Origin of the sequence: Streptomyces physcomitrii, assembly GCF_012273655.1 — a bacterium.
GTDB lineage: Bacteria > Actinomycetota > Actinomycetes > Streptomycetales > Streptomycetaceae > Streptomyces > Streptomyces physcomitrii.
Genome location: NZ_JAAWWP010000005.1, coordinates 345041 through 402369 on the forward strand (window position 1 = coordinate 345041; position 57329 = coordinate 402369).

Below are 57329 nucleotides of genomic sequence, written 5' to 3' on the forward strand. Positions count from 1 at the left end.
CGGCGTGGGACCCGCGCTCGCTTCGCGGCCGTTGACGCGGAGGCGGAGTGGGAGCACGCCCCCCGGCGACAAGAACGCCTCTTCGACCACTCTGGCAAGTGGTCGAGCCGGCGGTACACCTCCAAGTCCACTGAAGCTTCGTAAGACCGTGGTCTTTGTGGTGGGGCGGGTGGAAATGCCGAGATGGTGGAAGACGGCTCGGTAGAGGGTGACGATCTCATTGTGTCGAGTGGCAACACAGCGTCCCTGGTCTGCGTGGCCGCCGTCCCGAATTCAGCTGGCAGTGCCGCACGCTGGGCCGGATTTTGGTCTTCGGGTTCCGCCGAAGTCTACTCGCTGGCTACCCTCAATGAGCTTGAGCCCGCGTCAGGGGGTGAGGTATGGGTGGTGGCGACGAGGCAGCCCCGAAGCCCGAGGTAGTGAGCAATCAGATCACTCAGGGCACCGTCTTCGGCCCTGTGGTGCAAGCTGGCGCGTTCACCGGTCAGATCCACTATCACTACGGGGACGAGCGACGACCGCTTGACTTACCCGCGCTGCGGTTATGGATCGACCGCATCAAGGCGGACTATTTCGCGATGGTCGAGGACACAGGCGACCGAGCAGGAGTTACACACCTCGAGCCAATCAATCTCGTACGTGCCGGTCTGGACGACGCAGGTCCCGACAGCGAACGACGCAAGGACACAATCCGGCGCATCATTGTCGTCGGCATCATCAGCTACCTCGCCAGGCCCTGCACGCCGCCAGACGAGCCGCTGCCCGAGCAGATCCTCCTCGATCTGATTGTTTTCGCGCTATGGCCCGTGGTCACCGCCGAGAATCTGCCGATGGGCTGGCAGGGCGAGCTGGCGCAGATCACCTCGCCCCGGCTGGCAGCGCTCGTGGAAGGATCGCGAGCCGAGCGCAGGCCCAGAGCTGAGGCTTTTGCGCGCGCCGTGGCCAACAAATCGTTCTCCTCGGCGATGGCCACACTCTTCGACGACCTAGCCGATCCTCACCGCGGCGGTGCACTGTTGACCGCGATGGCCATCGCGAGTGGTCTGCCCGCGCCGCCGGTCGGACGACGGGAAGGCAAGAGGGTCGCTGCGTGGGTGCTCGCCATCGCAGGCGGTGCCGCACTGGCGGAAGCCGTGGGAGATCGTGACACACAGGCCGCCCGCATCATCGTCGACGTGATCGCGAACCTGCCCGTCGACCCGAGCAACGCGTTCAACCCGACAGACCCACTGGACGTGATCGGGTGGCTGCTCAGCTGATGGACACTTCACCCGACCTCTTACTCAGTGCCCTCTGGCTCACAGCAAAGATCATATCCTATGGCACATTAGGGCTATTCCTCGTCAGTCAGGGCAATCCTCGTGAAGTGCGAGGAGCGGCCATTATCTTCAACTACCTGAACGCGATACCACCGACTGCGATCTTCCGCTGGCGAAAGCCCGATGCACTCCACAAGCGCGGGGGGTACGAAGTCACCGTCTACAACTCCACCACCGACGAGGAGGAGGCAAAGCCCGCTATTTTCCATCCGATCAGGTTTTCCCCAACCTACCCGCTATGGCCGAAGAAGGGCCCCCAGCCCAAGAGTGTCATGAAACAAAGGGCGATGCTAAACTTCCTGGCGAGGTTGTTTTTCTTCATCTTTTTCTTTCTCGGCTCTTTCTCCTTGCTCGGGTGGTTGGCGGTTACTGAGAGCTGGCACTGGGGCGTTGCGCTGGAGGTATTGGCCGTCCATCAGCTCGCTTTCGCCCGTGCCTACCGTTACTTCGTGTGGCTGAGAGGGTGGCTCTTTGCAGTCATCGGCATCGGGGTGTGGGTGTACCTGCAAGGCGAGGTGCTCACGACCGTCGCGGTTTGTACCGCTGGCGCGCTGGTCACAATCTCCATCCTTGGCCAGTGGCACATGGCAACGTCGCGGCGGTTCCAGTCCATGCGCGACTTGGAAATGGGCCCTTTCGACCCGGACCGCTGGAAGAGGCCATGGTGAAACCCCAACATGGGACACAGTCACTTGGACCGTGTCCTATGTGGTGAGGCGGAGGAACCGCTATTCGCCCTTCAAGGCAACGACGCCGCAGGCAGCTCTTCTGAAGCTTCCGGTTCAGCTGACAGGCCACCAATAGTGAGACCCAACATAAGGGCCCCTTCCAGCGCCGCGAGGACGCTCAAAAGTTGGCTCTTCTCCTCGGGCGTACCGTGATCAGCGTGCTTCATCTTCTGCAACTGGTTCCGAATAGAAACCAACGCAATAGCGATCACGTCGTGGATAAAGTCGGGACCTTGACCATCATCGTTCTCGCTAGCTTCGCGCGGCGCGATGGGGTCACCACCATAAACAAAGCATAGGGCTTCGGCGCGCTTGGTCGGACGTCTTTGCCCTTGCACCTCATGCGTCAAATCTTCCGCACCGGGAAGATTGGCATCCACCCAGACCAACACTTCCGCAGGCTTGACGCTTTCCCTCATGATGCGATCAAGCAATTCGATAAGAGAGTTGGCAGCCTGCGAAACGCCGTCCTCCGAGAATCGAAGAGCGTCTCGGGCGCCTCGAATTTTCCTCACGAGCGGGGAGTTCCTACGCTCTACACGCTTGACCGAAGCCTCCGCCACCATGGAACGAAAGTTCGCCACTAGGTGGTCTACGCCTTCTGGGGCGAGCGTTGCAAGATCAGAATTCTTCGCACTTGTCACCTGCATAGGAAGGGCTGCGAGGACTCTCTCTCCGAGGAAATCGTCGAGAGCCACCAGCACTTCGACGGCGTTCACCGTAAGAATGTTAGCTGGCTGGACACCTTTGAGTTGATTCTGTGAGGAAATTTTGACGGCATCATTCCACGCCACAACGAAAGGCGTAAGTGCACGCACTCCACGTCGAACGGCCAGCGCGACCACAGCACCGTCTCGCTTCAAGGAATCAATGAAGCGTTTATGGGTTGCCGAACCCAGAAGGCGCTCAACGAAGCTGCTGTAGCTCTGATTATTGAATCGCTCAACCCAACGTTGCAGCTGCTCACCCTCACATTCATCAACAAAGGCTTGGAATATTTCCTTCAGCCGCTCTTCCGCAACTTCCGAAAAGCAGTCCTCGACCCGCTCCTGCCACGGCCGCGGGTCACTGTCGTTGGTCAGCGCCTCGCACAGCGAGACGAAAGCCTCCATCACGAGCACAGCAGATTCGGTGATTCGCAGCGTCTCGAGCAGCCCAGGATCCAACGTCCGTACGAAAGCGGCAAAGCTGGATTGGTAGACGATGACAGGTGCGGGTTCTTGCACTGCGCCTCACCTCGCTCTGACAAGTACGCGTGTTCGCCAAGGTACCGACGAACGGAACGATGCGGTACGGAGTTTCGTGCACGAAACTGCCGACGTGCACCGGCAGGAGTCTCCGGTGGGCAGACAGTACGGCACACCAGTGACATCGCTGAGTGGCCGTCAGGAGCGCGTGCAGCAAGTCGACGTCACTGCCACTTTCGCAGGCCTCAGTATTCTGGAGCGAAGCGTCCTGCATGAGGTTCACATGGCCCTGAGTGTCCATGCCCTGCACGAGGACGACCCCGACTTCGTCCTGCTGGACGGCCCCCTCGCCGAGTGCGACCGGGTCAGCGGCTCACGCGCGGACTACTCCCGCAAGCACCGCCGGCACGGAGTGAAGGTCCAGGTGGTCACCGATCCGGACGGCCAGCTGCTCTGGCTCTCACCCGCTCTGCCGGGTCGGTCTCACGAAGGGCGAGATCCAGTCCACAGCCTCAGCTCTTCTTAATCTGCTTGTAGAAGAAGAATGCGGGCTGTTCCGCGGTCGGGAGCACCCACGACCGGCCCAGCAGGTCGGGCAGCGGCTGGCCGTCCGGGAGAACGGTGAAGCCATGCCGGGCATAGAACTCGCGGAGCCGCGCGGTTTCAAGATCGCGGGTGGCGTTGCCGAACCAGATTCGTACGCCTCGCTCCTTCAGCCGATCCTCCATTTCACGGACCAGCGCGCTCCCGATACCCCGTCCCCGGAAGGCTGGGGCCACAGCCATGAGGTCAAGTACGCTGTGCCGGTCCAGGACAGGCGCGTACTCCAGCCGTTGCATCATCGTCATGCCGACAGCCACCTCTGACCGGCAGGTCAGTGCGGCGCCCGCCAGTTGGCCGGTCTCAATGTCGTGGTAACGCAGCACCAGCGGCGCGTACAGGCGATCGTCTTTCACAGCCGGGATGGCGTTGGGCGCGATGCCCTGGAAGGTCCTGCTGAATAGATCCTGCACTTCGGCCCTTTTGGCGTCGGTGTTGGCCTCTGATATCGCCGCATCGGTGCTCATGCGGCATAACAGTAGGGCGCACTCGGCCACTGTCCCCCTCTCCGGCCGGGCCAGCAACCGAGACGCCCAGGCGCAGCTCTACGGGTGCGCTGCTCCTCCTTCGGCGTCCCCTCGCTGACGGAGCACCGGGGCCAGGGTTCGGTACTCCGTGGTGCGGGAGGAGCGCTATCCGGCCGTTTCCCCGGGGGGTGATCAGCTTGCGACGGATGTCGTCCGCAGGGACGTACCACGCGTATAGGTCCCGGCCATGGCCACCAGGTCGGCGTCCAAGGTCTCCGGTCCCCCGCCGTGCCGTCCGCGCTCCCGAGTGGATGCCCGGCCCTCCAAAGGTCTTGCCCCGGATGTAGTCTCGCTCCGACTTGACCACGCCCGCGAAGAACACGAACAGGGCGGCGCCGTGGCCGCTCGTGTCGTGCACGCCCTGGGGCGACCGGTCAGCAGATCCAGGTGAAAGCCCTGCCAGCGCAACTCCTCAGCGGTGTTGACCAACTCGCGGGTTGCCGCGTCCAAGTCGCTTGAACTCGTGCACGACAAGGCGGACGCGCACCTGAGGGGGGTGCGCTCTACGATCGCCGCCAGGTCCAGCGCCCGGAGACGACGGGCGCCTCGGTGGGCCGTCGACCGGATCACCAGCGGCGTGGGCCGCGGCAGGCGCCGGCATCCGGAAGCTGCACGAAGCGTCCATGCCGCCCAGGTCGGCCGGGCCGGGCCGGAGCATCGTCGCGCTGGCGGCGGCACTCAACGACGAGTGCAAGTTGCTCGTGACGAAAGGTGTGCTGCCCGCTGACCTGGTCGCCTGCAACCACCAGGTCGCCAAGGCCGCGCTTCGGCCGTGGGCTCCGGCGTTCACACACGGCGACCTACAGATCGCGCACGTCTTCTAGACGGCGACGAGGTCACCGGCGTCGTCGCCGTCTATGGCACCGACATCGACCTCGACATGATTCACGCGTGGTGGTCGTTGCGAAATCTGCTGGCAGTTCGCTGGCTGATCGAGCACAACTTCGGCCCCTTCGCGCCAGGCTGTGAGGTTGACGTGCTGAGATCCCGGACGTGAGCCGCACGCTAGGGCGTACATGTGCTGCCGCAAATGCTGCATCGCCGCACACCCTAGCGCAGCCCTTCTCGCGAGCCTGGCGGGGCTACGGGGCATGCCAAGCGTCCCTCTCTGGAACTGCGTGCCCATAGCGTGCCCATGAGGGCGAAAAACAGCGGTCAACAGCGGCGCGTTCAGGCCCATTCGACCACTCCATGGATCAGGCAGCTGCGCTGATCAGAGCCCTAGAGCTTACCCAAGCGCCGTCGCTTCCCAAGCTGAGAGCGCGAGTTCGATTCTCGTCACCCGCTCCATCGCGAAGCCCCAGGCCGGCAGCCTGGGGCTTATTTGCTGTCCAGCCCGATTTGCGAGCGGCGTGCCCTCCGCATGCCCCAAGTGAAGGCACATCGGCTACGCCGAAGGCTCCCCGGCGGTCCCGAAAGGCGCCCTCGACCGTCGCGCCAACCCTCGACTGCCGCGCCAACCGTGGATGCGCGTGCGGGGCGCCGCTTCGGCAAGGCGAAGAGCGGCACCGCGAGCCGCCATCCACCGGGCCGTGGCCGCCCGCGCTCGGATGCGGGTGAACCGGAGTGCCGGGTCTTCGGGCCACTGGGCGCGCCGGGGGGCGAGGTGGTGCTGCCCGGGCCCGCCCCCGATCGCGGACGGCGTGACGTACGTCGACGACCTCGCCGTGCGAAGCCCGGAGCACCCGTCGCGGGTTGCCCTGCACCACCCGTGCCCGATTGTCTTGCCCCACGTAACGCGAAAATCTGCGACGGCGGGAGTAGACATTGAGCGATGGCGTGGTTATGTTTTCTCTCGTAGCCCAGAGGACAGCAGGGCCCGGCAGAGATGAACTGCCGGGAGCAGCAGTACACGCGGTACGGCAGTGCAGGGAGTTGGACGGTTCGGTGGTGGAGCTTCGGAGCCGGAGCAGTTGCTGGATGGCGACGGTGCTGACCCCCGGACCGGGTGGCCCGCAGGTTCAGGGGCCGCCGTGAGGGAGTACCGCAGTACACGCAGCCGCAGTACACGCAGTGGCACCGCACAGCAGCGGGACCGGAAGCAGCACCCCGGTGAAGGCGTCGGCTGCGGGCGCGCGCACCGGGAGGTCCGGCGTGGGTTCCCAGGCGTAACTGTTGCACGACGGCTGGGAGCCGCTTGCCGAAAACGTGACGCTCTGACAGGTCGCTCGCGGTAGGCAACACCGGCAGTAGGCACGGTAAGTGATGCAGAGGACAGGAACGGAGGAGTCGGGCGCCCTCAGGATCGCCCGGGCACAAGCACGGGGGCCCGGGTACCGCAGGACATCGTGAGTGAGGTGGTCTCCGGTCAGACAACCGCGATCCCCGCGCGTCCCTTTCCCTCCCGGGCGGACGAGCGGAACGAGATAGGACCGGCACAGCCGTTCACCGCCGGTCGATGGTGGAGCAGTTCCTTCGGGGCCCCGGTGCCGATCGGCACCGGGGCCCCTCCACGCGAGTTCCCACACACCCCTGAGATCTCCCCTCGGCCAGCCCCACAGCACCCGAATTCCGCTTTCCGAGTGAGCACATGACCGCTGAGAACAGCCCGCCCGCGGCACGCAGCCGGATACCTCGCCGCCCCTCCGTCACCCACCGCCCATCCGAGGCCGACGGACCTCCCCACCCGTCCGTCCGGCGGGCAAGTGCCGCCTCGGAGGACGCCGTTCACAGCGTGGCGGCCGCGCTGAAGCCGAGGATGCGGGGCTGGCTGCACGCCGGAGTGTTTCCCCTCGCGCTTGCCGGGGGCGTCGTTCTGATCACCGTTGCCCGCTCTGCTGCGGCGGTCGCCGCCTGCTCGGTGTACGCGCTCTCCGCCTGTCTGCTGTTCGGCACCAGTGCGCTCTACCACCGCGTGGCATGGGGTCCGCGCGGTGAGTCCGTCCTGCGGCGGCTGGACCACGCGAACATCTTCCTGATCATCGCCGGCTCCTACACGCCTCTGGCCGTGTTGCTGCTGCCCGCCGGGGAGCAGCGGATTCTGCTGGTCCTGGTGTGGGGCGGAGCCGTGGCCGGCATCGCGTTCCGCGTCTTCTGGCTCGGTGCGCCGCGCCGGCTCTACACGCTGTGCTACATCGCGCTGGGCTGGGCCGCCGTCTTCTACCTGCCCGGCTTCGCACACGCCGGCGGCACCACGGTGGCCGTCCTCGTCGTCGTCGGTGGTCTCCTCTACACCGCGGGCGCCACCGTGTACGGCCTCAAGCGCCCCGATCCCTGGCCGCGCTGGTTCGGCTTCCACGAGGTCTTCCACCTGCTCACCATCGCCGCGTTCACCGCGCACTACACAGCCATCTTCCTGGGAGCGACCTGACCCGGCGAGCCTTTCCCCGCCCACCCTGAGCCGGTCGGGCACCGGGGGTGACGGCCCGGACGAAGTCGCTGATCCGCAGGGCGGTCGGGCACCCGAGTCTGCGAAGGGACCGTCAGGACACGAAGGCGGCGACGGCCCTCACGACAAGGGCTCGGCTCTTCACCTGCGATCGGTCGACCGCCTACCGGGGCCTGCCGCACGATGCAGAGATGCGCCCGGACACAGGTCTATCTATTGCGGCCGGACAAGATTTCAGCTCACCGCCTGAAGAGTTTTTCTGCCGATGCAAGCAGCATACTGACAGCAAATGTACGGGCGCCGTTCCCGCGTGCTACTGTCGCTCTCAGTTGCAGTTGTGGTTCCCAAATCTTCCACGCTTGTCTCCGCATTCGGCTGCGGAAAGCGTCTTGCGTTTCCGGCTTTTTCTGTTCTCCGGGTGGGGCATCATCGCGGCGACCCGGTGTCCACGGATCGTGGATGCCGGCGTACTGCCCCATAAGGAGATTCGGCATGGCGTCCGGCACCGTCAAATGGTTCAACGCGGCCAAGGGCTTCGGTTTCATCGAGCAGGACGGCGGCGGCGCTGACGTGTTCGCACACTTCTCGAACATCGCCGCGCCAGACTTCTGCGAGCTGCTCGAAGGCCAGAAGGTCACCTTCGACATCGTTCTGGCCCCGAAGGGCCCGACGGCCGAGAACATCGTTCCCGCCTGACGCCGAGCGTACTTCGCAGCTGGGGCCCGCATCCCTCGGGGTGCGGGCCCCAGCTGCGGGAATTACTTCCGAACTACTTCCGCTGGTGCCGTCTGCGGGGACACATAACCCCCCAGATCCTTTCCAGGAGTACGCCCCGGTGGACCGCACCGATGCCCGGCATCTCACGCCGGTATGACGTCAAACATTTCAGCACTCACGCCCCGCAGCGAATTCGCGGCACGACGAGTTCGCTTTCGCATTTCACACCGGCCCGTTCTTGTGGTTCTTCGCGCTGCACTTCTGCTGCGGAAATTCCTCGATACGTGCCGTACCGAGGAAGGTCCCAGATGAACCCCACACGTACGAACGAGCGCACCTCCCGGACCCGCCGCGCCAACGGCCCCGTTTCCACTGCCGGTTCGGGCCGGGGAAGTCGCTCCGGCTCGCCCGTCCCCAGCCGTTCCGGTGGGCAGAGCCGTTCCGGTGGCCCGAGCCGTTCCGGTGGCCCGAGTCGGCGCGCCACCGCGGCCCAGGGCGAGTTCGCCCTGCCGGTCACGGTCACTCCCGCACTGCCCCCGGTCGGGGTATTCGCCGATCTCGACATGCCGAGGCAGCTGCTGGCCGCGCTGACCGCGCAGGGGGTGAGCGTCCCGTTCCCGATCCAGGGCGCGACCCTGCCCGACACCCTCGCGGGCCGTGACGCACTGGGCCGGGGGCGCACCGGCTCCGGCAAGACCCTCGCCTTCGGCCTGGCCCTGCTGGCCCGCACCACCGGTCAGCGAGCCGAGCCCCGCCGGCCCCTGGCCCTGGTCCTCGTGCCGACGCGCGAGCTGGCACAACAGGTCACCGACGCCTTGGCCCCCTACGCACGCTCGGTCGAGCTGCGGCTGGCCACGGTCGTCGGCGGCATGTCGATCACACGGCAGGCCAACGCGCTGCGCGGCGGCGCCGAGGTCCTCGTGGCGACGCCGGGCCGGCTCAAGGACCTCATCGACCGCGGCGACTGCCGGCTGGACCAAGTCGCGATCACCGTCCTCGACGAGGCCGACCAGATGGCCGACATGGGCTTCATGCCCCAGGTGACCGCGCTCCTGGACCAGGTCCGCCCGCACGGGCAGCGGATGCTGTTCTCCGCCACCCTGGACCGCAACGTCGACCGCCTGGTCCGCCGCTACCTCAACGACCCGGTCGTCCACTCCGTCGACCCCTCCGCCGGCGCGGTCACCACGATGGAGCACCACGTCCTCCACGTCCACGGCACCGACAAGCACCGCACGACGACACAGATCGCCGCACGCGAAAACCGGGTCATCATGTTCCTGGACACCAAGCGGGCGGTGGACAAGCTCACCGAACACCTGCTGGCCAACGGCGTGCGAGCCGCAGCGCTGCACGGCGGGAAGGCGCAGTCGCAGCGCACCCGAACGCTGACCCAGTTCAGGACCGGGCACGTCACCGTGCTCGTGGCCACGAACGTCGCCGCACGCGGCATCCACGTCGACAACCTTGACCTCGTCGTCAACGTCGACCCGCCGAGCGACCACAAGGACTACCTTCACCGCGGCGGCCGAACCGCCCGGGCAGGGGAGTCCGGCAGCGTCGTCACCCTCGTCACCCCTCACCAGCGCCGTGACATGACCCGCCTCATGACCGCCGCGGGCATCGTGCCCCAGACCACCGAGGTCCGCTCCGGCGAAGAAGCACTCCACTGCATCACCGGGGCCCGGACCCCCTCAGGCGTCCCCGTGACGATCACCGCACCGGTGGTACAGCGGCGCCAGCGCAGTACCTCCTCACGTCGCCGCCGCAGCCCCGCCGCCGCGGCCCGGCGCGGCGTGGGCACACCGCGGCCCGCCTTCGACGCCGCAGCCTGAGAACCCCGTGATCCGGAAACTCACCCACCGCTGCAGGAGGCACCTTTTGACGCTGGTCCAGAGGCAAGCCCGCTCGACGAACACCCCCACCGCAGGCGGGACAGTCGCCGACGCCATGGACACCGCCGGGCCGCAGGCCGATGACGACATGACCGTCGAGGTGGCCCTGTCCGTCATGGCCGGTGCCCGCACCACCCATCTGCTCGTCCGCGACGACAGCGGCCGGTGCACCGGACTGCTCACCAGCGCTCAGCTCGCGGCAGCCCCTGACGGATCCGCCTACTCGGACAGGGTCCGGCTACGGGACATCTCCGGCGCCCGCGGGCCGTTCACCTCGCCGAGGACCACCATGGCCGAAGCCGGGCACATGATGCGCCACAGCAACGTCGACGCCCTGCCCGTGGTCGACGAAGACGGCAGCGCCCTGGGCGTCCTCGCCCTTGCCCGCTGAGCCGTCCCCCACCGCACCAGAGCCACTCCCCTGCCCTTCTCTCCTGTGAGGCATCATGCGCTGTGTCATCGCCCGCTTCCCGTTCGACCTGACCAGGAGCGGCGTCCTGGAATCGATGGAGGGCATCAAGCCCGAACAGGCGACCGGCCAATCCGTGATCATCGGCCGACGCACCTACCCCGCCAAACAGGTCGGACAGGTCATCACCCGCCAGGACCGCCGCGACTTCAGCGCCGGCGAAGTCCTGCGGGCCATGGCGCAACTCGGCTTCACCTGCCGCGACCAGGCCCCGGTCCTCGCCCCCACTCGGGTTCTCACCCCCTTGCAGCAGGCATCCGCGATGCTCGGAGGCTCCTAGGGCCGGTTCGGGTGGCCCGACCGTGCCGCTGGATCATGCGCCCCGCGGCTGGAGGTAGCGGGCCAGCAGGTCGTCCAGGCTGACCGTGCCGGTGAGCCTTCCCGCGCCGTCGCGGACCACGGCAAGCGATGCCCTGCGCCGACGCAGGATCTCGATCGCCTCTGCGACCGTGGTGTCCTCCACCAGTTCGGGCACGGGGCGTGCGAGCGCGCGAGCGCCGGCGGACCGCCCGCGTGCTCGCGCCACGAGGACGTCCCGGGCGTGCACCGAGCCGAGAATCGCGTCCTCCTGGCGGACCAGCAGCCGGGTGCGGTCGTGAGCGGCGGCCAGGCTCAGGATCTGCTGCGCCTCGGCGTCGGCGTCGACGGCGACCATGCCGGCGGCCGGGACCAGTACGTCACGCACGGGTGTCTCGGGCTCGGTCAGTGAGCGCGTCAGCAGGTCGGAGTCCGTCTCACTGATCAAGCCGAGCCGTTCGGACTCCGCCACCAGGTGGGCGAGCTGCTCCCGGTTGTGGACAGCGGCCAGTTCGTCGCGCGGAGTGACCCGGCAGAGGCGGACCAGCACGTTGCTGATCCTGTTCAGGACGCGGATCAGCGGCCGTACAGCGGTCGCGACGGCGCGGAAGGGGGGAGACAGCAGCATCGCCGAACGCTCGGGATGGGCGATGGCCCAGGACTTGGGCGCCATCTCGCCGAGAACCATGTGCAGGAAGACCACGACGATCATGGCCACCGCGAAGGCCACGCCGTGGCTGAGCGCGGTGGGCAGGCCCACGTGGCGCAGCAGGGGGTCCAGTTCGTGGGAGATCGCGGGCTTGGAGACCGAGCCCAGGCCCAAGGTGCAGACGGTGATGCCGAGTTGGGCACCGGCCAGCATCAGCGAGAGCTCCCGCATGCCGGCCAGTGCGGCCTTCGCGCCGCGCTGTCCGTCGGCCGCGGCCTTCTCCATGCGGTGCCGCTTGGCGGCGACCAGCGCGAACTCGGCCGCGACGAAGAATCCGCTGCCGACGAGCAGGAGGACGGTGACGAACAGAGCCATCGGGAAACTCATGCCCGGTCCTCCGCCTTCTCGGCCGACCGCTCGATGCGGATCCGTTCGGGAACGTGCCGGTGCAGGGTGAGCACGTCGATCACGGCGCCACCACCTCCGCGCAACGGCACGAGGAGCCGGTCACCGACCGCCGGGAAGCGGCCGAGCCGGTCGACGACGAGCCCGGCCACGGTCGCGTAGTCGTCCTCCTCGGGCAACTCGACACCCGTCGCCGCGGCCACCTCGTCCAGACGGCACCCGGCGTCCACCAACCAGCCGTCGCCGTCCGCGACTGCCACCTCGGTGACGGCGTCCGACTCGTCGGCGATGTCACCCACCAGTTCCTCGGCGATGTCCTCGTAGGTGACGACACCGGCCACGCCTCCGTGCTCGTCCAGGACCACGGCGAACTCGTCGTCGTGCTCACGCATCCGCTCCACGGCGTCCGGCAGCGGCAAGGTGTCCGGCAGCAGCAAGGGGCGCCGGGCCACCGCCGCGGCCACGGTGTCCGTGGCCCGGTCGGCGGGCAGCCCCACCAGTTCCCGCACGCCCAGTACGCCCGCGACCTCGTCCGGATGGTCCCCGAGCACGGGGTAGTTGGAGTGGCCGTGCTCGGCGATGAGGGCGATGGCCTCGGCGACGGTGGCGCGGTGGCGGACGAACACCGTGTCGGCTCGCGGCACCCTCACCTCGTGGAGCGTCCGCTCGGAGAACTCCAAGGCGTGGTCGAGCAGTTCGGCCGTTCCGCGGGGCAGCTCTCCCCGTTCGTGGGACTCTCCGATCAGGTGGCCCAGCTCCTCCAGGGTGGCACCGTGGTGGAGTTCCTCGACCGGTTCGATGCCGATCCGGCGGAGCAGCCTGCCGGCCGCCCCGTCGAAGATCCGGACGACCGGGCCGACCGCCTTCAGATAGCCCAGGGTGGAGCCGGCCAGTGCCTTGGCCAGCCGTTCCGGAACGGCGATGGCGAGGTTCTTCGGGGCCAGCTCACCCAGCACCATCTGGACCACCGTGGCCAGGACGAAGGCGAGGACGACCGAGATCCCGGTGACGGCACTGCCGGGGATGCCGATACCGGACAGCGCGGGCCGCAGCAGCGCGGAGACCGAGGGCTCCGCGATGAAGCCGACCACCAGACCGGTCACCGTGATGCCGAGCTGGGCGCCCGAGAGCATGAACGACAGCCGCTCCAGTACGGTCAGGGCGCGGGCGGCCTTCCTGTCCCCCTCCGCCGCCTCACGGGCGAGGGCCAGCCGGTCGGCCGAGACGTAGGCGAATTCCTGGGCGACGAAATAGCCGGTGCCCGCGGTCAGTACGAAGACCGCCAGCACTCCCAGCCAGGCTTCCACGGCGCTCATTCCGCACCGCCGCGCCGCGTGCCGTGTCCGAGGAGATGCGTGCCGTACCCGAGGAGATGCGGGCGGGACGGTCGGATCTTGCGTGCCATGGGGTCCGTCGGTCTGGCGGACAAGCTCTAGCTCCCTCTTCGGATGTGCGGACACAACGATTCTGGCGGAAAACGGGTTCCCGGCATCTCCGCGTGCCGCCCCCTCGCGGCAGGTCCGCCGCCTGCCCCGTCCCGGCAGGCCGCCGAGGGCACCCCCTCGCCTGTCTCCTCTGGCCAGGCCAGGAGCGTCTTTCGGCCTTTCCGGAGGCGGTCGGCCGGAGCGCGTCTCCTGCCCGCGAGGCCGACTCTATGCTTCTACGCGTTTGTAGAGAAAGGCCCGGGGCGACCCCGGCCGCGCATCCCTGGAGACGACACGTGGCTTCGATCGATCTGAACAAGGTGCTGGACAAGGCATGGGCGGACAAGAGCCTGCCGGAGGTGCTCGCCGCCCCGGTCGCGGCGCTGAAGGGCGTCTCCGACCGTGACGGCGAACTGCTCGAAGAGGCGTTCGGAGTCAAGACGGTCGCGGACCTGGCCGAGTTGAAGTACGTCCGCTGGGCCCAGGCACTCGCCGCCCTCGAAGCCGCCAAGTAGTCCCGGCAGGCGGCCTCGGTGCCGTCCGTCCGCACCATCGGGCCGGACGGCACCCTCCCATGGGACATGCGTACGCGCGCCGACGAGGTCGGCGACTCCGTCGAGGGCGACAGCGAGGGAGAGGACTGAGCCCCCGACCGCCCACCGGGCCCCGTAGCGAGCGGCTCACGCAGCAGCACCCAGTGGCACCCAGCAGCACGCAGCAGCGCTCAGCGGTCCGACGCGGACGGGCGATCTTCTACAGCCGTGTAGATTGTCACGCGGTTTCTGAAGACACGTAGGGAGTTCTGCATCATCATGATCCATCCGCCCCGGGGCCGGTCCGGCCGAATAGCGCACCCGTCGGTCACCGTACTCACCCTCGCCCTCACGGCTCTGGTCTTATCGGGCTGCGGCAAGGACAAGCACGACGAGACGACCGCGTTCGACACCTTCGTCGAGCGTCACCGATGCGAGGACCTGAAGCGCGGCAGCGACGGCGACATCGACCTCTCCTGCATCGACCCGCAGAGCGGTCGGCGAGTCGACATCGAGTTCGAGGCGAACGACCGCCCCGGGCAGTACTTCACGGACACGACATTCGGCGGAATCGTGCACGTCTTCACTCCCGACGAGGTCCGCAAGTCGAAGGCCCACGCCAAGGCAAAGAGGTCCTGAGCCCCGGGCCGGCACCCGCACATGAGAGGCACCGCGTTCGGGTCAGGCGCACTCCCGGGTACGGGGATGTCCGGCCACCGCGGTGCGCCGGTTCACCAGGGTCCGGCGCAGGCGCGGAGGGTGAGTCCGGCGCCGACGACCAGGACGAGGCAGGACGTCAGCACCGGACCGAGGCGTGCCAGGCGCCGCAGCGGAGCGAGCCGGGCGGCGGCGAGGCGGGTCCGGGCGTCGAGGCGGTCGCGCAGGCGGACCAGGAGCAGACCGGCGAGAGTGAGGGTCCCGGCCATGCCCAGCCCGTAGGCGAGGACGAGCAGGATGCCGAACGCGGTGCGGCCGAGCGCGACCGCGCCCAGCAGGACGACCAGCGCGGAGGGGCTGGGCACCAGACCCCCGGCGACACCCAGTCCGATGAGGCCCCGGCGGCTCGATGCCCTCGGGGCCTTCGCCGTCGGGGTCCGGGGCGGGGCAGCGCGCTCTTCGAGCGGGGCAGCGCGTTCTTCGAGCGGAGCAGCGTGCCCTTCGAGCGGGGCAGCGCGTTCTGCGGTCAGTACGGCCGTGTCGCCGGGGGCGGGGTGCGGGGGCGCGGTGGCCGGGATCGTCAGCAGCCGGTCGGGTGTGGTGGGGGCGTGCTCGTGGGTGCCGTTTGCGGGCGTGCCGTCCTCGTGCGGATGGTCGCCGGCGAGGTGGTGATCGTGACCGAGGTGGTCGTGATCGTGATCGTGCGCATGGCCGAGGTGATCGTGGTCGTCTGGGCCGTGTGCGGGAGGCCCGTGGTGGTGAGGGTGGCCGTCGGAGCCGTGGTGGTGCCCGCCCGGACCATGGTGGTGACCACGCGGTCCGTGGTGGTGACCGCCCGGACCGTGATGGTGGCCGCCCGGGCCGTGATGGTGACCGCCCGGACCGTGATGGTGATGATGGTGGCCCGCCTCGCGGCCGCGCAGGGCCGAGTGCAGGAGCCAGAGTCCGATGGCGGTGACCAGGAGTCCGCTCGCGAGGCCCAGCCAGGTGAGGACGGCTTCCCCGGCGAGTCCGGTGGACAGGGGCAGCGCGAGCCCCAGCACGAGGACGCCCGCGGTGTGGGTGAGGGTGACGGTGACGCCCACCGTCACCGCGTCACGCGGCGTACCCCGTCGTCCGGCGAGATAGGCGGCCATCAGGGTCTTGCCGTGTCCGGGCATCGCGGCGTGCGAGGCGCCCAGGACGACGGCCAGCAGCAGCGCCAACAGGCCGATCGGGACGGTCAGTTCATGGCGGCCGACGAGCGAGTCGAAGGCGCCGGTCACCTTTCCCAGGGCGGTGCCGACAGGCCCCGATCCGGGCAGTGCCGAACGGACCGCCGAGGCGGCGGTCCCGCTGCCGCCCGGCTCGGTCCGCAGGGTGGCGGACCGCTGGTCGAGGGGGCTGGCGAGCGGATCCTGGGGGTAGCGCCGCAGCTCGTCGGTGGCCGAGCTGCTCGGGACGTTCGACGTGGTGACGGTGACGCCCTCGCCCCGGGCGGTCACCTCGTGCCAGCCGATGCGCGCGGTGTCGTAGCCGGTCCGCAGGGTGACACCGGCCGGGGAACGGAGGTCCGCCGCGGCGGTGAGCGCGCAGCTCAGCCGACTGGTCTCCAGGCCCGCCTGGCCGGGGTGGTGACTCAGGGCGCTGCGGGGGCGCCGCCACTCGGAGAGCGGATTTCCCCGTACGACCACCCTCAACTGGTCGGCCAGCCGGGCGCATTGGGCGGCGGCGTAGCGGTGCGCCTCACCCGCGTCGACACTCCCGTCGTGGTCCCGGTCGATACGCGGGCGCTCCTGAGCCGCCGCGATCTCCGCCCGGTCGACCACGACGAGCGCGTCGACGCGGCCGGGGTGCAGGGTGATCCCGGTGTAGTGGTTGACGGTGAAGTTGCCCAGGGGGTGAGCCCCCGCGGCCGGCGCCCCGGCGAGCACAGCCGCGGAGGCGAGCAGGACGCCGACAAGGGCGGACAGGATACGACGCCGGGCGTTCACGGTCCGGTACGTACCGGTCGCTTGCCAGCACGTATCGGTCGTCGTCCGGTACGGAACGGTCGCCGTCCGGTACGAACCAGTCCCCCTCCGGGGCGAGTCGGCCGGCGTCCGGGGCGGCCCGGGTGTCGACTGGTGCGGCCCAGGTGTCGACCGGTGCGGCCCGAGTGTGGGCCTGTGCGGCCCTGGTGTCGTCCGGTGCGCCCCGGGTGTGGGCCTGTGCGGCCCTGAGGAGGACCGGCGGGACCCGGTCGGCACCGGAATCGTCTGGCTCGGGGGCGCCGGAATCGTCTGGCTCGGAGGCGGCGGGGTCGTCGGGGTCATCGGCGTCTTCGGCTTCCGTCGTGGGTTCATCGGGAGCGGTGGTCCGCCGTGGCGTCGGCTGCCCGGAGCCGGGCGCGGGCCTCGGGGGCGTACCGGGGGTGGAAGTGCGGGTCCAGGGCGAGCGCCCGGGCGTGGTCGCGGCGGGCGGCGGCGGAGTCGCCCAGGGAGCGGTGGATCTCCGCGCGGTGGAAGTGGAAGAGGGCGCTGCGGGTGCCCAGGGCCAGGGCCTTGTCGGCGCGGGCGAGGGCCTCGGTGTCGCGTCCGGCGCGGTGCAGCGCCCAGGCGGCGGCGTCCTGGACCGCGAGGAACGGCCGCCCCCGCAAGGTCTGTTCGGCCATGGCCACGGCCCGCTCCGGCTTGCCGTGGTCCGCCTCGAAGAGGATCGCGTCCACATCGGCCGGGCCGCCGCCGCTGCGGCGGACCTGGTCCTGGGCCCGGAGCAGCGCGTACTGCTCCTCGGCGCCCGCCCGGTCGCCGGTGGCCTCCCGCAGTTCGCCGAGACCGAGCAGGTACTGCGGCAGGGGCGCGACGGCGATCGCCTTCTCGTAGTCGAAGACGGCCTTCGCCCGCTCGCCGAGGGCGGCGCGGCTCCGCGCCCTGGCCTCCAGGAGTCCGCCGTCGCGCGGCGACTCCCGCAGACCCGCACCGGCCTGGCGCAGCGCCTCGCGCGGATGGCCCGACTCCAGGGCGAGCAGGGCGAGATGGGTCCGGGCGAAGGCCCGCTCGGGCGCACCCGGTGCCGCTCGCAGGGACCTGTCCATCAGCTCGCGCGCCCTCGGGACGTCGCCGCGCAGCTCCCAGGTGTAGGAGGCGCGGGCGAGCGCGCCGGCGTCGGGCCGCAGATCGGTCATGCGCTGGATCGCGCGATAGGACTCCTCGTAGCGCCCCAACTGCGTGTAGGCGTCGCCGAGTACGCCCTGCGCCTCGGCGCTCGACGGATTGGCGGCCGCCGCCTTCCGGCCCCAGTCGAGGGCCTCGGTGAACCGGTGCCGGGCGGCGGCGAGCGCCCCCATCCCGATCTGGGCCTGGTAGTTGTCCCGCGGCTGGACCGTCAGCGACCGGCGCAGCGCCCGCTCGGCGCGTTCGTAGGTCGCCGGATCCGCGGTGGTGCGCGCCTGCTGTACGTAGGCCATGCCCAGGCCCGCCCAGCCGGCCGGGTCCTTCGGCACCTGCCGCACCCGCTCGGTCAGCGCGGCCACCGAGCCCCGCTCGGACCGCCCGGCGCCCGGACCCGAAACGGCGGTGCGCTCCTGCCCCGGCCCCTGCCGGGAGCCCAGCACCACGGCGCCGGCCAGGAACAGGACGGCGCCGAGGACGAGCACGGTGACGGTGGCGCGCAGGCCGCGTCCGGCCCGGCGCACGGGTGCGAGCACGTGGAACAGCCTCGGCAAGGGATCCTCCCCGGTTCCTGCGGTGGCCCCCGGCCGGGCGGAGGCTGAAGGAGCCCTCCGCCCGGCCGGGGATGACGGGTGACGGTGCGTCAGCCCAGGTGGCGGCGGCGCCACAGGCGGAAGCCGCCGGTGCCGAGCAGCAGCGCGCCCGCGCCGCCGAAGGCCGCGGCGTGCTTGTAGTCGCCCGGCATGCCGAGGTCGCCGCCCTGTCCGCTGTTGACGTTCTTCGTGTGCGGCAGCGCCAGATACGGGAACCTGCCGCCGAAGGGCACCTCGTTGGTGTCGACCTGGTCGCCGTCGGCGAGTTCGGGGACCAGCTGCCCGGTCTGGGCGGCGCCCTCGACGGCCTGCAGGGAGATGTCGATGGCGTCGTCGGCGAGGCGGCGGCCGTTCGGGAAGCCCGCCAGGTCGCCCGCGAGGACCCCGAGCCGCTGCGGCTCGGCGGTCGGCGGCACCGCCATGTTCAGCCGCAGCTCCTCGGCCGGCACGATCTGCTTCGCCGAGGCGTCCTTGTTCAGGCTGTGGGCGTTGAGGTCCGCCTTGATCGGGCCGCAGGCCTTGCAGATGCCGGTGAGGTAGATCTCCGCGAGGTCGTTGCGGGGAGCCTTCGGCGCGGGGATCCCGTACACCTTCTGGATCAGCTTCGGCAGGATCGGGTCGTAGACCTTGTCCACCACGGGCTGCACGGTGCGGTCCTGGTCCGGGGAGATCGAGTTGAAGGCGTCCTTGTACTTCAGCGGGACGACGACCTCGTTGACCAGCGGATTGCCCAGCCTGGACACCTGGCGCCAGCCGGGGTGCGGCAGCGTCTTCGGGGTCTGCTTGCGGCTGTCGGTGACCGTGGCGCCCTTGCGCTCGGTGGTCGACCAGACGCCGACGACCGGGTTGCGGGCGGAGTCGCCCTTGAGGGCGAGGAGCTTCTTGGGCACCTGCAGGGCGACCGAGTTGACGTTGTAGCCGGCGAGGGTGTCCTTGCCGCGTTCGCTCAGGTCACCGCCGTACAGCAGGTCGAAGACGCGCAGGTCGGCGAAGAAGGGGTCCTCCGCCTGGCCCGCGTAGGTCTGGCCGCCGCCGCGCACCGGCCGTACCGCCTGGTCGCGCAGCTTGCCGTAATCCGGCATCGAGGCCTTGCCGGTCCTGGAGGGGGCGACGGGGGCGTCGTGCAGCAGGGTCGTGGTGCCGCGGGCCGTGGTCACCGTCAGGTCGTAGAACTGGCGGAAGTTGAGGTCCGGGTCGTTCAGCGAGTCGACCGGGCCGGTGTTGTAGAGGAACTGCTGGGCGGCGTCGCGGATCTCGTTGCGAAAGCGCCAGGTGTAGGTGACGTCGGCCTTCCCGTCACCGGTGTTGTCGATCTTGATGTGGTACTTGGCGTCGTCGGCGAAGGCGTAGAAGTTCGGACCGCCGTTGGGCTCCTCCATGGGAATCCAGTTGGCGGCCAGCGTCACCGTGTCCGGCTTGTCGGGGCTGGTGAAGGCGTAGGTGTCGGTGTTGTCCGCCCGCGGGTCGCCCGCGATCATCGGGGCCTCCCGGTGACTGGAGGCGGAGCTGACGCCGGGGGCGAGGGCGAGGACGGCCACACCGGTCGCCAGGGCACCGGTGCCAAGGACGAGGAGTGACTGATCGAGGGCGCGCCGCTTGCGGGGCGCGGGATGACGGAGTGTCAAGGCTGATCCTCTCGATTGCGGGTCCGCCCGCTCGGCTCTGTCCGACGGCGGGGACCCGGTGGGGGACGGCGCCCCGTAAGGGCGCACGGGCGAGACCCTCCGGGTCGGCACCGCGGCGAGGAACACCGCGGTCCACGCACCACCGCCCGTCGAATTCGCGAGCCCAGAAGAGCATGAGAAAACCGGCGATATGCCACATATTTGCGGGCACTCCGCGACCCCCTGGGGCCAATTGCCCAGGAAGCGCAGGTGACGGCGGCAAGAGGAGGCGGTACGACTGCCCGAATCGGCCACGACACGAACGGAGAACCGAGCGCCACACGGGTGAGGGCACCCCTATCGCATGAAGGTCCTTATTGCGAGGCCAGTGCAATAAGGAGGCTCCCCGAGACCTTGCGCAGCGCAAGACGTCTGGCGGCGAGAAGGCGGGACCGGCCGCAGGCCGCCTGGCCGGGCCGACTCGACCGCCTCATCGCCGCTCGGGATGGGGACGTGTCGGCGTCATGACGCTGATCCAGCCTGGAATCCCCTTACGCCGTAGGCGGGTTGGGGGTGGGGACGGGGATGGGGATGGGGACAGGAATGGAGATGAGGGGCGAGGGTGGTGCCGGTCTCCCTGCCTGACGGCAAACGCACAGAGGGAACAAAAGCCGCGTAACACCCTCTGCCGTCACGGCGACCCGGGGGAATCGTCCTCGCCGTGTAACAGCGGGAGCCTCCGTGCCCGGTTCGCCGTCCTGCCCAGTGCACACCCTCGGACAGGAGGCGGGACGGACATGGCGAAGCGCAGCAGGCGGGCCGGGCACGGGCGGATCCTCATCGGCGGGACCGTGGTGGCGGCGCTGACGGCGGCCGCCAGTCTGTGGACCGCGCAGGCCGACCCCGGCGGCGCCGAGAAGCGTCCCCCGGCCGCCGCCCCGAAGAGCCCGGCCGCCGTGTCGCCGGAGATCGCGCATGCCTCCGACAAGGGACCCAAGGGCGTCAACATCACCATCGACGACGGGCCCGACCCCCGGTGGACGCCCGAGGTCCTCCAGGTGCTCGCCGACAACGGCGTCAAGGCCGTCTTCTGCATGGTGGGCCCGCAGGCCGAGGCCCACCCCGACCTGGTCAAGGCCGTGGTGGCCGCCGGGCACCGGCTGTGCGACCACAGCGTGCTGCACGACACCTCGATGGACGGCAAGCCCGAGGCCTACCAGTCGGAGCAGATACTCCAGGCCGAGAAGTCCCTCACCCGCGCCTCGGGCGGCGTCCGCCCCCTCTACTACCGCGCCCCGGGCGGCGCCTTCACCCCGTACAGCCGGGGGCTCGCGGCCTCCCGCGGTATGCGGCCGCTCGGCTGGAACGTCGACACCAAGGACTTCGAGAAGCCGGGCACCGAGGCCATCGTCAGCACCGTCAAGAAAGAGGTGACCAACGGTCCCACCCTCCTCTTCCACGACGCGGGCGGCGACCGCTCCCAGACCGTCGCCGCCCTCCGCGAGGTCCTTCCGTGGCTCAAGCAGCAGGGGTACGCCTTCGGGTTCCCGGTGCGGTGAGGCGGCGCGGCCGGGACCGGTAGGGCGCGGCTCCCGACTCCCGGCTCCCGCATACCAACTGCCCAGTACCGTCCGCCCCGTACGGACCGCCGACCGAGGACCGCGGCCCCCCGACCGCCAACCGCCGACCCCGTCATACGTGAGCGACCAGCACGTACCGTTCGTCGTCCACCTCACCGCCCCACAGGTCCGGGTGCTCGCCGAGGGAGTCGACTCGCAGGCCCGCGGTCAACGGCCGTACGGTCCGGGACAGTTCCTCGGCACCGATGCCGCCGTGCCAGGGCAGGGACGCGGCGCCGTCGGCATACGGCGCGGCGGCCCGGGCGGACTGCCGCCAGCGGCCCTCGACCAGCACCAGCCGGCCTCCCGGGCGCAGGCGGGCCACCCACGCGCGCAAGGCGGCCTCCGGGTCGGGCAGCGTCCACAGCAGATGGCGGCAGAGGACGGCGTCAAAGCGCTGGTCCCCGGTCGGGGGCGCCATGGCGTCGCCGACGAGGAGTCGGGCCGTCAGGCCGGCGGTGGTGAACTTCGCGCGCGCCTCCTCGATCATGCGCGGGGCGAGGTCGACCCCGGTCGCCCGGTGCCCGGCCTCGGCCAGCAGCAAGGACAGCGACCCCGTCCCGCAGCCGATGTCGAGGACGTCGAGCGGGGCGGAGGGTATCCAGGAGCGCAGCAGCCGGGCCCAGGCGGCGCGCGTACGGCCGGCCCGCAGTCCGTGGTCGGGCTCCTCGTCGAAGGAGGGCGCGGCGGCATCCCAGTACGCGGCGATGGAAGCGGCGCGCTCGGCCGGGCCCGTGGGCTCCGCGGTGCGTTCGGTCATGCCCCGATGCTCTCAGCGGCCACTGACAGTCCCGGCGCCCGAGGGAGTCGCCGGGCTCAGCCGGATCCGTTCGGTGCCGGGTACCCGCCGTCCACGCGGATCGCGGTGATGCCGCTGATGTGTCTGGCCCCGCAGCGGTCCTGGGGCAGGACCAGTTGGGGGCCCGCGGGGTCGAGGGGGCGGTCGTCGAGGGTGACCGCGAGCAGGACGGGGGCGCGGCCGAAGTCGGGGTCGATCTCCGCCCAGGAGAGCAGGGCGTGGTGGCCGTCGGCGCCGCGTACGGCGATCAGGAAGCGCAGCCGGTCCTTGCGGCGGGTGAGGTCGAAGACGGGACCGGCGGCCGAGAGGACGTCGTAGAGGAGCGGTCCGGTGAAGGTGTGGCGCCGGGTGCCGCTGGTGGCGCACTCGAAGTGCACCGCGGTGCGGTGCTGGGGCCAGGCGCGGAGTTCGGCCACCGTCAGTCGGGCCGGGCGGGCCAGGTCGCCGGTGAGGGCGAGCCGCGCCACCGGACCGGCCGTCCTCCCCGGGGCCGCGAGAAACTGGCTCATGGGCCACCACCTCCCCCAGAGCCTTACCCGCACCCGCCTCCCGTAGAAACGCATATACCAGCCTTGCAGCTCACAGGCAGTGCTCGTGCAATGAGACAGAAGACTTTCTCCTGGCATCTGCGGCAGTATCATCTGCGGGACGCACACCTACCGGACCGGGGAGGCCGCCGCTGTGCTCGGCGCCAGTACGGACACCACGCGGCGCCCGACCGACGGCGGGGACATCACCGCCGGGCGGAACGCACCGGCCGCCGGGACACCCCTGGGCCGGACCGTGCCGGGCGGAGTCCCCGGCCACCGGAACGCATCGGACGGGGTCCCGGTCGGTCGCGAGCCGGCCGAGGGACCGGAGCCGGCGTCCGGGGTTGCGGCGGTTGCGGCGGTTGCGGCGGTTCCCGTGATCAAGTCGGCCGATGGGGCCGCCGAAAGGCCGGACGAACGGACGAACGGACGACCGGACGACCGCAGTCCAGCACCGGAAGACCGCAGCCGGGCAGCCGAAAGACCGCCGACAGTCGAAAGACAGCAGACCGCAGACCGCACACCGCAGACAGTCGAGAGACCGCAGACACTTCCCGCGAGGGTTCGCGGGAACAGAGGGAGTAGCCCCGTGATGACCCGTTCCGTGCTCCGGACCCTGCAGGTGACCGGGGCGGCGACCGCCGCGCTGCTGGTCCTGAGCGCCTGCTCCTCCGACGACTCCTCCTCCGACGACTCCTCGTCGGCCGGATCCGGCTCCTCCTCCGACAAGCTGTCCGGCACGGTGACCGTCTTCGCCGCCGCCTCGCTGAAGGAGAGCTTCGAGAAGCTGGGCAAGCAGTTCGAGCGGGAGCACCCGGGTACGAAGGTGACCTTCAGCTTCGGCGGCAGCGACTCGCTGGCCGCGGGCATCACCGGCGGGGCCCCGGCCGACGTGTTCGCCGCCGCCAGCCCCAAGACGATGAAGATCGTCACCGACGCGGGGGACGCCGCCTCCGGCACGCCCGCCACCTTCGTCCGCAACGAGCTGGAGATCGCCACCCTGCCGGGCAACCCCGACAAGATCGGCTCCTTGAAGGATCTGACGGGCTCCGGTCTGAAGGTCGTCCTGTGCGACAAGGAGGTGCCGTGCGGCTCGGCCGCGCAGAAGGCCCTGGACGCGAGCGGGTTGAAGCTCACGCCGGTCTCGTACGAGCAGGACGTGAAGGCCGCCCTGACCAAGGTCGAACTCAAGGAGGCCGACGCCGCCGTCGTCTACAAGACGGATGTGAAGGCCGCGGGCGACAAGGTGGAGGGCGTCGCCTTCCCCGAGTCGGCCGACGCCATCAACGACTACCCGATCACCCTGCTCAAGGACGCGCGGAACACCGCGACCGCCAAGGCGTTCATCGCGCTGGTGCGGTCCGCCGAGGGGCAGAAGGTGCTGACCGGGGCCGGGTTCCTCAAGCCGTGAGTTCCCCGCGAGGCGAGTCCGCCGCCGTGGCCGGCCCCGTGAAGGGCGGGCCACGGCGCGGCCGCGTCCGCGTCCGGGGCCGTGGCGGTGGCGGTGGCGGTGGCGGTGGCGGTGGCGGTGGCCGGGGCGGTGCCCGCCGGGGGGTGCCGCTGCCCCTGCTCCTGCCTGCCCTGGTGGGGCTGGTGTTCCTGATCCTGCCGCTGCTCGCGCTGCTGATCCGCGCCCCCTGGCGGAGCCTGCCGGACCAGCTGACCAGCCACGAGGTGTGGCAGGCCCTGCAGTTGTCCCTGCTGTGCGCGACGGCGGCCACCGCGGTGAGTCTGGTGATCGGCGTGCCCCTGGCCTGGCTGCTGGCCCGGGTCGAGTTCCGGGGACGCGGCCTGGTACGGGCGCTGGTCACCCTGCCGCTCGTCCTGCCCCCGGTGGTCGGGGGTGTGGCGCTGCTGATGGCGCTCGGCCGCAACGGGGTCGTCGGCAAGTGGCTGGACGACTGGTTCGGGCTGACGCTGCCGTTCACCACGGCGGGGGTGATCGTGGCCGAGGCGTTCGTGGCCATGCCGTTCCTCGTCATCAGCGTCGAGGGCACCCTGCGCGCCGCGGACCCGCGCTACGAGGAGGCCGCCGCCACCCTCGGCGCCTCCCGGTTCACCGCCTTCCGCCGGGTCACCCTGCCGCTGATCGCCCCCGGTGTCGCCGCGGGCGCCGTCCTCGCGTGGGCCCGGGCACTCGGCGAGTTCGGCGCGACGATCACCTTCGCGGGCAACTTCCCCGGCCGTACGCAGACGATGCCGCTCGCCGTGTACCTCGCCCTGCAGAGCGACCCGGCCGCCGCGATCTCGCTCAGCCTGGTGCTGCTGGCGGTGTCCGTCGCGGTCCTGGCGGGGCTGCGCGATCGCTGGATGACCGCCTCATGACCGACGACGATCGCCGGATGGCCAAGGATGATCGGTTCATGACCGGCAGGGAGAAGAAGGCGTCCAGTCCGACGAGCGCACCCGCCCCGGCACCGGAGGGCCAGGAAGGCCTGGACGCCCACCTGGTGGTCGAGCGCGATGCCTTCCGGCTGGACGTGTCCCTGGCCGCCGCCCCCGGTGATGTCCTCGCCCTGCTCGGCCCCAACGGCGCCGGCAAGACCACCGCCCTGCGCGCGCTGGCCGGGCTCGTCCCTCTGACCGGCGGCCATCTGCGCCTGGACGGCGCGGAGTTGGACCGTACGCCCACGGAGTCCCGGCCGGTCGGGGTGGTCTTCCAGGACTATCTGCTCTTCCCGCACCTCTCCGCCCTGGACAATGTGGCCTTCGGGCCCCGCTGCCTCGGCGCGAGCAGGGCGGGGGCCCGCGCCGAGGCCGCCGCGTGGCTGGCGCGGATGGGGCTGTCCGAGTACGCGTCCGTGAAGCCCCGCCGTCTCTCCGGCGGCCAGGCCCAGCGTGTGGCGCTCGCCCGGGCCCTGGCCACCCGCCCCCGCCTGCTGCTGCTCGACGAACCGCTCGCCGCCCTGGACGCCCGTACCCGCCTCGACGTCCGCGCCCGGCTGCGGAGCCATCTGGCCGAGTTCGAGGCGGTCGCCGTCCTGGTCACGCACGACCCGCTCGACGCCATGGTCCTCGCCGACCACCTCGTCGTCGTCGAGGACGGGCAGGTCGTCCAGCGGGGCACCCCCGCCGACATCGCCCGCCGCCCGCGCACCGACTACCTCGCCCACCTGGTCGGCCTCAACCTCTACCGGGGAACGGCCGAGGGGCACACCGTCCGCCTCGACGGCGGAGCGGTGGCCACGACCACGGAGGACCTCCGCGGCCCGGTCTTCGTCGCCTTCCCGCCGAGCGCGGTCACCCTCCACCAGGAGCGTCCCGGCGGCTCCGGCGCCCGCAATCTGTGGCGCTGCGAGGTGGCGGGCCTGGAGACCCACGGCGACCGGATCCGGGTCGCCCTCACCGGCGGACTCCCGCTGGCCGCCGACCTCACCACGATCGCCGCGGCCGAACTCGACCTGCGCCCCGGGGCCGCGGTCTGGGCGGCGGTCAAGGCGGCCCGGACGCACGCGTATCCCGCCTGAGGGTGAGGCCGCGGCGGGAGCGGCCGGAGGGCTCACCGGCGCATGCCCGGGGCCGGGGAGATGGGCCGCTCGGGTGATAGTTCCGGGAGGTGGTGTCGAGGACGGTGCAGAAACGTTGGCCCGGCGTGGAGCCACGTGAACTTTGGGAACGCAACCTGCTGCTGGCCGAGGCGTTCTGCGGAACCGACGACCGGGTGCGCCAGGCGCAGGCGGTGATGGACGAGGCGCTGGCCAGCCGGACGAGGACGCTGGCCGCGTTCGCCGTGACCGTCGGCAGCGACGCCGCCGTGGCGAGTCTGATGGGGCTGAACGAGCGCGAGGTGCGGGTGGCACGCCGTACGGTCGGCAGGGAGGACGCCCGGGTCGTCGCCGACGCCCTGCTCAAGCAGCCCGCGGCGGTGGCTCCCCCGCCGGCCGAGGCGCCCCCGCCGGCCGACGCACCCCCGCAGCCGCTCGCACCGGACCCGGACCCCGACCCCGCGGCGGAGGCACCGGCGGACGCCGCGCGAGCCCATGTGCCCCACCCGCGGGCGGAGGCCGAGCCGTCCGCCCAGCCGGTCGCGCCGGAGACCGCGGTCCCGGCCGCGGCGACCTGGACGGAGGGGATGGATTCCGTACTGCTGTGGAGCTGGCAGTCCGGGCTCGACCTTCAGATCGTCGCGGAGGAACTCGGCCTGGACGCCAAGGAGTTGCTCCTGCGCGCCCGGAAGCTCGCCGCGGAGGGCCAGTTGACGCCCAGGGCATCGGCGTACCTGGACGTCCGGGCGGGCCGCCACCGCCGCCACGACCCCGTGCAGTACACCTTCGTACCCGACAGCCCGGAGACCCTGTACAGCGCGCCGGGCGCCTACGGCTGAGCGGCCCGGCGCGCGCTGTCCGGTCTCCGCGGGCCGCCCCGGGTCTCACCGGCCCGGTCCGCCGGGGTCCCGGATCAGGTCCCGGAGGGCGGTGTTCAACTCCAGGACGTTGACCTGGGGTTCGCCGAGGAAGCCGAGGAGGCGGCCGGTGGTGTGCTCGGCGACGAGGTCCTCGACCTCCTCGACGCCGAGATCGTTCTGCTCGGCGACCCGGTGGACCTGGAGCTCGGCGTACGCGGGTGAGATGGCGGGGTCCAGCCCGGAACCGGACGAGGTGACGGCGTCGGCGGGCACGTCCGCGGGCCGCACCTCGTACGTGGCGGTCGAGTTGTCCTTCACCACGGCCGCCTTGGCGTCCCGGACCCACCGGATCAGCTCCTCGTTGTCGCCGGAGCGGTTGGTGGCGCCGGAGAGGAGCAGGGAGTACTCGGTGTTGACGCTGTTGGTGCCGAGTCCGTTCGAGGGGCGCGGCTGGAACCACTTGAGGTCCGGTCCGGGCGTCTCCTGGCCCTTCTTCAGCGGGAGGTCGTAGCGCTGGCCGATGAGGGAGGAGCCGACGACCTGCCCGCTCCGGTCCTTGATCTCGGAGCCGTCGGCCTTGTCCTCGAAGAGGGCCTGGGCGATGCCGGTCACCGCGAGCGGGTAGACCACCCCGCAGACGAGGGTGAGGACGAGCAGGGCGCGCAGCCCGGCTCCGATCAGGCGCGCGGTGCTGCCGATGGGGAGGTGCGTCATGGCGGATCAGCCGATTCCGGGGAGGAGGGTGAGGAGCAGGTCGATGAGCTTGATGCCGGCGAACGGGGCGAGGAGGCCGCCGACTCCGTAGAGGCCGAGGTTGCGGCGCAGCATCCGGTCGGCACCGGCGGGCCGGTAGCGCACGCCCCTGAGGGCCAGCGGCACCAGGGCGACGATGATCAGCGCGTTGAAGATCACCGCCGAGAGGATGGCGGACTCCGGCGAGGCGAGGCCCATGATGTTCAGCCGGTCCAGCGAGGGGTACGCCACCGCGAACATGGCGGGGATGATCGCGAAGTACTTGGCGACGTCGTTGGCGAGCGAGAAGGTGGTCAACGCCCCCCGGGTGATGAGGAGTTGCTTGCCGATCTCGACGATCTCGATGAGCTTGGTGGGGTTGGAGTCGAGGTCGACCATGTTCCCGGCCTCCTTGGCGGCGGAGGTGCCGGTGTTCATCGCGACGCCGACGTCGGCCTGGGCGAGGGCGGGTGCGTCGTTGGTGCCGTCGCCGGTCATCGCGACGAGCTTGCCCCCGGCCTGCTCCCGCTTGATGAGGGCCATCTTGTCCTCGGGGGTCGCCTCGGCGAGGAAGTCGTCGACCCCGGCCTCCTCGGCGATGGCCTTCGCGGTCAGCGGGTTGTCACCGGTGATCATGACCGTACGGATGCCCATGCGGCGCAGCTCGTCGAACCGCTCCCGCATCCCCTCCTTCACCACGTCCTTGAGGTGGACCACCCCGAGGACCCGCGCGCCCTCGGCGTCCTCCACGGCCACCAGCAGCGGTGTGCCGCCGGCCCCGGAGATCCGGTCCGTGAGCGCCCGCGCGTCCGCGGCGACGCTCCCGCCGCGCTCCGCCACCCACGCCAGTACGGAACCGGCCGCGCCCTTGCGGATCCTGCGCCCGCCCAGGTCGACGCCCGACATCCGGGTCTGCGCGGTGAAGGCCACCCACTCGGCGCCGGCCAGCTCGCCCCGGTCCCGTTCCCGCAGCCCGTACCTCTCCTTGGCCAGGACCACGACGGACCGGCCCTCGGGGGTCTCGTCGGCGAGCGAGGACAGCTGCGCGGCGTCCGCGAGCGCCTCTTCCGGCACTCCCTCGACCGCCAGGAAGGCGGCGGCCTGCCGGTTGCCCAGGGTGATGGTGCCGGTCTTGTCGAGCAGCAGCGTCGACACGTCCCCGGCCGCCTCCACCGCGCGGCCGGACATCGCGAGCACATTGCGCTGGACGAGGCGGTCCATGCCGGCGATGCCGATCGCGGAGAGCAGCGCCCCGATGGTGGTCGGGATCAGGCAGACCAGGAGCGCGGTCAGCACGATCAGGGAGGTCTGGTCGTCGGCGCCCGCGTAGATCGCGAAGGGCTTCAGGGTGACCACGGCCAGCAGGAAGACGATCGTGAGGGAGGCGAGCAGGATGTTCAGGGCGATCTCGTTGGGTGTCTTCTGCCGGGCGGCGCCCTCCACCAGGCTGATCATGCGGTCGATGAAGGTCTCGCCGGGCTTCGTCGTGATCTTGACGACGACGCGGTCGGACAGCACCTTCGTCCCGCCGGTCACCGCGCTGCGGTCGCCGCCCGACTCCCGGATGACCGGGGCCGATTCACCGGTGATCGCGGACTCGTCCACGGAGGCGACGCCGTCGACCACGTCACCGTCGCCGGGGACGATGTCCCCCGCCTCGCAGACCACCAGGTCCCCGACGCGCAGCTCCGTCCCGGCGACCCGCTCCTCCTTCGTACCGGTGATCCGGCGGGCGACGGCGCCGGTCCTTGCGGTGCGCAGGGTGTCGGCCTGAGCCTTGCCGCGGCCCTCGGCGACCGCCTCGGCGAGGTTGGCGAAGACGGTGGTCAGCCAGAGCCAGCCGGTGATCGCCCAGCCGAACCAGTCGGCGGGGTCGGCGAGCGCCAGCGCGGTGGTGACCACCGAGCCGACCAGGACGACGAACATCACCGGCGAGGTGATCATCACGCGCGGGTCGAGCTTGCGCAGTGCGTCCGGGAACGACTTCAGCAGCTGCTTCGGGTCGAAGAGCCCGCTGCCGGCACGGGTGGGGGCCCCTCGGCCGCCGGGGGGCGGCAGGTCGTCGTGCGGGGCGCGGGCGGGGGTGGCGGTGCTCATGAGGCGAGCCCTTCGGCGAGCGGGCCCAGCGCCAGGGCCGGGAAATAGGTGAGTCCGGTGACGATGAGGATCGTGCCGACGAGCAGCCCCGCGTAGAGCGGCTTGTCGGTGCGCAGCGTGCCCGCGGTCTCGGGCACCGGCTGCTGCTCGGCGAGCGAGCCCGCGAGAGCCAGGACGAAGACGATCGGCAGGAAGCGGCCGAGCAGCATCGCGATGCCGAGGGTGGTGTTGAACCACTGGGTGTCGGCGTCGAGTCCGGCGAAGGCGGAGCCGTTGTTGTTGGCGCCGGAGGTGTAGGCGTAGAGGATCTCGGAGAAGCCGTGCGCCCCGGAGTTGGTCATCGAGTTGCCGGGGGTGGGCAGCGCCAGGGCCACGGCGGTGAAGCCGAGCACCAGGGCCGGGGTGACGAGGAGGTAGCAGGCGGCGAGCTTGATCTGGCGGGTGCCGATCTTCTTCCCCAGGTACTCCGGGGTGCGGCCGACCATGAGCCCGGCGAGGAACACGGCGATGACCGCCATGATCAGGATGCCGTAGAGGCCGGAGCCGACACCGCCGGGCGCGATCTCGCCGAGCTGCATGCCCAGCATCGTGATGCCGCCGCCGAAGCCGGTGTACGAGGAGTGGAAGGAGTTCACCGCGCCGGTCGAGGTCAGCGTCGTGGCCACGGCGAAGAGCGAGGAGCCGGCGACCCCGAACCGGGTCTCCTTGCCCTCCATCGCCCCGCCCGCGATCTCGAACGCCGGTCCCCGGTGGGCGAATTCGGTCCACATCATCAGCGCCGTGAAGCCGAGCCAGATGACGGCCGTCGTGCCGAGGATCGCGTACCCCTGCCGCAGTGAGCCGACCATCCGGCCGAAGGTGCGGGTGAGCGCGAAGGGGATCACCAGGATGAGGAAGATCTCGAAGAGGTTGGAGAGCGGGCTGGGGTTCTCGAAGGGATGGGCCGAGTTGGCGTTGAAGTAGCCGCCGCCGTTGGTGCCCAGCTCCTTGATGGTCTCCTGCGAGGCGACCGCGCCGCCGTTCCACTCCTGGGTGCCGCCGGTGAACTGGCCGACCTCGTGGATCCCGGCGAAGTTCTGGAGGGCGCCGCAGGCGACCAGCACGAGCGCGCCGACCACCGAGAGCGGGAGCAGGATGCGTACCGTGCCGCGTACCAAGTCGGCCCAGAAGTTGCCGAGTTCACCGGTACGCGACCGGGCGAAGCCGCGCACCAGCGCCACCGCCACGGCCATGCCGACCGCCGCGGAGAGGAAGTTCTGCACCGCGAGACCGCCGGTCTGCACGACATGGCCCATGGCCTGTTCGCCGTAGTACGACTGCCAGTTGGTGTTGGCGACGAAGGACGCGGCGGTGTTGAACGCCTGGTCGGGATCGATCGAGGAGAAGCCGAGCGATCCGGGCAGCGCGCCCTGGAGGCGTTGCAGCAGGTACAGGAAGAGGACGCTCACCGCCGAGAAGGCGAGCAGCCCGCGCAGATAGGCGGGCCACCGCATCTCGGCGGACGGTTGGGCGCCGATGGCCCGGTAGATCCACTTCTCCGGCCGGTAGTGCTTCTCGGAGGAGTAGACCCCGGCCATGTAGTCGCCGAGCGGACGGTACGCGAGCGCGAGCGCGGCGATCAGGGCGAGCAGCTGGAGCACACCAGCGATCTGGGGACTCATGGCGGCACTCAGAACCTCTCCGGGAAGAGGAGGGCCAGCACGAGATATCCAAGGAGGGAGACGGCCACCACGAGACCGACGATGTTCTCGGCGTTCACAGCTTGGTCACCCCCCGGGCGACAAGAGCCACCAGCGCGAATACCGCGACCGCGGTGACGACGAAGGCCAGGTCGGCCATCGTTAACTCCTGAGTGACGTGAGAGGAAGGGAATCGGCCTGCTGGCCGACAAGAAGCAAACCTCGGTTTCCGCCTGCCGATAAGCCGCCTTGACGGGCTCCATACGAACAGTGGTAATCCCTTGACGCCGATCTGACGCGGCCGGGTGCGACCCGCCACCGAGCGTCGCCCTCGGCTCCACGGAAAGAAACGGGATCCGGTCCATGGAAAGAAACGGGGCCCGGTCCGCGGAAGAAACAGAGCCCGGTTCGCGGAAAAGAACAGGTCGGGCCGGAGCGCCGGGAAGCGTGCCGCCCGCTCGCCCGGTGCGTACACGGGCTGACCGGGGATCTTGCCGGTCCGGGCGCTCCCTGACGCTTTCTTGACGGCACTGTGGCGGAATACACGTCCAGCCGTCAGAAGAGCGTCAATTCCCGGTCGCGGGAGGGGAGTTCGGGGGCGCGAGACGATACGTTCCCTTCGGCCACCGGCGACCCTCTCGCGGAAATTCGGATCAGAGGGGGGAGCGTGAGGGAAAGGGCACCGGCCGCCCTCTCATAACCCGGACGGACCGGCGCACCTTCCGATTCCGCGAACAACTCGCCGTCTGCGTACGGGATTTCCTCCCCCGGCCCGGGGGTCGGCACCTCGCGGAGAACGGGGAATACGGAGGCTGTCGCCGAGACGCGCGGCAGCGGGGAGCGGGAGCGGTTCAGCCGAGGATGTCGGTGATGCCCTCACGGAGGGAGGTGACGGGGAACTCGGGAAAGCGCTCCGTGAACTTCGCGGTCTCGAAGAGGTTGTCCCCGCGGTAGCGCGGCAGCAGTTCCCGTACCTCTCCGAGCGGCCCGATGAAGCGGCCGCCGATCGTGAACGCGGCCAGTGGCAGCACGGTGTACCCGATCCGGCGGCCGGTGACCTCTTCGGCCACCTCGATGATCTCGGCGTAGGTGCGGCGGTGGGGGTCGACGGGCAGGTGCCAGGTCTGGCCGTAGGCGCCCGGGGTGTTGCCGATCAGGGCGGTGGCCCGGCCGGCGTCCGGCGTCCAGATGAGGGACCGGGCGGTCTTCGCGCCGACCGGGACGAGGGGCCGCTTGCCCGCCTTGATCCGGGCGAAGACGAGCGAGTTGGTCAGGCTCTTGGTCCTTCCCGGACCGTAGAACTCCGGGGCCCGGCAGATGACGGCGTCGAGCGATCCGGCGCTCATCGCGTCGAGGAGCATGGTCGCGATCCGCGCGCGTACCCGGCCCTTGCGGCCGTTGGGCTCGAAGCCGGTGGACTCGGTCTGCGGGGTGGTCGTCCCCGGATACATGTACGTGTTGTCGAAGAACACCAGCCTGGTGCCGTGCGCGGCGCAGGCGTCGATGACATTGCGCATCATGACGGGGAACTTCCGCTCCCACAGCTGCGCGTCCATGGGCAGGCCCACGGTGAGATAGGCGACCTCGCTGCCCTCGACGGCCCGGGCGGTGGCCTCCGGGTCGGTCAGGTCGGCCTTGACGAGCTGGTCGGTCTCGTGGATCTTCGCGGGCTCGCGGCCGACCAGCCGGATCTCGCGGGTGAAGGCGCGGTACAGCTCGCGGGTGAGTTCTTCACCGATCGGGCCGTTGGCGCCCAGGACGGTCTGCATGGGGTTCCCTCTCTTACGCGGCTACGTGACGCCCGGAAGGCGCTGGGGGATCCGCTCCACAGCAACCGTACACCAGAATGTTTGCACCGCTTACATCTGGGCGGACGGCCCCCCGGCCCAAGGCACCGACTACCGCCACCACCCATCATTGCCGCAGCTCACCCCGCCCGCAGCGCGACCCGGAGCGTGCGGCGGTCCTCGGGGTGGGGGTTCGCGCCGTACTGGCGCAGGGCATCGACGTCAGCGGTGGCGGCACCGGCACCGGCACCGGCACCGGCAAGGGTTTCCGCTCGGCTGCGAAGGGGGCGCCCCCCCCTACCGGGACAGAGCAGTGACCACCGCCGCGGTCAGCGCCGCGCGTTCCACCATGCCGCTGACCGTGGTGTGCTCCGAGCGGGCGTGGGCTCCGGAGCCGGTGGCGCCGAGGCCGTCCAGGGTCGGGACTCCGGCCGCGACGAGGAAGTTGCCGTCGCTGGCGCCGCCCACGGACGCCTCGTGCAGCTCCCAGCCGAGCGAGGACGCGCAGGTGCGGGCCAGTTCGGCCAACTCCGCGACGCCGGGGGTGCGTTCGAAGACGGGGCGGTTCCAGTCGCCGGACACCTCGACCGTCGTGCCCGGGTCGACGGGCCGGAGCGAGGCCAGGGCGGCGCCGATCCGCTGCTGCTCGGCCGCGGTGGCCACCCGTACGTCGAGCTTGGCGGCGGCGCGTCCGGCGGTGACGTTGCCGCGGGTGCCGCCCTCCACGACCCCGATGTTGAGCGAGGTGCCGGCCGCTCGGTCCCGTAGGCCGGTCAAGTGGAGGATCTGGTGGGCGAGTTCGTCGACCGCGCTCGCCCCGTTCTCGGGGTCAAGGCCGGCGTGCGCCTCGCGGCCGGTGACGGTGAGGGTGAAGAGGCCGACCCCCTTGCGGGCCGTCTTCACCGCGCCGTCGGCCGCGGCCTCGAAGACCAGGGCGGCGCGGCTGTTCCGTGCCTCGGCGACGATCGTCTCGCTGGAGGTGAGGCTGCCGGTCTCCTCGTCGCCGTTGAGCAGCAGGGTGCAGGCCGGGCGGGGCAGCCCGAGGGCGTCCAGCGCCTTGAGGGCCCAGACCGCCTGGACCAGTCCGGCCTTCATGTCGAAGACGCCGGGCCCGGTGATCCGGTCGCCCTCCCGCCGGAACGGCCACTGCTCCAGGGTGCCGGTGGGCCAGACCGTGTCGTAGTGGCCGAGGAGCAGCAGCGGGCGGGTGCCGGTGCCCGGGTAGCGGCGGATCAGGAGGTCGCCGGTTTCCGTCCGGGGATGTATCTCCTCGGCCTCGGGGGCGCCCAGGGCCCCGTCGAGCCAGTGGCGCAGCCAGGCGAGGCAGGCGCCGAGGGCCTCGGGGTCGGTGCTGGAACTCTCCTGGGAGGTGTAGGCCGCCAGGTCCGCGACCATCTCCTCGCGATGGTCCGCCAGCCAGGCCCGGAGGGCGGCCGCGCTCTCCTTGTCCGTACCCGGCGAGGCTCGGTCCGTGCCCCAACGTGCCTGTGGCGCCGAGGAGTTCGCCAAGCGGTCCAGGGTGTCGAGGCGGGCCTCCGCCATCAGGCCGGGGTCGCGTTCCAGTTCCCGCAGGCCGTCGAGGACGGCGCGCAGGACCGGGGTGGCCACCCCGTGCAGCTCGGCCTGGGCGAAGACCTCCGCGTAGTGCGTGGTCACCTCGACCGGTCGGCGGCGTACCGCCAGGTCGCGCCAGATCCCGCTGCGGTCCTTGGCCTGGGTGCGCAGCCAGGCGGTGAGGCGGGCGGTCGCCGTCCGGCGGGTCTCCTGGTCGGCGCCCCGGCGGAAGGCGCCCGGCGTGAAGGCGTCGAAGGGCTCCAGGGTGACGCCGAGGGCATCGGCCGCGTCGAAGACCTCGGCGGCCACCGCGTGCATCGTCGCGGGATGGCGGTCGATCAGCTCGGCCATCGGGGCGTCCGCGAGGGCGGTGGCCGCCAGCATCGCGCCGAAACCGGCCTTGGCCCACAGATAGCCCTCGACGTTGTCGCTGGCCACCGCGGGCCCCCAGCTGCCGAGGTCGGAGACCAGGGAGGCGACGCGCGGGGAGACGGGGGCGCCGTGGCACTCGCCGACCACCAGGGCCCCGGCTCCCCCGTCGAGGACGACGCCCGGTTCGATCACGTCGGCGAAGATGTTGACGAAGGCGGCGAGGGTGCGGTGCGGCCCGAGGCGCTTGGCGATCAGCTCCTCGTTGAAGCCGTTCTGCAGCGAGACGACCCAGCCGCCCGGGGCGAGCCGCGGCCCGATCCAGTCCAGGGCCGCGTCGGTGGCCTGGGCCTTGACCGCGAGGAGCACGCGGTGGACGGTGCCGTCCCAGGAGTCCGGGGTCACCGCCTCGACCCGGACGCTCTCGCGGTGCTCGCCGCGCGCGAGGGTCAGGCCCCGCTCGCGGAGGGCGGCGACATGCGCGGTGTCGGTGTCGACGAGGCGAACCGGGTGCCCGGCCCGGGCCAGGCTGAAGGCGAGCGTGCCGCCGATGGCCCCGGCGCCGACCACGGTGTACGTAGCGCTGTTCATACGGGATGTCCTTCCGTGGCCCGGGCCCCGGCGGGCGCGGTGTCACAGGTGCGGTGGGGGTCCTCGGCCGGGTCCGGCGGCCAGATCCGCGGCAGGTGGAGCGCGCCGGTGCCGGAGCCTCCGTCCACGCGCAGGATCTCGCCGGTGATCCAGGAGGCGTCGGGACCGGCGATCCAGCGGACCGCGCGGGCGATGTCCTCGGGAGTGCCGGCCCTGCCCAGGGGGTTGGTGCCGATCGCCGCGGCGTACTGCGCGGAGACCGGGTTGGTGGCGCTGTCGACCGGGACGAAGCCGGGGCTGACGGCGTTGACGCGGATACCGTGGGGGCCGAGTTCGAGGGCGGCCGCGCGGGTGGCCATCTCCAGCGCGGCCTTGGAGCTCGCGTACGGGCCGCCGCCGGGCCGGGACCGGAGGGCCGATCCCGAGGAGATGTTGACCACCGTGCCGCCCCGGCCGTGCTCGGCGGCCCGTCGCGCGAAGGCGGCGGTGGCCAGGACCGGGGCCCGCAGATTGACGGCGAAGAGGCGGTCCCACTCGGCGGCGCCCACCTCGGCCATGTCGAGGGAGGGGTAGCTCCCGGCGGCGTTGACCAGGACGTCGACCGGTCCCCGCCGCTCCCAGGCCCGCCGGACCAGCTCGGCCGGGGTCTCGGGGCGGCTCAGGTCGGCGCCGAGGGCGTCGGCGGGGCAGCCCGCGGCGGCGAGGTCGGCGAGCAGCGGGCCGAGGGTCTCGCGGTCGCGGTCGGTGAGGGTCAGGGCGGCGCCGTCGCGGGCGAACTCCTCCGCGATCGCGCGCCCGATGCCGCCCCCGGCGCCGGTGACCAGGACGTGGCGCATCAGCGGAACTCCTTGTTCTTGGTCTCCGGCATCGTCAGGTAGACGGCGAGGGAGATCAGCGAGGCCGCGCTGACGTACAGCCACAGGAGGCCGCCGTGCCCGCTCTCGTGCAGCCAGGTGGTGAGGTACGGGGCGGTGCCGCCGAAGAGGGCGACGGCGAGCGCGTACGGCAGGGCGATGCCGGTGGCCCGCAGCTCGGCGGGGAACTGCTCGGCCATGATCACCGCGCAGTTGGCGGAGTAGCCGAGGATCAGCAGCATCCCGGTCAGCTGCACCAGGAAGAGGCTGAGGAAGCTGTCGCCGAGCAGGTGCAGCAGCGGCCAGGCGAGCAGCGCGAAGCCGCCCGCGAAGACGGCCATGGTCGGCCTGCGGCCGAGCCGGTCGGAGAGCAGTCCGGCGAAGGGCAGCAGGACGACGAAGACGACCAGGCAGAGCGTCTGGGACAGCAGTGCGCGGCTCAGCGGGATGCCGGTGGTGAGATTGGCGTACGTCGGCAGGTAGTTGACCCAGATGTAGTACGTCAGCGTGCCCGCGATGGTGATACCGGCGACGCGCAGGGCGGCGCCGGGGTGCTCGACGAACATCGCCTTGAGCGGGTTGGAGCGGGTGCGGCCGGCGCCCTTGGCCCGGGTGAAGGAGTCGGTGTCCTCCACGGAGACCCGCAGCCAGAGGCCGACCAGGCCGAGCAGTCCGCCGATCACGAAGGCGGCGCGCCATCCCCAGGCGTGCAGGTTCGCGTCGCTGAGGAAGGAGGTGGTGACGGTGCCGAGGAGGGAGGCGATCAGCACGCCTCCGGCGACGGACACCTGCTGCCACGATCCGGCGAAGGCGCGGCGGCCGGTGGCGGCGGACTCGACGAGGAAGGCCGAGGAGGAGCCGAACTCGCCCCCGGCCGAGAAGCCCTGGACCAGCCGGGCCAGGAGCAGCACCAGCGGGGCGAGGACGCCGATCGCCTCGTAGCTCGGGGTCAGGGCGATGACGAAGGCGGCTCCGGCCATCAGCCCGACCGTCAGCGTCATGCCCTTCTTGCGGCCGCGGCGGTCCGCGTAGACGCCGAGGACGGCCGCGCCGACCGGCCGCATGACGAAGCCGACGGCGAAGACGGCCAGCGTGGAGAGGAGAGAGGCCGCGCCGTTGCCCGAGGGGAAGAACTCGTCGGCGATGATCTTGGCGAAGATCGAGTAGAGGGCCCAGTCGACCCACTCCACCGTGTTGCCGATGGTCCCGGCGACGATGGCCTTGCGCTGCTTGCGGGTGAGTCTGTGCGTGGGGTTCGCGGCCGTGGCCGTGGGGGCCTGGGTGCTCATGGGGTCTGCTCCGGGTTCTCGGGGACGGGAGCGGCGGCCCGGACGGTGCGGGCCAGGTCTGCGTGGGTGGCGTACCAGACGCCTTCGTGCGCGCCGATGTGTTCGAGGAGTTCGCGCAGGACGACCAGGCGCGAGCGGTGGCCGATGACGTGCGGGTGCAGGGTGAGCTGGAAGACGCCGCCGCTGCGGTAGGCGGCGTCGAACTCGTCCGCCCAGATCTCCCGCACGTCCCGGGGGCGGCTGTGCGGGCGGACGGCGCCGTAGCGGTCCATGGTGAAGTACGGGGCGTCGTCGCGGATCCAGTCGACCGGGATCTCGACGAGCCCGGTGGGCCGCCCGCGGGCCAGGATCTCGTACGGCTCGTCGTCCGCCATCAGCGAGGAGTCGTAGGCGAAGCCGAGGTCGAGGAGGGTCGCCAGGGTCGAGTCGGAGAAGTCCCAGGACGGGGTGCGGATGCCGGTGGGGCGCTGCCCCGTGAGCGCGTCGAGGGTCTCCAGGGCCCGGCCCACCAGCTCCCGCTCGTCCGCGGCGCCGAGCAGGGTGTTGCGCTCGTGGATCCAGCCGTGGACGGCGAGCTCGTGGCCGTCGCGGGTGTACGCGCGGGCCTCCTGTGGGTGCAGCAGCGCGGAGACGGCGGGCATGAAGAAGGTCGCCGGGATCCCGGAGCGGGCGAGCAGGTCCAGGACGCGGGGGGCGCCGACGCGGGCGCCGTACTCGCCCTGGGCGAGCAGACCGGGGGTGGTCTGCCCGTCGCGCAGCGGGATGGTCTCGTGGTCGGGGTCGAAGGACAGGGCGACCGCGACGCGGGCGCCGCCGGGCCAGCGCTCGGGGCGCAGCGGGCGTCCGGCGCGGACCGCCTCGACATGGCCTCGCCAGGTCGACTCGGGCCATTGCCAGCTCGGGGAGGCGGTCCCCTGGTCCGGGGAGGTCGTCCCCTGGTCGGTCGTGGACATGGTGTTCTCCGGGGTGGGAGGGGGGCGGGCGTGGCACGGGGGCAGGCCGGTGCACACCCACGGCGGGTGCGGTCTCCTGGGCGGGGGTGGGAACAAGGGGCCGTCGGCGGAGGCGGGACGGCGGGTACGGGAGGTACGGGAGGTATGCAGATGTGCAGATGAGCGAGGGTGCGCGGTCACGGCCGTGCGCGGGGCGGGGGCCGGGTGGCGGGCGGGGTCAGCCGACCTGGTCCAGCCGGGTCCACGCCCCCTTGAGGGTGGCGAGGTGCACCGTGACGTCGGAGGCGTTGAGCCCCGGCAGGGCGCCGATGACCTCGCCGGTGTAGGGGAACAGATCGGTACGGCGGGGCAGGACCATGTGGCCGACCAGGTTGAACCGGCCGGTGGCCGCGGCCAGAAACTTGGTCCCCGGGTGACGTGCGAGCTGGCGGCCCGCGGCGTCGAGCTGGTCCGGCTCGATCGAGAGCCAGACCATGAACTCGGCCTGGTAGCCGAGCAGAGCGGGTTCGACCAGGGTGCGGAAGTGCAGGATCCCCCGCTCCACCAGCCGGTCGAGGGCGCGCGAGACGCTGGACTCACCGCGCTCCAGCCGCCGGGCCAGCGCGCTGACCGGCATCCGGCCGTCCTCGGCGAGTGCGTCCGCGACGGCCGCTTCGAGACCGGAGAGCGCTTGTGGCGTACGGTCCCAGTCGTCGCGGTCGCACGGTGGAGCGAGGCTGGCGGGCCGCAGCTCCGCGGCCGCCTCGGCGGGCAGCAGGCCGGTGTCCCACAGCGCCGCCGAGGTGAAGCTGCGGATCACGGCGACGCACTCGGTGCTGGTCATCAGGTGGGCGCCCGGCAGGTCGGTGAAGAGCAGCCTCATGAGCTGCTCGTTGTCCTGGGCGACGAAGTCGACGATCAGGTCGGCCGTGCCGGTGACCACGGCCAGAAACCGCGTCTCGGGACAGGAGGCCAGCAGCTCGGCCAGCTCCAGCCCCTTGCCCGGCTTGGCGTGCACCCGTACCAGCATGGAGGAACCGCTCTCGGTACGGTCCAGCTCCAGCGCACCGACCACATGCACGAGCTTGCGGTGGCGCAGCGCCTGGTAGCGCCGCTGAACGGTGGTCTCGCTGGCTCCCACCCAGCGGGAGATGGCGTTCCACGAGGCACGGCCGTTGAGCTGGAGCGCGGCGATGACGCGGCGGTCCAGCTCGTCGATCATGCCGGCGTGGGAACGGGTTCTCATGGCGGGGACGCTAATCACCCGCCCCGAAACCGGTCAATGCCGAAATCCTGCACGCAACCGCCCCACTTCGGTGATCTCCCGCGCCAGGGCGGGGCGGAGGAGCGGAAAACCGCAGATCGACTGCTTCGGGGGGAAGGGGTGGGGCGTGCAGGATCGCGGCAGGGTGGGGGCGGATTTTTTTGGTGGGGATCTTGGGTTCGGTGAGGTCTTGGGTTCGGTGGGATCTTGTGGGCGGGGATCTTGGGGAGGCCCATCGCCGATCTCGGCCCGCTCGAAGCCGGGCCAGGCGTCGTCCGCCGGATGCCGGAGCCCACCAAGGGCTCTTCCTGGATAATCGGCGTATGGCAACACAGCCCGGTCTCTCCGATCTTCGTCGTGCCAAGTTCGCCCGGCGTGCGCCTGCCGCGCTCTCCGAACTCGTCGGTCCTCAGCACGGCACGGTGACGCTGCCGCTGCATCTGGCGTGGTCGGGGCTGACCACGTTCGATCTCGACCAGCCGCGGCTGCGGATGAGCTACTACCGGATCATCCTGGCCGAGGGTCTGCACGACGATCTGGTCCGGTTCCTCCATCGCGACTTGCTGATCAGCCTGTGGCCCACACTGCGCACGCTGGTCAGCCGGGACGTCCGGGAGGTGTGGGAGAGCTCCTTCCACGAGCTGGCGCACGAAGCCGGGGCCGCTGCGTGAACCTGACGGACCTGCACCGCCGCTTGCTCGCTGATGTCCTTGAGGTGGGCGGTGTCTATCCGCTGGCGCTGACCGGTGGCTATGCGGTCCAAGCACATGGCCTGGTCGACCGGCTCAGCCAGGATCTCGATGTCGCAACCGAGAATCCGGAGCGCATGGAAGAGATCGCCACCGCCGTACGCACCGGCCTGTAAGAGCGTGGATGGCAGGTGCGGGCGCTGGAGACGGATCCCTTGGCGGCGCGGCTCATCGTCACCGACCCCGCCAGCCGTGAGGAGTGCGAGGTCGACGTCCTGAAGGAGACACTGTGGCGCCCTCCCGTGCACACCGAGCACGGACTGGTGCTGTCCCTCGAATATGTCGTCGGCACCAAGGTCCGCGCACTGGCCGACCGGGGACTCGCCAGAGATCTGGTCGACATACAGGCCGCGGCGGACCACTGGAGCCGCATTGAGCTGGAAGAGCTCGGCCGCCGTCACGCCCGCGACTCCTTCGACCTGCGCGAGCTGCAATCACGGTTGGCAGGAGCCGACTGGATCGACGACACCGAATTCGCCGCCTACGGGCTCGACGAACCCGCCGTCACCGAGCTGCGCCGGTGGGCACAGGCGTGGACCGACGACATCGGTGAACGGATCCAGGAGCTGGAGACTCCGCAGGAGGACTGAGGACGCGGCTCGGCTCCGGAGCCGAGGACGGACCGGGCGGAGCAGGGAGCGTTGCCCCCTCGTGGCGCGGAGTGCTCTCGGTGCGCGGGGGTGGACGCCCGGGTCGTCGCCCCCGGCACCTCACCCCACCCCCACCCACTCCGCCTCGTACACCACGGCCGAACTCCTGGCCGCCCCCCGGCACGTCAGCCGGCGCGGGGGCGTGCGGTGGGCGCGTACCCGGACTTCGAGGTGCGGGGGGTGCGGGGGGCGGCCCTGGAGGCGGATGTGCCAGGTGGTGTCCTCGCGGACCGTGCCGGTGACCGCGTAGTCGTATCTGCCCGCCGGGCCGAAGCGGGCGAGTGCCGCGGCGACGGCGGCCTGCTGGGGCGGGAAGAGGGTGGTGTAGCCGCGCAGGTGGTCGGCGTGGATGCGGTCGGCCAGGTGGTCCTCGACCACGGTGAGCGAGGCGGGGGCGTCGAGGTTGCCGTAGTAGACGCCGTCGGGGACCAGGACGAGGTTGGCGGCGAACCTGTCGCCGCCCACATGGGTGCACTCCCACACCAGCTCGGGCCAGCGTGCGCTGAGGGCCCGGCCGACGGGGCGTCCGCGTACGGCGCAGCAGGCGTCGTGCCTGCCGTGGGCGCAGACCAGGATCACCGGCGTACGGTCCGGCTTCCCGGGTGTTTCGAGGGCGGTGGCGATCTGGGCCAGGTCCTCGTCACGGCGCCAGCTGCCCCACTGCTGGTGGAGGTCGCCGGAGGCGTCGTGGCGCAGTACCGCCCAGCGGGCGGGCTCCTCGGGGCGCTGTCGGCCGTACCGCCGGATGAGGAGGATCCGGGCGCGCAGTGCCTGGGCGGCGGTGAAGACGCGCGCCTTGGTCGCCGGGTCGAGGGCGAGGCCGTCGAAGCCGTTGGCGGGCCAGCTGCGCCGGTACTCCACGAGGACCCAGACCGAGCCGAAGGGCGCGGTGCCCGCCAGGGGATCGCCGCGCACCCGGGCGGCGTCGGCGCAGAAGAACCGCTCCGGCCGGCCCTCCCGACCGGGCGCGGTCACCGGTCGGCGGGCACCAGGACGCCCGCGCGCAGCAGCCGCTCGGCACGTTCGAGGCCGAGCTCCCCGGCGGTACGGATCCGCCCGTCGAGCAGCCGGGCCACCGGCGCGAGGTCGGCCTCCGCGAAGTCGAGCCAGCCCACCCGGGTGACCAGCCGGGTCCCCTCCCACCGCGGTTCCAGCGCTGGCCGCAGCCGCACCGGCGAGCGCGGGCCGAGTCCCCGCAGGGCCGTGAGCTGGGCCAGGGGGCCGAGCGGCGCCGGGCGGGCCTGACTCCGCCGGGCACGGTGGAACAGCGGCTCGGGATCGGCCTCGGCGACCGCGGCGAGCAGGCGGGTACGGACCAGGTCCAGCTCCGCACCGAGGCTCTCCGCGCCCAGCGGCAGCGCCCGGCGCGCGGCGGGGTCCTCGCCGAGCGCCGCGAGCGCGGCCCGGGTGAGCTGCTCGGCCAGCGCGTGGCGGGTCCAGGCGTGCACCCCGAGGGTGAGGTGCACCGAGACCTCGCCCCGGGCCTCGGCGGAGTGCAGCCAGCCGCGCGGCAGATAGAGGACGTCGCCGGGGCGGAGCACGGTGTCCAGGTGCGGCGTGCCGTGCGCGGCCGCTTCGGCGACGGCCGCCCGGTGCCCGGTCCACGGCTGGTCGCGCAGCGGATCGGGCAGGACGGGCTCGTGGACGGTCCACCGCTTGGTGCCCTCGATCTGCAGGACGAAGACGTCGTGGACGTCGTAGTGCGCGTCGAAGCCGCGGTTGTCCGGCGGGGTCACATAGGCGTTGGCCTGCACCGGGTGTCCCAGCTCGGTGCCGAGCGCCGAGACCAGCCCGGCGACCGGCTCCCAGGTGCGGTGCAGTGCCTGGAGGACGAGCGTGGCCCCGTCGGCGAAGGCCCGCCACAGGGCGGTGTCGTCGAGCTGGTCGGCGATGGCGGCCCCGGCCCCCGCGGGCGCGGTGAAGGCGGCCTCCGGCAGCGTCGAGCCGTCCTTGGCGACCCGGAGGAAGGGCGTGCGCAGCCCCCGGCGCGAGACCAGCTCGTCGACCGCGGCCGCGGAGAACAGATCGGAGAAGTCGCTCGCGCCCCGGGTCAGCAGCGCCGTACGGGACCAGACCTCGCGGGCGAACTCCGCCCGGCTCAGCCTGGTCAGACGAGACTCCAGGACACCGGCGTCCTCCGTGCCGGTGTCCTGGACTGCGGTGCGCGAGGCGCTCAAGACGAGGCGCTCAGGAACGGCCGGCCTCGCCGTCGGCGCCACCGTCGTGCACGCCGGGTGTCCCTGCCGCGCCACCGTCCGCCGGACCCTCGGCCCCACCGTCGGCACCACCGTCCTGGACACCCGGCTTGCCCGCCGCACCGCCGTCCGCGGGACCCTCGGCCCCGCCGTCGGCACCACCGTCATGAACCCCGGGCGTACCCGCCGCGCCACCGTCGGCCGGGCCCTCGGCTCCACCGTCGGCTCCGCCGTCCTGAACACCCGGCTTACCCGCCGCACCGCCGTCCGCGGGACCCTCGGCCCCGCCGTCGGCACCGCCGTCGTGGACACCCGGCGTACCGGCCGCGCCACCGTCCGCGGGACCTTCGTTCTCGGGATGCGTCATCGTTGCCCTCCGAAGTTCGCTCTTCGACCGTTGGCTCTTCGACCGTCCGCGCACGGACCACTCGCTCTCGGACCGTTCTCGCCCGGACCGCTGGTTCTGCGATGCGTGAGTTCCCGGAGCCTGATGCCGCGGGCACTCGCCAGGCGCATTGCAGGGTAATGCCCGCCTTCGCACCATAACTCCGCTGCTACGGGGGGACGACTCGGGCGGTACGGGGGCGCCGGGACACCTGGGGTCGTCGTCCAGGGGAGCCGGGTACGGGACCGCTCTCGGGAGCCGGACACGGGAAGGGAGGCAGCGGCCGGTTCGGTGGATCTCGCGGGCGTGGCCGCTGCCCTGAGGCGGGGCGTCCTCGCGGTCGGCGGTCTTGAGGCGGTCCAGGGGACCGGCGATCCTCCCGGGCAGTTCCGCGCGCGGGGCACGGAAGCGTTCGGCGATTCGGGAGACCAGGCCGCGTTCGCCGGTCAGTCAGGCGAAGCCCTCGGCGCTGACGGCGGCCTCCCCTCAAGAGGACCGCGCCCCCTTCCCCGCGCAGGCCTCACTCCGCGGCGGATCGCCCCGCGGCCGGTGCCCGTCGGGGTGCCGGCCGGTCCAGAGCGGCCACGATCGTGGCGTAGAACCGGTGCACGGCCTCGTCGACGCTGCGGATGAAGCCGGACTCGGCGTTGCCGCGGCTGCCGCCCATGCCCTTGAAGAGCGACAGCCGGAAGCCGGTGATCCGGGCGCCGTTCTTCGGCAGCAGGTCCGCCGGTTCGGGACGCAGCCGTTCCAGCGTGCTCCGAGGGCCTCCCGCCCCGCCGTCCACCAGGGTCTCGATGTGGAGATCGGCGGGAGCCTCGGCCAGGCGCCGGACGAGCCGCTTGGCACCTGTGAGGGGGTAGCCGTGCTCGAGCGCCGGGATCTCGAGGGAGGTGCGGAGTCTGCCGGTACGCAGGTCCGCCGTGATCGCGAGGACGCCGGGCGTGCCCTCCATACGCAGCTCGGCCTGGAGTCTGCCTTCGCGGCAGAGCCGATCAGCCCCTTGCATCCGGCGGGCCCCGGGGTCGGTTCCGCGCCGGGAGCGCTGGACGGGCAGTACCTTCTGCCCGAGTTCACCCCCGAGCCTGAGGCAGACCTGGCGGATGAGCCGCTCCCAGCTCTCCACGACCTCCAGCGCCCGCGGGTCTCCCTGGCACAGGGTCTCGTCGTCGATTCCGTTGCGTACGGGGACCCAGGCGGAGCCCATGTTCTGGAAGCCGTGGCATCCGGAGTTCTCGTGCTGGAGGTAGTGCAGCAGTTCTTGGAGCAGCCAGGCGTGCGTCATGTTGCCCACGCCCTCGTGCCGGATCAACAGCTGTGCCTGGTGGGCGACTTCGGCCCAGGACAGGTGCCGGAGAGCCACCTTGTGCTTGCGCCGGCCGTCGATCCTGACGTCGACCAGGGGACTGCCTTCCAGGGCCACGTCGTTCGACAGGGTGATGACGGCCTCGTAGCCCCGGCGGGCGGCGAGGTCCATGTACGCCTGTACCTGTTCGGCTCTCAGCGGGTTCCCGTTGGTCTTGGCCTCGACCAGGGCCGTCCACAGTTTGCCGGCCCGCTCGACGCGGATCACGCCGTCGGGGCGCCGCGGGTTGTCGCCGTGCGGCAGCGAGACCTCCGTGAACGTCTCCATACGGCCCGCGGGGGCCCCGAAGGCGGCGGTGAGTCTCCGGCCGAACTCCGGGATCTGCGTCATCACCGACAACAGCACCGAGGTCGCGCGCATCTCGCGGTCCCGGTCGCTCTTGAGCGCGGAGACCGGGAAGAGCCTGGCCTGCTTCCAGGAGTCGTTCTCCGCCAAGGACTTCCTGGCCGCCTTGGGCAGGGTGACCTTCTTCCTGGCGGTGCGGGGCCGCGCGGACGGCTTCCTCGGTGCGGCGGCCTCCTCGGGCTGCCGCGGCGCCGGGACGCCCTCCCCCGTCGCCGGCTGTCCGCGATCGTCCGCGCGAGCAGGGGCCGTCGCCTGCGTACGTTCTCCGTCCGCCGTCTCCTCCAGCACCTCGGCAGCGGCGGCGCCGTCGGTGCCGTCGTCGGTGCCGTCGTCGATGTCGACACCGAAGTCCGTTGCCAGGCCCGCCAGTCCGGATTCGTATCCCTGGCCGACGGCCCGCAACTTCCACTCTCCGCCGCGACGGTAGAACTCACCGAAGAGGAAGGCGCTCATGGGGCCCGCCTCTTCGATCGCGAACCGGAGCAGATGCTCGCCGGAACCGTCGGCCAACGTCATCCGGAGATCGTCCAACTCCCCGAAGTGGGCTCCGTCGTACCGGCTCGCCGCCACCACGATGCGGTCGACGCCGTCCGGGATCGCGGTCAGGTCGAAGCTGATCCGGTCCTGGTTGCCGCCTCCGGTCGGCGTCTTGCCCAGGAGTTGCACACTGCCGTCCGGGGCGACCGGATTGTTGTAGAAGTAGAAATCGGCGTCGCTGCGCACCTTGCCGTCCGCGTCCAGCAGCAGAACCGAGACATCCGCGTCGCCCTCGCCCGTGGGGCTGGTCCAGTCCAGACTCACGATCACGGAGTCGACGCTTTCACTGAGTGCCGCCAGCCCCACGTTGGCACCCTTGATCAACTCGTACACGGCCCCCACCCCAAAAGCGCACGTCATACGCGCGGAGCCTGCCCCTCACCCCGCCGGACGACCCAGTGTGACCCTCCACGCACTCCGTGTACAGAGGAACGGGTCCGGGGCAGAGAACGACACCGGACATGCGACCAGCACCCCTGCGCTCCCCTGTCATGCCCGCCCTCCCCTCTCACCCACCCCACCCCTCACACCCGCCCCCATGTGAGGGTTGTGCGGCGGTCCTCGCCAGGTGGTGTGGGGGCTCGGGGGGCTGAGTACACTCCGTCACCGTGAGTCATGGCCGTGCCCGGGGGCGGGCGGCCCGGGGGCGAGGGGGAGCGCGGTGCTGTCGACGCCGGAGGACGGCGACAAGATCGTCGGCCGGTACGTCCTGCGGGAGGCCATCGGCAGGGGCGGGATGGGCGTCGTCTGGCGGGCCTGGGACGAACGGCTGCGGCGCGAGGTCGCCGTCAAGTGCGCACGCCTGGACGACCCCCGGGCCACCCAGCGCCTGATCGCCGAGGCGCGCAACGCCGGGCGGCTGCACCACCCGAACATCGTCGGCGTCTTCGACTTCGTCGACCAGGGCGCCGACTGCTGGATCGTCATGGAGTACGTGCCCTCGCGCAGCCTCGCCCAGCTCATGGACGACCGCGGACCGCTCAGCCCGGAGGAGGCCGGTTCGATCGGCTGCCAGATCGCGGACGCGCTGGCGAAGTCGCACGGCGAGGGCGTGGTGCACGGCGATGTGACCCCGGAGAACATCCTCGTCACCGAGGACGGCCTCGCCCGGCTGACCGACTTCGGGATCTCCCGCGCCCTGTGGAGCGACGCCACCCAGAGCGTGACGGGCGGGGTGCGCGGCAAGCCCCGCTATCTCGCCCCCGAGGTCGCCAAGGGCAAGCCGGCCGGCGAGAAGTCCGACGTCTTCTCGCTCGGCGCCTCGCTCTTCGCGGCGGTGGAGGGTCAATCGCCGTACGGGGAGGCCGAGCACCCCATGGCGTATCTGGCCCGGGCGATCGAGGGCCACCGCGAACCCGCGCGCCGGGCGGGCCCGCTGGCCGAGCCGCTCGCCGCCCTCCTGGCGGCGGAGCCCCGGCAGCGCCCGGACGCCGCCCGGGCCCGGCGCCTGCTCGGCCACGCCGCCGCGCCGCCCCCGCACGTCCAGGAGCAACTGGCGGACCGGCGCACCGTCGGCCTCCCCTCGCTGACGCTGCGGCTGCCGCGCGCGGTACGCCGACGCCGGCGCCCCCTGGCACTCGCGGCGCTCGCCCTGGTCACCGCGGGCGCGGTCACCGCCGGTCTCCTCCTCTTCGGCCCCTGGGGCTCCGAGGACGGCGGCGAGGGCGGCCCCACCGGGACGGCGGCCCCGGCCACCGGGCGGCCCGGCGCCCTCGGCGAGCCCCGTACCGCCGACCCGTGCAGACTCCTCGCCGCCGCCTCCCTGAGCCGCTTCGGCGACGCCGCCTTGGACCCGGACTACGGGGAGATCGACCGCTGCGACGTCCTGCTGCGCAACGGCAGCGGGGACGAAGTCGCCGATGTGGAGGTCAACTTCGACGCGGACCTGGACACCTACGAGGGTGAGGTGTCGACCCGCGAGGTGGGCGGGCTCCGCGTGACGAGCCTGCCGCGGGACGGCGACCTCTGCGAGCGGGCCCTCGCCACCACCGACCACCGGCAGATCCGCGTCCGCGGCAAGCGGCTCGGCTCGCCCTCACCCGATCCCTGCCAGCTGGCCGACGCCGCCACCGACCACGTCCTCGGCCTCCTGGACGACGGCCCGGTGCCCCGCCGTACCGCCGCCCCCGCACCCGACTCGCTCGCCCGGGTGGACGCCTGCACCCTGCTCGGCGACGACACGCTCACGCGGGTCCCGGGCGTCGACCCGAAGAGCCTGAAGAACCCGAAGAACCCGAAGAACAGGGACCCGGGCTTCGGCGCCTGGAGCTGCGACTGGTTCGGCGACGAGGGCCCCGGCGAGGTGGAGCTCCAGTTCAGCCGGGACAACGCCCTGGAGGACGACGGGAAGGCGGTCGACATCGGCGGCGCGCGCGGCTACCTCGCCCCCGAGGAGGCGGGCGAGGACAGCTGCACCGCCCGGCTCGCCCATCGCACCTACCGCAACTCCGCTGGTGACCGCACCGTCGAACTGCTCCAGCTGACCGTGTACGGCTCAGGGTCCACCAAGCGCCTCTGCGAGACCGCCACCAGCCTCACCGCCGAGGCCGCACGAGCCGTGGCGGACCAACTGCCGGGCGAGTGAGGGGACTTCGGGGCGATACCCACGTACGCGGGGAGCGGACCGGACACGCGGAGCGGGACGGACAAGGGGAGCGGAGCAAACGCGGGGAGTGGGGCAGACACGAAGAGCGGGGCAGACATGGCGAGCGGGGCACGGGGAGTGGGGCAGATGCGGAGCACCGGCGGGACGCAGGGCGCGGGCCACGTGCCGGGATCCGGGCCGCCGCGCGGTACGGGTGCGGGAGGTGGCGGGCGCGCGCCCGGTGCCGGGCGGTTGCTGCCCGCCACGCACGGCAGCCTCGCCCGGGGTGCCTCCGCGCCGCTGCCCGGGACCCTGTTCGCGCTCGCGCTGACCGGCGGGATGACGCTGGGCCCCGGCGAGGGCCGCGAGGTCCTCTTCGGCCGCAACCGGCCCGAGGTGCACGTCTGCCTCGGTGAGGACGACGCCCAGGTCAGCCGCCACCAGGGCACCCTGACCCACCGGGACGGCCGCTGGTGGGTGGGCAACGTCGGCCGTCTGCCGCTGCGCCTCGCCGAGTCCCGGCTGCTCTTCCGGCACGAGGAGCCGCTGCCGCTCGGCACCGGCTACACCCCGCTGTTCATCGGCGGCACCCGGGGCCGCGAGCACCTGATGGAGGTCTTCGTCACCGGCCCGGAGACCGAACGCCCCGGCCCCCGGCACACCGAGGTCACCCGCCCGCCCCGGGTCTGGGTCCTCACCGAGCAGGAGCGGCTCGCCCTGGTCGTCCTGGGCCGCCGCTACCTCGCCCACGACCCCCGGCCGCAGCCGCTGACCTGGCGGCAGACGGCCGCCGAACTCGCCGCCGTGCAGCCCGGCGAGGGGTGGACGGACAAGCGGGTCGAGCACCTGGTCAACGGCGTACGGGTGCGCCTGTCCCGGGACGGGGTGCCCTGGCTGACCCGCGAGGAGGTCGGCGAACCCGTCGGCAACGCGCTCAACGACCATCTGCTGCGCGCCCTGCTCGCCTCGACGACGCTGGTCCCCATGGACCTGGCGCTGATCGACGCCGCCTGACCGCGGCCAGGGCCGTCGCCGCCGCCATCACGGCGGTGCTCGCGCCGATCAGCCAGGGCAGCCAGTTCCGCGGGGTGTGCCCGGAGACCGCGACCACGGCGCCGCCGCCGTGCACGAGGGTGGGGTCCCGCGGGGTGAGGACCAGATCCTCCGGGCCGAGCAGCGTGTTGTGGCGGCGGAAGTCGTCGAGTCCGCCCGGGTAGGTGGCGCCGCGGGAGTCGACGAGGGCGGCGGTGTCGTCGGACCTGCGCGCCACGTACAGCGTGATCAGCTCCAGCGAGCCGTCCTCGTGCCGGACGAGCACCGACCGCTCGAAGGCCCGCCCACCGGCCCCCGCGAACTCCCGCACCGCCCGCCCCGCCGCCGCGCCCGCGGGACAACTGGCGGCGGCCCGGCACGGCGTGGCCGAGAGCAGCGCGGACAGCAGCGCCCGGGGCGTGTAGTAGGCGGCGAAGTTCGCCAGCCGGTCCGCACTGCTCTCGCCCACCCCTCCGAACTTGTCGTTCTTCACCGCGGTCGACTCCCGGTACTCCCGCAACAGCCCCTCCCGCGACCCCTCCGCGGCCCGGAGACCACCGCGGGGCAGCAGGGCTCCGGCCAGGACGAGGGCTAGGGCAAGGACGAGAGCGAGGGCGAGGGCGAGGACGAATGTGCATACGGCTGCCGGCTCGGACCCGCGCGCGGTGCGTCTGCGCCTCATGCCCACCCTCCCCGCTCCTCCCCGCTCGCTCGCCCCTGCCCGGCGCGCCGCCCTGACGTGCCCTGCCCCCACGCGGACAGCCTGAGGACTGCCTACGAGGACTGCCTATCGGGTTTCAGCGGGGAGGGGTCCCGGGCAGCCGCCTCCTCCGCCCTCTCCCCTCCACCCTCACTCCGGACAAACCGGCCTGCTGGCAGGTGAATCGGCCGAAAGCAGCACGCCCACTTCACCTTTCACCTGCTCACGGCCCTCACACCCGGACCACCGACAGCCCGCCACTGACCGAAATCCGTCACCTGCCGTAATAGCGAGGTGACCCGCTGTCAGACCCCCGTGCTCTCATACGAGCTGTACGAGCTGCCCGTACGAACGAGCCGCACGAACGAGCCGTACGAGCTGCCCCTACGAGTCGCGCGGAGGGCGGAGGGCGGAGGACGGGGGCGGAGGCACGGGCCGCGCGGGTGCGGCGGACGTATGGCGAGGCAGTGCGCCAACAGGCATACGAACGAAGGGAGTTGTTCCATGAGGAGGCGCGGTCCGGTGCGCCGTTCCCGGCGGCGTGCGCAACCACTTCCCCTCTGGCTGAAGGTCGGCGCGGCGATGTGCGCGGCCGTGGTGGCGCTGCAATGGCTCCTGGCCCACTGGTGGGTACTCCTCGGCCTGGGCGTCCTCGCCGCGGGCGCCGGTGCCTTCGTGGGGCAGCGGGTACGGCAGCGGGCGGAGTGGGAGCGGGCGCGGTCCAGGGCACTGCGGCTGCGTATCGCCGAGCTGGACGCGCTGGACCACCGGTCCTTCGAGTTCGCGATACGGGACTTGATGCGCCGGGACGGCTGCGCGGCGGAGCAGCTCGGCGGCGCGGGGGACAACGCCTGCGATGTACGGGCGGTCGACCCCTCGGGTCGCATATGGGCCGTCCAGTGCAAGCACCGGCGGGACGGCGACCAGGGCTCGGCCGTCGGTGTGGGGGTGCTCCAGCAGGTCAACGGCACGGCCCGGCAGATCCACGGGGCGGATGTCGCCGTCGTGCTGACCAACGGCCGGTTCTCCTCGAAGGCGGTCCCCTGGGGCAGGGAGCACCGCATCCACCTCGTCGACCGGCGCCTGCTCGCCGAATGGGCCGCCGGATCACGCCCCCTGTGGGACCTCCTGGACCGGATCCCGCCCCCGCGCCGCCCCTCGGCCCTGTCCTGAACCCTCAGTGGAGGCGGGCAGGAGCTGATCCGGCACGGCGGCGCAGGAAGCGGCTTCGGGCAGTGGACCGCCGACACGGTGGGCCAAGTCGTCGAAGGGGCGTCGCGGTCCGGGAGTCCGTGACCGCCCGTCACCTCCCCGGCTCCCGCAGGGCGCGGACGGTCTCGGCCAGGGCGCGGAGGATGGCGGCCCGGTGCCGGGGCTCGGCCCCGTGCAGTGCGCGGCGGGCCAGCACCACGGCGGCGGCCGCGCTGACGGTACGGGCCAGGAGCAGTCCGGACAGCTGGGCGGCGGCCAGCAGTCCGAGGACGAGGCAGGGCGTGGTCATCGCGAACTCCTCTGAAGAGGCGACAGGTTGGTGAGGAGACCAGCGCAGCTGTCCAGGGCGGTGTCCATCGACCCCCTGCGGCAGACTGGACAGAGGTGTTCCGAGAAGACCCCCGGGGGCAGCGCCATGGCGAGGGACAGGAGCGCGTCGACGGCACCGCCGAGTGCGGTGGCGGAACGGCTGGAGAGGGCGGCCGCGGAGCAGCTGGAGAGTGCGGCGGCGGCACACCTTGAGGCGGCCTTCCGCGCGGATCTGCAGCGCGTGGAGGCCCTGCGCCAGAGCCTCCCGGCGGCCGAACGCCCCTCCCTGCGGGAACTCGCCGCGCACACCCGGCGCGGACACAACACCCTCAACAACTGGCTGACCGGCAGGGCCTTCCCGGCCGACGCGGACGTGCTGGCCGAGGTGGTCGCCCGGATCCGGCAGTCCGCCGCCGGTGCCGTTCTCGGCGCGGAGGACACGGCGCTGCTCGACCCGCACCGTTGGCGCGAGCGGCACGCCGCCGTCAACCGGGCCCGGGTACGGGACGCGGAGGAACTGCGCCGCGGGCGGCAGGCGGCGGCCGACCTGACCGGAGCCGAGGACCAGGCCCGCCTCCGCGCCCTCCCCGACCCGCCCCGCCGCCTCGACCTCTGGACGGCGGCCGCCCTCCGCGTCCACCCGTCCATCTCCGGCGACCGCCCCGCCGAGAACGCCCGCCCCGACACCGCCCCCTCCCCTGCCGTCGCCCCCGGCAGCCGCGCGCACCCCGCCGGATTCGTCCTGCCCGCCTACGTCCCGCGCCCCCACGACGACCTGCTGCGCGAGGCGTTGACCGCCGCGGCGGCAGCGGGCGAGCCCGCGCTCGTGGTCGTCCGCGGCGGATCCTGCACCGGCAAGACCCGCGCCGCCTACGAGGCCGTCCGCGCCCTGAGCCATGAAACGAGAGCACAGGACCAAGAGGCCGACACCGCACCCCGAAGGCGCCCGGCCCCGCCCTCCCCACAGACGAGGCCCCTCCCCGGCCCCACCTCCGCCCACGTACAAGAACAAGGAGGCAGAGAAGGAGAAAGAGAAGGCGGAGGCGGAGGACACGGACGCGGAAGCTGCGGCGGGCGAGAGCCCGCCCCCGGCCCCCTGACCGGATGGAACCTGCTCTTCCCCCGCACCGCGGCCAGTGCGCTGCAAGCGCTGGAGGCCCGGGCGTTCGCGCCGCGCACCGTCGTCTGGCTCGACGACGCGCACCAGCTCCTCGCCGACCCGAAGGGCGAACCGCTGGCCGCCGGGCTGCTCTCGCGGCTGGCCGGGCCCGGGCCGCTGATCGTCCTCGCGACCCTGTGGGAGGCGGCGTTCGCGGAACTGAGCGCGCCCCCAAGGGAGTCGGCCTTCGCCGGCCAGGACCCGCACCACCACGCCCGCGCCCTGCTGACCGGTGCCACCGCGGTGGTCCGCGTCCCGCCCGCCTTCGGCACCCGGGAGCTGCGGGCCCTCGGCGCCCTCGGCGGGGACCCCGCGCTCGCCGCCGCCCGGCGTACCTCGCGGGACGGGAAGATCACGCAGACCCTCGCCGCGGGCCTCCCCCTCGTGGACCGCTACGAGAGCGCCGAGGAACCCCCGGCCTGCTATGCGCGCGCCCTCGTCACCGCGGCGATGGACGCCTGCCGACTGGGCTGGGACGCCCCGCTGCCCGACGCCTTCCTGCGCGCGGCCGCCCCCGGCTATCTGAGCGCGGAGCAGCGTGCCGCGGCGGGGGCGGACTGGTTTCCGTACGCCCTCGACGACGCGCGTACGCGGGTGCAGCGGGTGGTGGCGGCGCTGGAACCGGTGGCCAGGGCGGACGGCATGGGGATCCGGCCGGGGGTCTCCCGGCTGGCGGACTACCTCGACGCCCATGGCCGGGCCGGGCGGGAGGGCATCGATCCGCCCGAGTCGTTCTGGGCGGCCGCGGCGGACCACGCCACCCGCCCCGGGCACCTGGCGCGCCTCAGCCGGGAGGCCGAACTGCGGTCCTGCCACGCCGAGGCCGAGCACCTGGCGCACCGGGCCGCCGAGGCGGGCGACCCCCAGGTGTACGGCGCCCTCGCGGAGTTGCGCGAGCGCGGCGGTGACCGGCAGGGCGCCGAACGGCTGGCCCGGTCGGCCGCCGAGGCCGGGGACCCGTATGTGCACGCCGCGCTCGCCTGGCTGGCGGAGCGGTCCGGCGATCCGGGGCGCGCGGAGCGGCTCGCCCGGCTGGCCGCGAACGCCGGGGACCCGGACGCCCTGCGGGACCTGACCGAGTCCCGGGAACACTCCGGGGACCAGGAGGGCGCCGAGCGCCTGGCCCGGCTGGCGGCCACCGCCGGGGTGCCGCGCTGCGCCTACCGGCTCGCCGCGCTACGGGAGCGCGCGGGCGACCGGGACGCCGCCGCCCGCCTGTACCGCCTCGCCGCCGACGCGGGCTCCCGCCACGCCGCGCGCCGCCTCACCGAACTGCGCGAGGCCGCCGGTGACCGGCTCGGCGCCGAGCAACTCGCCCGCGAGGCCGCGGAGTCGGGCAACCCGCGCTGCTACTCCTCGCTCGCCTGGATGCGGGAACGCGCCGGGGACCACCGGGACGCCGCCCGCCTCTACCGCCTCGCCGCCGAGTCGGGGGACGGCCACGCCCCGCGCAGGCTGGCGGAGTTGCGGAGCCGGGTGGACACGGACACCGCAGAGCACGACGGCGACGACGGCCTCCCCGCACCCGGCTGACGACAGAGCCGGATCACCGGGCCTCACCCAGCCGCGCGAGCAAACCTGACCGGCCACCGCACCGGCCTATACGAGCGGACCCCCTCAGCCCCCACGCACCACCGGCGCCATCCGACTCGGCGTCCTCAGCCCCCGCGTACCGTGTCGAAGGCCTCGGTGAGCGCGGGGCTGCCCGCCAGTCTGCCGAGGATGCGGTGCAGATGCCGCCGGTCGGTGGCGGACAGGTCGGCGAAGGCGGACTCGTCGACCTCGCGGAGCACCCCGTCGGCGTCCCGGCCCAGGTCGGCACCCTTCTCGGTGGCCGCGACCACATAGCGGCGGCGGTCCCGCGGGTCCCGGGTGCGCTGCGCGTAGCCGCCCTGCTCCAGGGTATCGAGGGTGCTCACCATGGTGGCGGCGTCGATCCGCAGATGGGCGCCGAGGTCGAGCTGGGACATCGGGCCGTTGTCCAGGAGCGCCTGGAGCACGCTGTAGTGCCGTACCCGCAGGCCGAGTTCGGCGAGCCGGTGCTCGCTGACGCGGAAGGCCACCTGCCCCAGCTTGAGCAGCAGGCAGCTGGTGTGCTCGGCCACCGAGCCGGGCACCAGATTCGCCGCCCGGTTGGCCGCCCGCGCGGGGGTGGTCGCCGCCATGTTCCGCTTCCTCCGCAAACCGTTCGCACCGCCGAAGGTCACATCGTACGAGACGTTCCCCGCGGCGTACGGGACGTTCTCCTGCGGCGGGCGAGGCGGTCCGCCGCACGGTTCCTCACGCCCATCCCACCTTGACAGAGCAGACCTAATTATTTGTACTGCTTATTATTAGTAGGTCCTGGTGGACAGTTCCGGTGCACCACGGGCGGACCGAGGAGAGGAGCCGGGCATGGAACGCAGCCTCGCGGGACGGACGATCCTGATGTCGGGCGGCAGCCGGGGGATCGGCCTGGCCATCGCCCTGCGCGCCGCGAAGGACGGGGCGCGGATCGCCCTGCTCGCCAAGACCGCCGAGCCGCACCCGAGGCTGGAGGGCACCGTGCACACGGCGGCCGCGGCGATCGAGGCGGCCGGGGGCTCGGCCCTGCCGGTGGTGGGCGACGTCCGCTCGGACGCCGATGTGGAGCGGGCCGTCGCGGCGGCGGCCGAGCGCTTCGGCGGGATCGACATCGTGGTGAACAACGCGAGCGCGATCGACCTGGCGCCCACCGCCGGGATCCGTATGAAGAGCTACGACCTGATGCAGGACATCAACACCCGGGGCACCCTGCTGCTCACCAAGGCGGCCCTCCCCCACCTGCGCCGCTCGGCGCACGCGCATGTGCTCACGCTCTCCCCGCCGCTCAACCTCGCCCCGCACTGGCCGGGCCGCCATCTCCCGTACACCCTCGCCAAGTACGGGATGAGCCTGTGCACCCTCGGCTTCGCGCACGAGTTCGCGGCGGACGGGATCGCCGCCAACTCGCTGTGGCCGCGCACCCTCATCGACACCGCCGCGGTACGCAATCTGCTCGGCGGCGCCGAGCGCTCCCGCACCGCGGAGATCGTCGCCGACGCCGCGCACGCGATCCTCAGCCGCGACCCCCGCGCCCGCACCGGCCGGCACCTCCTCGACGACGAGGTGCTGGCAGAGGAGGGCGTCACGGATCTGTCCGGCTACCAAGCCGCGGGCAGCGGAGGGGAGTTGGAGCTCGACCTCTTCCTCGACGCCTGAGACACACCAGGCCCCGGCCGCCCCGCAGGACAACGCAGGCTTCCACTTCACTCCCCGCCACCGCAGGCGGCCCACCTCACCCAAGGACCACGCCATGCCCCATCTGCGTCGCGAGGACGAGGTCTTCGTCCTCGACCTCGGCGAACCCGGACAGCGCGACACCGAGAACCTCGCCACCACCGCGTGGCTGGCCGCCCTGCACGAACTCCTCGACGAGGTCGAGGCGTCCACCGGGCCCGCCGCGCTGGTCACCACCGGCACCGGGAAGTTCTACTCCAACGGCCTCGACCGGGAGCGCTTCGGCGACCCCGCCGAGGAGTTCGCCGCCTATCTGGCCTCCTACCAGCGGCTGTTGGCGCGGTTCTGCGTCCTGCCGATGCCGA

Annotated in this window: 46 protein-coding genes and 3 pseudogenes (1 of these 49 cut by a window edge); 24 read left to right on the top strand and 25 right to left on the bottom strand. The window is 71.8% G+C overall.

Annotated features, from left to right (window positions below; all coding sequences use genetic code 11):
• Positions 1-419 precede the first annotated feature (419 nt).
• Positions 420-1259 (top strand): hypothetical protein, encoded by an 840-nt coding sequence (locus HFV08_RS11240; RefSeq protein WP_168538364.1) that lies wholly within the window; start codon positions 420-422, stop codon positions 1257-1259.
• Positions 1244-1987, top strand: a complete 744-nt coding sequence (locus HFV08_RS11245; RefSeq protein ID WP_168538366.1) for a hypothetical protein — start codon at positions 1244-1246, stop codon at positions 1985-1987. Before HFV08_RS11240 ends, HFV08_RS11245 begins: the two co-directional genes overlap by 16 nt.
• Before the next feature lie 71 nt (positions 1988-2058).
• Here the strand turns inward: HFV08_RS11245 and HFV08_RS11250 are convergent, their stop codons facing one another.
• Positions 2059-3273 (bottom strand): hypothetical protein, encoded by a 1215-nt coding sequence (locus HFV08_RS11250; protein WP_168538368.1) that lies wholly within the window; start codon positions 3271-3273, stop codon positions 2059-2061.
• 265 nt (positions 3274-3538) lie between these two features.
• Between HFV08_RS11250 and HFV08_RS11255 the strand changes: the two are divergent.
• Positions 3539-3724: pseudogene (locus HFV08_RS11255) on the top strand (transposase family protein); the annotation flags it as partial.
• Positions 3725-3746: 22 nt separating this feature from the next.
• Here the strand turns inward: HFV08_RS11255 and HFV08_RS11260 are convergent.
• Complete coding sequence (locus HFV08_RS11260) at positions 3747-4301, bottom strand: GNAT family N-acetyltransferase (protein ID WP_168538370.1); 555 nt, start codon at positions 4299-4301, stop codon at positions 3747-3749.
• A gap of 566 nt (positions 4302-4867) precedes the next feature.
• Here HFV08_RS11260 and HFV08_RS11265 point away from each other — a divergent pair.
• From HFV08_RS11265 to HFV08_RS11290, 6 genes and pseudogenes are all read left to right on the top strand, one after another.
• A pseudogene (locus HFV08_RS11265) lies at positions 4868-5358 on the top strand (phosphotransferase); the annotation flags it as partial.
• A 1533-nt stretch (positions 5359-6891) separates the two neighbouring features.
• Positions 6892-7671 carry a PAQR family membrane homeostasis protein TrhA gene (gene trhA, locus HFV08_RS11270; protein ID WP_210430141.1) on the top strand — a complete coding sequence of 260 codons (780 nt, stop codon included), beginning with the start codon at positions 6892-6894 and terminating at the stop codon, positions 7669-7671.
• 510 nt (positions 7672-8181) lie between these two features.
• Positions 8182-8385: a cold-shock protein gene (locus tag HFV08_RS11275; RefSeq protein ID WP_168538372.1), complete on the top strand. Its 204-nt coding sequence runs from the start codon at positions 8182-8184 to the stop codon at positions 8383-8385.
• Between the two features lie 329 nt (positions 8386-8714).
• Positions 8715-10241, top strand: coding sequence for a DEAD/DEAH box helicase (locus tag HFV08_RS11280; RefSeq protein WP_168538374.1), 1527 nt, complete (start codon positions 8715-8717; stop codon positions 10239-10241).
• Between the two features lie 46 nt (positions 10242-10287).
• Complete coding sequence (locus HFV08_RS11285; RefSeq protein ID WP_168538376.1) at positions 10288-10692, top strand: CBS domain-containing protein; 405 nt, start codon at positions 10288-10290, stop codon at positions 10690-10692.
• A gap of 55 nt (positions 10693-10747) precedes the next feature.
• Positions 10748-11050: an SCO5918 family protein gene (locus tag HFV08_RS11290; RefSeq protein WP_168538378.1), complete on the top strand. Its 303-nt coding sequence runs from the start codon at positions 10748-10750 to the stop codon at positions 11048-11050.
• Positions 11051-11083: 33 nt separating this feature from the next.
• Here HFV08_RS11290 and HFV08_RS11295 read toward each other — a convergent pair whose 3' ends face one another.
• On the bottom strand, positions 11084-12103 hold the full coding sequence (locus HFV08_RS11295) for a hemolysin family protein (RefSeq protein WP_168538380.1): 1020 nt from the start codon (positions 12101-12103) through the stop codon (positions 11084-11086).
• On the bottom strand, positions 12100-13437 hold the full coding sequence (locus HFV08_RS11300; protein WP_168538382.1) for a hemolysin family protein: 1338 nt from the start codon (positions 13435-13437) through the stop codon (positions 12100-12102). Before HFV08_RS11300 ends, HFV08_RS11295 begins: the two co-directional genes overlap by 4 nt.
• Before the next feature lie 404 nt (positions 13438-13841).
• Here HFV08_RS11300 and HFV08_RS11305 point away from each other — a divergent pair, with 404 nt between their 5' ends.
• Positions 13842-14060: a hypothetical protein gene (locus HFV08_RS11305; RefSeq protein WP_168538384.1), complete on the top strand. Its 219-nt coding sequence runs from the start codon at positions 13842-13844 to the stop codon at positions 14058-14060.
• A gap of 297 nt (positions 14061-14357) precedes the next feature.
• Entirely contained in the window at positions 14358-14717 is a 360-nt protein-coding gene (locus HFV08_RS11310; protein WP_168538386.1) for a hypothetical protein, read from the top strand.
• Positions 14718-14809: 92 nt separating this feature from the next.
• Here HFV08_RS11310 and HFV08_RS11315 read toward each other — a convergent pair whose 3' ends face one another.
• The 3 genes from HFV08_RS11315 to HFV08_RS11325 all read right to left on the bottom strand — a co-directional run bounded on the left by HFV08_RS11315 (position 14810) and on the right by HFV08_RS11325 (position 20084).
• Positions 14810-16708, bottom strand: coding sequence for an urease accessory protein UreH domain-containing protein (locus HFV08_RS11315; RefSeq protein WP_312885518.1), 1899 nt, complete (start codon positions 16706-16708; stop codon positions 14810-14812).
• Positions 16709-17055: 347 nt separating this feature from the next.
• Positions 17056-18402 carry a tetratricopeptide repeat protein gene (locus HFV08_RS11320; protein WP_312885519.1) on the bottom strand — a complete coding sequence of 449 codons (1347 nt, stop codon included), beginning with the start codon at positions 18400-18402 and terminating at the stop codon, positions 17056-17058.
• Between the two features lie 107 nt (positions 18403-18509).
• A complete protein-coding gene (locus HFV08_RS11325) occupies positions 18510-20084 on the bottom strand; it encodes a DUF4331 domain-containing protein (RefSeq protein ID WP_168538391.1) in 1575 nt (524 codons plus the stop codon).
• 776 nt (positions 20085-20860) lie between these two features.
• Between HFV08_RS11325 and HFV08_RS11330 the strand changes: the two genes are divergently transcribed.
• A complete protein-coding gene (locus tag HFV08_RS11330; protein ID WP_168538392.1) occupies positions 20861-21622 on the top strand; it encodes a polysaccharide deacetylase family protein in 762 nt (253 codons plus the stop codon).
• A 133-nt stretch (positions 21623-21755) separates the two neighbouring features.
• Here HFV08_RS11330 and HFV08_RS11335 read toward each other — a convergent pair whose 3' ends face one another.
• Both HFV08_RS11335 and HFV08_RS11340 read right to left on the bottom strand, forming a co-directional pair.
• On the bottom strand, positions 21756-22442 hold the full coding sequence (locus tag HFV08_RS11335; protein ID WP_168538394.1) for a class I SAM-dependent methyltransferase: 687 nt from the start codon (positions 22440-22442) through the stop codon (positions 21756-21758).
• A gap of 56 nt (positions 22443-22498) precedes the next feature.
• Positions 22499-22990, bottom strand: coding sequence for a molybdopterin-dependent oxidoreductase (locus HFV08_RS11340; RefSeq protein ID WP_168538396.1), 492 nt, complete (start codon positions 22988-22990; stop codon positions 22499-22501).
• Between the two features lie 613 nt (positions 22991-23603).
• Here HFV08_RS11340 and modA point away from each other — a divergent pair.
• The 4 genes from modA (at position 23604) to HFV08_RS11360 (ending at position 27335) form a co-directional block, all read left to right on the top strand.
• Positions 23604-24422, top strand: coding sequence for a molybdate ABC transporter substrate-binding protein (modA, locus tag HFV08_RS11345; RefSeq protein WP_168538398.1), 819 nt, complete (start codon positions 23604-23606; stop codon positions 24420-24422).
• On the top strand, positions 24419-25336 hold the full coding sequence (modB, locus tag HFV08_RS11350; RefSeq protein ID WP_168538403.1) for a molybdate ABC transporter permease subunit: 918 nt from the start codon (positions 24419-24421) through the stop codon (positions 25334-25336). The genes modA and modB overlap by 4 nt, the downstream gene beginning before the upstream one ends.
• A 38-nt stretch (positions 25337-25374) precedes the next feature.
• Positions 25375-26478, top strand: a complete 1104-nt coding sequence (locus HFV08_RS11355) for an ABC transporter ATP-binding protein (protein ID WP_210430184.1) — start codon at positions 25375-25377, stop codon at positions 26476-26478.
• Between the two features lie 104 nt (positions 26479-26582).
• Positions 26583-27335 carry a hypothetical protein gene (locus tag HFV08_RS11360; protein ID WP_312885520.1) on the top strand — a complete coding sequence of 251 codons (753 nt, stop codon included), beginning with the start codon at positions 26583-26585 and terminating at the stop codon, positions 27333-27335.
• A 45-nt stretch (positions 27336-27380) separates the two neighbouring features.
• On the opposite strand, the gene HFV08_RS11365 is transcribed toward HFV08_RS11360, so the two are convergent.
• The 10 genes from HFV08_RS11365 to HFV08_RS11410 all read right to left on the bottom strand — a co-directional run bounded on the left by HFV08_RS11365 (position 27381) and on the right by HFV08_RS11410 (position 40462).
• On the bottom strand, positions 27381-28070 hold the full coding sequence (locus tag HFV08_RS11365) for a potassium-transporting ATPase subunit C (RefSeq protein WP_168538407.1): 690 nt from the start codon (positions 28068-28070) through the stop codon (positions 27381-27383).
• A gap of 6 nt (positions 28071-28076) precedes the next feature.
• Complete coding sequence (gene kdpB, locus HFV08_RS11370; protein WP_168538409.1) at positions 28077-30185, bottom strand: potassium-transporting ATPase subunit KdpB; 2109 nt, start codon at positions 30183-30185, stop codon at positions 28077-28079.
• Positions 30182-31846 carry a potassium-transporting ATPase subunit KdpA gene (gene kdpA / locus HFV08_RS11375; protein WP_168538411.1) on the bottom strand — a complete coding sequence of 555 codons (1665 nt, stop codon included), beginning with the start codon at positions 31844-31846 and terminating at the stop codon, positions 30182-30184. Before kdpA ends, kdpB begins: the two co-directional genes overlap by 4 nt.
• Positions 31847-31854: 8 nt before the next feature.
• Entirely contained in the window at positions 31855-31944 is a 90-nt protein-coding gene (gene kdpF / locus HFV08_RS11380) for a K(+)-transporting ATPase subunit F (RefSeq protein ID WP_168538413.1), read from the bottom strand.
• A 771-nt stretch (positions 31945-32715) separates the two neighbouring features.
• Positions 32716-33633, bottom strand: a complete 918-nt coding sequence (locus HFV08_RS11385; protein WP_168538415.1) for an NAD-dependent epimerase/dehydratase family protein — start codon at positions 33631-33633, stop codon at positions 32716-32718.
• Positions 33634-33948: 315 nt separating this feature from the next.
• Entirely contained in the window at positions 33949-36165 is a 2217-nt protein-coding gene (locus tag HFV08_RS11390) for a 2-dehydropantoate 2-reductase (protein WP_168538417.1), read from the bottom strand.
• Positions 36162-37001 carry an SDR family NAD(P)-dependent oxidoreductase gene (locus HFV08_RS11395; RefSeq protein ID WP_168538419.1) on the bottom strand — a complete coding sequence of 280 codons (840 nt, stop codon included), beginning with the start codon at positions 36999-37001 and terminating at the stop codon, positions 36162-36164. The genes HFV08_RS11390 and HFV08_RS11395 overlap by 4 nt, the downstream gene beginning before the upstream one ends.
• Complete coding sequence (locus tag HFV08_RS11400) at positions 37001-38308, bottom strand: MFS transporter (RefSeq protein WP_168538421.1); 1308 nt, start codon at positions 38306-38308, stop codon at positions 37001-37003. Before HFV08_RS11400 ends, HFV08_RS11395 begins: the two co-directional genes overlap by 1 nt.
• Positions 38305-39261: a polysaccharide deacetylase family protein gene (locus HFV08_RS11405; protein WP_168538423.1), complete on the bottom strand. Its 957-nt coding sequence runs from the start codon at positions 39259-39261 to the stop codon at positions 38305-38307. Before HFV08_RS11405 ends, HFV08_RS11400 begins: the two co-directional genes overlap by 4 nt.
• Before the next feature lie 217 nt (positions 39262-39478).
• Positions 39479-40462, bottom strand: coding sequence for an Lrp/AsnC family transcriptional regulator (locus HFV08_RS11410; RefSeq protein WP_168538540.1), 984 nt, complete (start codon positions 40460-40462; stop codon positions 39479-39481).
• 365 nt (positions 40463-40827) lie between these two features.
• Between HFV08_RS11410 and HFV08_RS11415 the strand changes: the two genes are divergently transcribed.
• Both HFV08_RS11415 and HFV08_RS11420 read left to right on the top strand, forming a co-directional pair.
• On the top strand, positions 40828-41175 hold the full coding sequence (locus HFV08_RS11415) for a transcriptional regulator (RefSeq protein WP_168538424.1): 348 nt from the start codon (positions 40828-40830) through the stop codon (positions 41173-41175).
• Positions 41172-41843, top strand: a pseudogene (locus tag HFV08_RS11420) (nucleotidyl transferase AbiEii/AbiGii toxin family protein). Before HFV08_RS11415 ends, HFV08_RS11420 begins: the two are co-directional and overlap by 4 nt.
• Before the next feature lie 120 nt (positions 41844-41963).
• Here the strand turns inward: HFV08_RS11420 and HFV08_RS11425 are convergent.
• From HFV08_RS11425 to HFV08_RS11440, 3 genes are all read right to left on the bottom strand, one after another.
• Positions 41964-42878: a ferredoxin family protein gene (locus HFV08_RS11425; protein ID WP_168538425.1), complete on the bottom strand. Its 915-nt coding sequence runs from the start codon at positions 42876-42878 to the stop codon at positions 41964-41966.
• A complete protein-coding gene (locus HFV08_RS11430) occupies positions 42875-44080 on the bottom strand; it encodes a cupin domain-containing protein (protein ID WP_168538426.1) in 1206 nt (401 codons plus the stop codon). The genes HFV08_RS11425 and HFV08_RS11430 overlap by 4 nt, the downstream gene beginning before the upstream one ends.
• A gap of 923 nt (positions 44081-45003) precedes the next feature.
• Entirely contained in the window at positions 45004-47064 is a 2061-nt protein-coding gene (locus tag HFV08_RS11440; protein WP_168538430.1) for a TerD family protein, read from the bottom strand.
• Between the two features lie 328 nt (positions 47065-47392).
• On the opposite strand from HFV08_RS11440, the gene HFV08_RS11445 reads away from it, so the two are divergent.
• Both HFV08_RS11445 and HFV08_RS11450 read left to right on the top strand, forming a co-directional pair.
• Entirely contained in the window at positions 47393-49315 is a 1923-nt protein-coding gene (locus tag HFV08_RS11445) for a protein kinase domain-containing protein (protein WP_168538432.1), read from the top strand.
• Between the two features lie 147 nt (positions 49316-49462).
• Positions 49463-50329, top strand: coding sequence for an FHA domain-containing protein (locus HFV08_RS11450; protein WP_246341653.1), 867 nt, complete (start codon positions 49463-49465; stop codon positions 50327-50329).
• On the opposite strand, the gene HFV08_RS11455 is transcribed toward HFV08_RS11450, so the two are convergent.
• Positions 50250-51029 (bottom strand): hypothetical protein, encoded by a 780-nt coding sequence (locus HFV08_RS11455; RefSeq protein ID WP_168538434.1) that lies wholly within the window; start codon positions 51027-51029, stop codon positions 50250-50252. The two genes, HFV08_RS11450 and HFV08_RS11455, sit on opposite strands and share 80 nt — an antisense overlap.
• Before the next feature lie 522 nt (positions 51030-51551).
• On the opposite strand from HFV08_RS11455, the gene HFV08_RS11460 reads away from it, so the two are divergent.
• Complete coding sequence (locus HFV08_RS11460; RefSeq protein WP_168538436.1) at positions 51552-52220, top strand: restriction endonuclease; 669 nt, start codon at positions 51552-51554, stop codon at positions 52218-52220.
• Positions 52221-52350: 130 nt separating this feature from the next.
• Here the strand turns inward: HFV08_RS11460 and HFV08_RS11465 are convergent, their stop codons facing one another.
• On the bottom strand, positions 52351-52548 hold the full coding sequence (locus HFV08_RS11465; RefSeq protein ID WP_168538438.1) for a hypothetical protein: 198 nt from the start codon (positions 52546-52548) through the stop codon (positions 52351-52353).
• A gap of 126 nt (positions 52549-52674) precedes the next feature.
• Here HFV08_RS11465 and HFV08_RS11470 point away from each other — a divergent pair, with 126 nt between their 5' ends.
• Complete coding sequence (locus HFV08_RS11470) at positions 52675-55260, top strand: SEL1-like repeat protein (protein WP_168538440.1); 2586 nt, start codon at positions 52675-52677, stop codon at positions 55258-55260.
• A gap of 125 nt (positions 55261-55385) precedes the next feature.
• Here HFV08_RS11470 and HFV08_RS11475 read toward each other — a convergent pair whose 3' ends face one another.
• Positions 55386-55892: a MarR family winged helix-turn-helix transcriptional regulator gene (locus HFV08_RS11475; protein ID WP_168538442.1), complete on the bottom strand. Its 507-nt coding sequence runs from the start codon at positions 55890-55892 to the stop codon at positions 55386-55388.
• 229 nt (positions 55893-56121) lie between these two features.
• Between HFV08_RS11475 and HFV08_RS11480 the strand changes: the two genes are divergently transcribed.
• Positions 56122-56946, top strand: coding sequence for an SDR family oxidoreductase (locus tag HFV08_RS11480; protein WP_168538444.1), 825 nt, complete (start codon positions 56122-56124; stop codon positions 56944-56946).
• A 94-nt stretch (positions 56947-57040) separates the two neighbouring features.
• Positions 57041-57329: the beginning of an enoyl-CoA hydratase/isomerase family protein gene (locus tag HFV08_RS11485; RefSeq protein WP_168538446.1), read on the top strand. 416 nt of this gene lie beyond the right edge of the window; 289 of the gene's 705 nt are visible here — the first part of the coding sequence; the start codon lies at positions 57041-57043; the stop codon falls past the right edge of the window.

Bases quoted from the DNA above. Each gene is read 5' to 3' on its own strand.
- HFV08_RS11475 (WP_168538442.1), bottom strand. From the start codon at position 55,892: ATGGCGGCGACCACCCCCGCGCGGGCGGCCAACCGGGCGGCGAATCTG.
- HFV08_RS11280 (WP_168538374.1), top strand. From the start codon at position 8,715: ATGAACCCCACACGTACGAACGAGCGCACCTCCCGGACCCGCCGCGCC.
- modA (WP_168538398.1), top strand. From the start codon at position 23,604: ATGACCCGTTCCGTGCTCCGGACCCTGCAGGTGACCGGGGCGGCGACC.
- HFV08_RS11400 (WP_168538421.1), bottom strand. From the start codon at position 38,308: ATGAGCACCCAGGCCCCCACGGCCACGGCCGCGAACCCCACGCACAGA.
- HFV08_RS11405 (WP_168538423.1), bottom strand. From the start codon at position 39,261: ATGTCCACGACCGACCAGGGGACGACCTCCCCGGACCAGGGGACCGCC.
- HFV08_RS11355 (WP_210430184.1), top strand. From the start codon at position 25,375: ATGACCGGCAGGGAGAAGAAGGCGTCCAGTCCGACGAGCGCACCCGCC.
- HFV08_RS11450 (WP_246341653.1), top strand. From the start codon at position 49,463: ATGCGGAGCACCGGCGGGACGCAGGGCGCGGGCCACGTGCCGGGATCC.
- HFV08_RS11260 (WP_168538370.1), bottom strand. From the start codon at position 4,301: ATGAGCACCGATGCGGCGATATCAGAGGCCAACACCGACGCCAAAAGG.
- HFV08_RS11310 (WP_168538386.1), top strand. From the start codon at position 14,358: ATGATCCATCCGCCCCGGGGCCGGTCCGGCCGAATAGCGCACCCGTCG.
- HFV08_RS11335 (WP_168538394.1), bottom strand. From the start codon at position 22,442: ATGACCGAACGCACCGCGGAGCCCACGGGCCCGGCCGAGCGCGCCGCT.
- kdpA (WP_168538411.1), bottom strand. From the start codon at position 31,846: ATGAGTCCCCAGATCGCTGGTGTGCTCCAGCTGCTCGCCCTGATCGCC.
- HFV08_RS11365 (WP_168538407.1), bottom strand. From the start codon at position 28,070: ATGACGCACCTCCCCATCGGCAGCACCGCGCGCCTGATCGGAGCCGGG.
- HFV08_RS11275 (WP_168538372.1), top strand. From the start codon at position 8,182: ATGGCGTCCGGCACCGTCAAATGGTTCAACGCGGCCAAGGGCTTCGGT.
- HFV08_RS11470 (WP_168538440.1), top strand. From the start codon at position 52,675: ATGGCGAGGGACAGGAGCGCGTCGACGGCACCGCCGAGTGCGGTGGCG.
- HFV08_RS11460 (WP_168538436.1), top strand. From the start codon at position 51,552: ATGAGGAGGCGCGGTCCGGTGCGCCGTTCCCGGCGGCGTGCGCAACCA.
- HFV08_RS11390 (WP_168538417.1), bottom strand. From the start codon at position 36,165: ATGAACAGCGCTACGTACACCGTGGTCGGCGCCGGGGCCATCGGCGGC.
- HFV08_RS11340 (WP_168538396.1), bottom strand. From the start codon at position 22,990: ATGAGCCAGTTTCTCGCGGCCCCGGGGAGGACGGCCGGTCCGGTGGCG.
- HFV08_RS11385 (WP_168538415.1), bottom strand. From the start codon at position 33,633: ATGCAGACCGTCCTGGGCGCCAACGGCCCGATCGGTGAAGAACTCACC.
- trhA (WP_210430141.1), top strand. From the start codon at position 6,892: ATGACCGCTGAGAACAGCCCGCCCGCGGCACGCAGCCGGATACCTCGC.
- HFV08_RS11290 (WP_168538378.1), top strand. From the start codon at position 10,748: ATGCGCTGTGTCATCGCCCGCTTCCCGTTCGACCTGACCAGGAGCGGC.
- HFV08_RS11480 (WP_168538444.1), top strand. From the start codon at position 56,122: ATGGAACGCAGCCTCGCGGGACGGACGATCCTGATGTCGGGCGGCAGC.
- HFV08_RS11300 (WP_168538382.1), bottom strand. From the start codon at position 13,437: ATGAGCGCCGTGGAAGCCTGGCTGGGAGTGCTGGCGGTCTTCGTACTG.
- HFV08_RS11415 (WP_168538424.1), top strand. From the start codon at position 40,828: ATGGCAACACAGCCCGGTCTCTCCGATCTTCGTCGTGCCAAGTTCGCC.
- HFV08_RS11395 (WP_168538419.1), bottom strand. From the start codon at position 37,001: ATGCGCCACGTCCTGGTCACCGGCGCCGGGGGCGGCATCGGGCGCGCG.
- HFV08_RS11410 (WP_168538540.1), bottom strand. From the start codon at position 40,462: ATGATCGACGAGCTGGACCGCCGCGTCATCGCCGCGCTCCAGCTCAAC.
- HFV08_RS11455 (WP_168538434.1), bottom strand. From the start codon at position 51,029: ATGAGGCGCAGACGCACCGCGCGCGGGTCCGAGCCGGCAGCCGTATGC.
- HFV08_RS11330 (WP_168538392.1), top strand. From the start codon at position 20,861: ATGGCGAAGCGCAGCAGGCGGGCCGGGCACGGGCGGATCCTCATCGGC.
- kdpB (WP_168538409.1), bottom strand. From the start codon at position 30,185: ATGAGCACCGCCACCCCCGCCCGCGCCCCGCACGACGACCTGCCGCCC.
- HFV08_RS11295 (WP_168538380.1), bottom strand. From the start codon at position 12,103: ATGAGTTTCCCGATGGCTCTGTTCGTCACCGTCCTCCTGCTCGTCGGC.
- HFV08_RS11465 (WP_168538438.1), bottom strand. From the start codon at position 52,548: ATGACCACGCCCTGCCTCGTCCTCGGACTGCTGGCCGCCGCCCAGCTG.